Annotated in this window: 53 protein-coding genes and 1 riboswitch (2 of these 54 cut by a window edge); of the genes, 29 read left to right on the top strand and 24 right to left on the bottom strand. The window is 58.0% G+C overall.

The genetic code is table 11. The features are described from left to right. From PL640_RS16320 to PL640_RS16285, 8 genes are all read right to left on the bottom strand, one after another. Positions 1-1,153, bottom strand: the 5' portion of a protein-coding gene (locus PL640_RS16320) for a bifunctional folylpolyglutamate synthase/dihydrofolate synthase (protein ID WP_271362636.1). 227 nt of this gene lie to the left of the window's left edge; the window shows 1,153 of its 1,380 coding nt (coding positions 1-1,153); the start codon lies at positions 1,151-1,153; its stop codon lies beyond the left edge, outside the window. 86 nt (positions 1,154-1,239) lie between these two features. Further along, on the bottom strand, positions 1,240-2,136 hold the full coding sequence (accD, locus tag PL640_RS16315) for an acetyl-CoA carboxylase, carboxyltransferase subunit beta (RefSeq protein ID WP_142842117.1): 897 nt from the start codon (positions 2,134-2,136) through the stop codon (positions 1,240-1,242). 26 nt (positions 2,137-2,162) lie between these two features. After that, positions 2,163-3,002 carry a tryptophan synthase subunit alpha gene (trpA, locus tag PL640_RS16310; RefSeq protein WP_271362635.1) on the bottom strand — a complete coding sequence of 280 codons (840 nt, stop codon included), beginning with the start codon at positions 3,000-3,002 and terminating at the stop codon, positions 2,163-2,165. Between the two features lie 4 nt (positions 3,003-3,006). Continuing rightward, positions 3,007-4,227, bottom strand: a complete 1,221-nt coding sequence (gene trpB, locus PL640_RS16305; protein ID WP_271362634.1) for a tryptophan synthase subunit beta — start codon at positions 4,225-4,227, stop codon at positions 3,007-3,009. A gap of 1 nt (position 4,228) precedes the next feature. Continuing rightward, on the bottom strand, positions 4,229-4,891 hold the full coding sequence (locus PL640_RS16300; RefSeq protein WP_271362632.1) for a phosphoribosylanthranilate isomerase: 663 nt from the start codon (positions 4,889-4,891) through the stop codon (positions 4,229-4,231). A gap of 99 nt (positions 4,892-4,990) precedes the next feature. Further along, on the bottom strand, positions 4,991-5,758 hold the full coding sequence (locus PL640_RS16295; RefSeq protein ID WP_271362631.1) for a M48 family metallopeptidase: 768 nt from the start codon (positions 5,756-5,758) through the stop codon (positions 4,991-4,993). A 69-nt stretch (positions 5,759-5,827) separates the two neighbouring features. After that, positions 5,828-7,060, bottom strand: a complete 1,233-nt coding sequence (locus PL640_RS16290; RefSeq protein ID WP_271362630.1) for a polyhydroxyalkanoate depolymerase — start codon at positions 7,058-7,060, stop codon at positions 5,828-5,830. Positions 7,061-7,186: 126 nt separating this feature from the next. After that, the gene (locus tag PL640_RS16285) at positions 7,187-8,029 is read right to left on the bottom strand and encodes a fumarylacetoacetate hydrolase family protein (protein ID WP_142842123.1); all 843 of its coding nucleotides are present in this window, start codon (positions 8,027-8,029) and stop codon (positions 7,187-7,189) included. Positions 8,030-8,157: 128 nt separating this feature from the next. Between PL640_RS16285 and PL640_RS16280 the strand changes: the two genes are divergently transcribed. Beyond that, entirely contained in the window at positions 8,158-8,760 is a 603-nt protein-coding gene (locus PL640_RS16280) for a nitroreductase family protein (protein WP_271362629.1), read from the top strand. A 103-nt stretch (positions 8,761-8,863) separates the two neighbouring features. On the opposite strand, the gene gyrB is transcribed toward PL640_RS16280, so the two are convergent. The 5 genes from gyrB to PL640_RS16255 all read right to left on the bottom strand — a co-directional run bounded on the left by gyrB (position 8,864) and on the right by PL640_RS16255 (position 14,192). Further along, positions 8,864-11,299, bottom strand: a complete 2,436-nt coding sequence (gyrB, locus tag PL640_RS16275; protein ID WP_271362628.1) for a DNA topoisomerase (ATP-hydrolyzing) subunit B — start codon at positions 11,297-11,299, stop codon at positions 8,864-8,866. A 157-nt stretch (positions 11,300-11,456) separates the two neighbouring features. Beyond that, on the bottom strand, positions 11,457-11,822 hold the full coding sequence (locus tag PL640_RS16270; RefSeq protein ID WP_271362627.1) for a helix-turn-helix domain-containing protein: 366 nt from the start codon (positions 11,820-11,822) through the stop codon (positions 11,457-11,459). Continuing rightward, complete coding sequence (locus tag PL640_RS16265; protein WP_271362626.1) at positions 11,819-12,388, bottom strand: Smr/MutS family protein; 570 nt, start codon at positions 12,386-12,388, stop codon at positions 11,819-11,821. Before PL640_RS16265 ends, PL640_RS16270 begins: the two co-directional genes overlap by 4 nt. Then, complete coding sequence (gene mltA / locus PL640_RS16260; protein ID WP_271362625.1) at positions 12,385-13,497, bottom strand: murein transglycosylase A; 1,113 nt, start codon at positions 13,495-13,497, stop codon at positions 12,385-12,387. Before mltA ends, PL640_RS16265 begins: the two co-directional genes overlap by 4 nt. Then, a complete protein-coding gene (locus PL640_RS16255; RefSeq protein WP_271362624.1) occupies positions 13,494-14,192 on the bottom strand; it encodes a Tim44/TimA family putative adaptor protein in 699 nt (232 codons plus the stop codon). The genes mltA and PL640_RS16255 overlap by 4 nt, the downstream gene beginning before the upstream one ends. Before the next feature lie 151 nt (positions 14,193-14,343). On the opposite strand from PL640_RS16255, the gene PL640_RS16250 reads away from it, so the two are divergent. Continuing rightward, on the top strand, positions 14,344-14,904 hold the full coding sequence (locus tag PL640_RS16250) for an FxsA family protein (protein ID WP_271362623.1): 561 nt from the start codon (positions 14,344-14,346) through the stop codon (positions 14,902-14,904). A gap of 103 nt (positions 14,905-15,007) precedes the next feature. Then, the gene (gene secB, locus PL640_RS16245) at positions 15,008-15,490 is read left to right on the top strand and encodes a protein-export chaperone SecB (protein WP_046799707.1); all 483 of its coding nucleotides are present in this window, start codon (positions 15,008-15,010) and stop codon (positions 15,488-15,490) included. A gap of 108 nt (positions 15,491-15,598) precedes the next feature. On the opposite strand, the gene dnaQ is transcribed toward secB, so the two are convergent. From dnaQ to PL640_RS16220, 5 genes are read right to left on the bottom strand one after another with little or no spacing between them, the layout of a single operon-like run. After that, the gene (gene dnaQ / locus PL640_RS16240; RefSeq protein WP_142842130.1) at positions 15,599-16,297 is read right to left on the bottom strand and encodes a DNA polymerase III subunit epsilon; all 699 of its coding nucleotides are present in this window, start codon (positions 16,295-16,297) and stop codon (positions 15,599-15,601) included. Next, the gene (gene coaE / locus PL640_RS16235; RefSeq protein WP_271362621.1) at positions 16,290-16,895 is read right to left on the bottom strand and encodes a dephospho-CoA kinase; all 606 of its coding nucleotides are present in this window, start codon (positions 16,893-16,895) and stop codon (positions 16,290-16,292) included. The genes dnaQ and coaE overlap by 8 nt, the downstream gene beginning before the upstream one ends. Then, entirely contained in the window at positions 16,895-17,755 is an 861-nt protein-coding gene (locus PL640_RS16230; RefSeq protein WP_271362620.1) for a shikimate dehydrogenase, read from the bottom strand. Before PL640_RS16230 ends, coaE begins: the two co-directional genes overlap by 1 nt. Further along, entirely contained in the window at positions 17,748-18,347 is a 600-nt protein-coding gene (locus tag PL640_RS16225; RefSeq protein ID WP_271362619.1) for a Maf-like protein, read from the bottom strand. Before PL640_RS16225 ends, PL640_RS16230 begins: the two co-directional genes overlap by 8 nt. Before the next feature lie 31 nt (positions 18,348-18,378). Next, complete coding sequence (locus tag PL640_RS16220) at positions 18,379-19,200, bottom strand: pyruvate, water dikinase regulatory protein (protein ID WP_142842134.1); 822 nt, start codon at positions 19,198-19,200, stop codon at positions 18,379-18,381. Positions 19,201-19,608: 408 nt separating this feature from the next. Between PL640_RS16220 and hemE the strand changes: the two genes are divergently transcribed. From hemE to PL640_RS16180, 8 genes are all read left to right on the top strand, one after another. Further along, positions 19,609-20,643, top strand: coding sequence for a uroporphyrinogen decarboxylase (gene hemE, locus PL640_RS16215; RefSeq protein ID WP_271362618.1), 1,035 nt, complete (start codon positions 19,609-19,611; stop codon positions 20,641-20,643). Beyond that, positions 20,640-21,185, top strand: a complete 546-nt coding sequence (gene hemJ, locus PL640_RS16210; RefSeq protein WP_161991377.1) for a protoporphyrinogen oxidase HemJ — start codon at positions 20,640-20,642, stop codon at positions 21,183-21,185. The genes hemE and hemJ overlap by 4 nt, the downstream gene beginning before the upstream one ends. Positions 21,186-21,371: 186 nt before the next feature. Continuing rightward, positions 21,372-22,637, top strand: coding sequence for a transcription termination factor Rho (gene rho / locus PL640_RS16205; protein ID WP_004444236.1), 1,266 nt, complete (start codon positions 21,372-21,374; stop codon positions 22,635-22,637). An 88-nt stretch (positions 22,638-22,725) separates the two neighbouring features. Continuing rightward, the gene (gene mnmE / locus PL640_RS16200) at positions 22,726-24,054 is read left to right on the top strand and encodes a tRNA uridine-5-carboxymethylaminomethyl(34) synthesis GTPase MnmE (protein WP_271362617.1); all 1,329 of its coding nucleotides are present in this window, start codon (positions 22,726-22,728) and stop codon (positions 24,052-24,054) included. A 62-nt stretch (positions 24,055-24,116) separates the two neighbouring features. Continuing rightward, entirely contained in the window at positions 24,117-26,000 is a 1,884-nt protein-coding gene (gene mnmG / locus PL640_RS16195; protein WP_271362616.1) for a tRNA uridine-5-carboxymethylaminomethyl(34) synthesis enzyme MnmG, read from the top strand. An 11-nt stretch (positions 26,001-26,011) separates the two neighbouring features. Continuing rightward, positions 26,012-26,629 carry a 16S rRNA (guanine(527)-N(7))-methyltransferase RsmG gene (gene rsmG / locus PL640_RS16190; RefSeq protein WP_142842138.1) on the top strand — a complete coding sequence of 206 codons (618 nt, stop codon included), beginning with the start codon at positions 26,012-26,014 and terminating at the stop codon, positions 26,627-26,629. A 19-nt stretch (positions 26,630-26,648) separates the two neighbouring features. Beyond that, entirely contained in the window at positions 26,649-27,443 is a 795-nt protein-coding gene (locus PL640_RS16185) for a ParA family protein (RefSeq protein ID WP_271362615.1), read from the top strand. Between the two features lie 30 nt (positions 27,444-27,473). Next, on the top strand, positions 27,474-28,355 hold the full coding sequence (locus tag PL640_RS16180) for a ParB/RepB/Spo0J family partition protein (protein ID WP_271362614.1): 882 nt from the start codon (positions 27,474-27,476) through the stop codon (positions 28,353-28,355). A gap of 62 nt (positions 28,356-28,417) precedes the next feature. Here PL640_RS16180 and PL640_RS16175 read toward each other — a convergent pair whose 3' ends face one another. Beyond that, positions 28,418-28,618 carry a DUF1674 domain-containing protein gene (locus PL640_RS16175; RefSeq protein WP_142842141.1) on the bottom strand — a complete coding sequence of 67 codons (201 nt, stop codon included), beginning with the start codon at positions 28,616-28,618 and terminating at the stop codon, positions 28,418-28,420. Between the two features lie 119 nt (positions 28,619-28,737). On the opposite strand from PL640_RS16175, the gene htpX reads away from it, so the two are divergent. The 4 genes from htpX (at position 28,738) to purH (ending at position 34,670) form a co-directional block, all read left to right on the top strand. Then, positions 28,738-29,697, top strand: a complete 960-nt coding sequence (gene htpX, locus PL640_RS16170; protein ID WP_271362612.1) for a zinc metalloprotease HtpX — start codon at positions 28,738-28,740, stop codon at positions 29,695-29,697. Beyond that, a complete protein-coding gene (locus PL640_RS16165; protein WP_271362611.1) occupies positions 29,694-31,094 on the top strand; it encodes an RsmB/NOP family class I SAM-dependent RNA methyltransferase in 1,401 nt (466 codons plus the stop codon). Before htpX ends, PL640_RS16165 begins: the two co-directional genes overlap by 4 nt. A gap of 124 nt (positions 31,095-31,218) precedes the next feature. Then, positions 31,219-32,886: a heparinase II/III family protein gene (locus tag PL640_RS16160; RefSeq protein ID WP_271362661.1), complete on the top strand. Its 1,668-nt coding sequence runs from the start codon at positions 31,219-31,221 to the stop codon at positions 32,884-32,886. Between the two features lie 167 nt (positions 32,887-33,053). Continuing rightward, positions 33,054-34,670, top strand: a complete 1,617-nt coding sequence (gene purH, locus PL640_RS16155; protein ID WP_271362610.1) for a bifunctional phosphoribosylaminoimidazolecarboxamide formyltransferase/IMP cyclohydrolase — start codon at positions 33,054-33,056, stop codon at positions 34,668-34,670. 87 nt (positions 34,671-34,757) lie between these two features. On the opposite strand, the gene PL640_RS16150 is transcribed toward purH, so the two are convergent. Further along, positions 34,758-36,290 (bottom strand): UxaA family hydrolase, encoded by a 1,533-nt coding sequence (locus PL640_RS16150; RefSeq protein WP_271362609.1) that lies wholly within the window; start codon positions 36,288-36,290, stop codon positions 34,758-34,760. Positions 36,291-36,332: 42 nt separating this feature from the next. Then, on the bottom strand, positions 36,333-37,025 hold the full coding sequence (locus tag PL640_RS16145; protein WP_271362608.1) for a FadR/GntR family transcriptional regulator: 693 nt from the start codon (positions 37,023-37,025) through the stop codon (positions 36,333-36,335). Between the two features lie 258 nt (positions 37,026-37,283). On the opposite strand from PL640_RS16145, the gene PL640_RS16140 reads away from it, so the two are divergent. From PL640_RS16140 to PL640_RS16100, 9 genes are all read left to right on the top strand, one after another. Beyond that, positions 37,284-38,846: a sugar ABC transporter ATP-binding protein gene (locus tag PL640_RS16140; RefSeq protein WP_271362607.1), complete on the top strand. Its 1,563-nt coding sequence runs from the start codon at positions 37,284-37,286 to the stop codon at positions 38,844-38,846. A gap of 8 nt (positions 38,847-38,854) precedes the next feature. Beyond that, entirely contained in the window at positions 38,855-39,877 is a 1,023-nt protein-coding gene (locus PL640_RS16135; protein WP_142842148.1) for an ABC transporter permease, read from the top strand. Positions 39,878-39,953: 76 nt separating this feature from the next. After that, entirely contained in the window at positions 39,954-40,895 is a 942-nt protein-coding gene (locus PL640_RS16130; RefSeq protein ID WP_046799686.1) for an ABC transporter substrate-binding protein, read from the top strand. Between the two features lie 64 nt (positions 40,896-40,959). After that, positions 40,960-41,973 (top strand): aldo/keto reductase, encoded by a 1,014-nt coding sequence (locus PL640_RS16125; RefSeq protein WP_271362606.1) that lies wholly within the window; start codon positions 40,960-40,962, stop codon positions 41,971-41,973. A 5-nt stretch (positions 41,974-41,978) separates the two neighbouring features. Next, the gene (locus PL640_RS16120) at positions 41,979-42,800 is read left to right on the top strand and encodes an amidohydrolase family protein (protein WP_271362605.1); all 822 of its coding nucleotides are present in this window, start codon (positions 41,979-41,981) and stop codon (positions 42,798-42,800) included. A 3-nt stretch (positions 42,801-42,803) separates the two neighbouring features. After that, a complete protein-coding gene (locus tag PL640_RS16115; RefSeq protein ID WP_271362604.1) occupies positions 42,804-43,814 on the top strand; it encodes a zinc-binding alcohol dehydrogenase family protein in 1,011 nt (336 codons plus the stop codon). Beyond that, on the top strand, positions 43,811-44,944 hold the full coding sequence (locus PL640_RS16110) for a mannitol dehydrogenase family protein (RefSeq protein WP_271362603.1): 1,134 nt from the start codon (positions 43,811-43,813) through the stop codon (positions 44,942-44,944). The genes PL640_RS16115 and PL640_RS16110 overlap by 4 nt, the downstream gene beginning before the upstream one ends. A gap of 11 nt (positions 44,945-44,955) precedes the next feature. After that, the gene (locus PL640_RS16105) at positions 44,956-45,285 is read left to right on the top strand and encodes an L-rhamnose mutarotase (protein WP_142842153.1); all 330 of its coding nucleotides are present in this window, start codon (positions 44,956-44,958) and stop codon (positions 45,283-45,285) included. Positions 45,286-45,321: 36 nt separating this feature from the next. After that, complete coding sequence (locus PL640_RS16100; protein WP_271362602.1) at positions 45,322-46,599, top strand: L-fuconate dehydratase; 1,278 nt, start codon at positions 45,322-45,324, stop codon at positions 46,597-46,599. Here the strand turns inward: PL640_RS16100 and cobD are convergent. After that, positions 46,581-47,627 (bottom strand): threonine-phosphate decarboxylase CobD, encoded by a 1,047-nt coding sequence (gene cobD / locus PL640_RS16095; RefSeq protein WP_271362601.1) that lies wholly within the window; start codon positions 47,625-47,627, stop codon positions 46,581-46,583. The two genes, PL640_RS16100 and cobD, sit on opposite strands and share 19 nt — an antisense overlap. Between cobD and cbiB the strand changes: the two genes are divergently transcribed. After that, the gene (cbiB, locus tag PL640_RS16090; protein ID WP_271362600.1) at positions 47,626-48,591 is read left to right on the top strand and encodes an adenosylcobinamide-phosphate synthase CbiB; all 966 of its coding nucleotides are present in this window, start codon (positions 47,626-47,628) and stop codon (positions 48,589-48,591) included. The genes cobD and cbiB overlap by 2 nt on opposite strands. Here cbiB and PL640_RS16085 read toward each other — a convergent pair. Next, positions 48,578-50,035, bottom strand: coding sequence for a cobyric acid synthase (locus PL640_RS16085; RefSeq protein WP_271362599.1), 1,458 nt, complete (start codon positions 50,033-50,035; stop codon positions 48,578-48,580). The genes cbiB and PL640_RS16085 overlap by 14 nt on opposite strands. Position 50,036: 1 nt before the next feature. Then, on the bottom strand, positions 50,037-50,654 hold the full coding sequence (gene cobO, locus PL640_RS16080; RefSeq protein ID WP_271362598.1) for a cob(I)yrinic acid a,c-diamide adenosyltransferase: 618 nt from the start codon (positions 50,652-50,654) through the stop codon (positions 50,037-50,039). Between the two features lie 133 nt (positions 50,655-50,787). Continuing rightward, a riboswitch (cobalamin riboswitch) is annotated at positions 50,788-51,006 on the top strand. 119 nt (positions 51,007-51,125) lie between these two features. Between cobO and PL640_RS16075 the strand changes: the two genes are divergently transcribed. The 4 genes in view from PL640_RS16075 to cobG are tightly spaced (at most 31 nt apart) and all read left to right on the top strand, a layout consistent with a single transcriptional unit that may run on beyond the window. After that, a complete protein-coding gene (locus tag PL640_RS16075) occupies positions 51,126-51,551 on the top strand; it encodes a DUF1636 family protein (RefSeq protein WP_271362597.1) in 426 nt (141 codons plus the stop codon). Further along, the gene (cobW, locus tag PL640_RS16070; RefSeq protein ID WP_271362596.1) at positions 51,548-52,585 is read left to right on the top strand and encodes a cobalamin biosynthesis protein CobW; all 1,038 of its coding nucleotides are present in this window, start codon (positions 51,548-51,550) and stop codon (positions 52,583-52,585) included. The genes PL640_RS16075 and cobW overlap by 4 nt, the downstream gene beginning before the upstream one ends. A 31-nt stretch (positions 52,586-52,616) precedes the next feature. Continuing rightward, a complete protein-coding gene (cobN, locus tag PL640_RS16065) occupies positions 52,617-55,967 on the top strand; it encodes a cobaltochelatase subunit CobN (RefSeq protein WP_271362595.1) in 3,351 nt (1,116 codons plus the stop codon). Continuing rightward, positions 55,967-57,314, top strand: partial view of a precorrin-3B synthase gene (cobG, locus tag PL640_RS16060; protein WP_271362660.1) — the 5' portion only. The gene runs 11 nt beyond the window's last position; the window shows 1,348 of its 1,359 coding nt (coding positions 1-1,348); its start codon is at positions 55,967-55,969; its stop codon lies beyond the right edge, outside the window. The genes cobN and cobG overlap by 1 nt, the downstream gene beginning before the upstream one ends.

Genomic DNA, 57,314 nt, shown 5'->3' with positions numbered 1-57,314 from the left:
AGACATATTCGGCAATATCGGCGAAAGCCTTGAAATAGCCCACGGGATCCTTGGTATTGATCATGCCGGCGATGATGAACAGCGGCCGGGGCGTCTTTTCCTCAAACCCGGCCATCGCCTCGGCAATCACTTCGCCAGCGCCGGGGTTGTGACCACCATCGACCCAGATTTCCGCATCCTTCGGAGCCATCTCGGCAATCTTGCCGGTCTGGATGCGTTGCAGACGGCCGGGCCATTCCACGGAAGTCATGGCCTTTTCGATCATCCGTTCCGTTACTTCGAAACCGGCGGCCTTGACGGCGCGGATCGCGGCGGCGGCATTGGCAAGCTGGTGGCGGCCGGGAAGCCGCGGCAGCGGCGCATCGGTCAAGCCATATTCATCCTGATAGACCATGCGGCCGAATTCTTCATGGGCGGAAAAATCCTGACCATAGACCGATGCCGGGCAACCCAGGCGTTCGGCCGTGGCAACCAGAGTTTCCAGAGCCGCATCATATTCCTGATGGCCGATGATAACGGGGGAACCGGGCTTCATGATGCCCGCCTTTTCGGCAGCGATCAGCTCCACACGGTCGCCGAGATAGGCCTGGTGGTCCAGCGAGATCGGCATGATGACCGACACGGCAGGATTGTTGATTACATTGGTCGCATCGAAGCGACCGCCGAGACCAACCTCGACAATGGCGGCATCGGCAGGCTGTTCCGCAAAAAGCACGAACATCGCGGCGGTCAGGATTTCGAAAACCGTTATCATCTGGCCGCCATTGGCAGCTTCAATACGGCGCAGCGCATCCGCAAAGACCTCGTCCTCGACATACCGGCCCTTATCGCCGGGAACGCCGATGCGATAGCGTTCATGCCAGTTTACGAGATGCGGAGAGGTATGGACGTGGACGGAAAGGCCTGCAGCCTCCAGCAAAGCACGACAAAAGGCGGTGACCGAACCCTTGCCGTTGGTGCCTGCCACATGAATAACGGGCGGCATCCTCTTCTGGGGATTGCCGAGCTTTTCGAGAAGACGGGAAATTCTGTCGAGTGAAAGATCAAACCCCTTGGGGTGGAGCTGCATCAGCTCTTCAATGATCTTCTCGGCCTCACTGATCGCGGGCTTCGTCATGTCTTCTGTTCGCCTTTCAGGCGTTTTGCTTGCCATTTGTCCGCCGCACCAAAGATGAAATCATGCAACGTATAGCATCATCCCGAAGGCCGTTCAGGCCTTCGGGCGACATATTTTCTTGCTCAGGCCGAAGCGGCCAGCGGTACGACAGCGTTTGCGTTGTCAGCCGGCGCCTTGGTCATGATCTTAAGCAGATTGGCCAGCGTGTCCGGGATTTCGCGACGGTCGATCACCATGTCCACCATGCCGTGCTCCAGAAGATATTCCGATGTCTGGAAACCTTCCGGCAACTTTTCACGAATGGTCTGCTCGATCACACGCTTGCCGGCAAAGCAGATTTCAGCACCCGGCTCGGCGATATGAACATCACCCAGCATGGCGTAGGAAGCGGTCACGCCACCGGTCGTCGGGTTCGTCAGAACCACGATATAGGGCATGCCGGCTTCTTTCAGCATGTTCACTGCAACGGTCGTGCGCGGCAGCTGCATCAGCGAAAGAATGCCTTCCTGCATGCGGGCACCGCCGGAGGCCGGGAACATGACGAGCGGGCAACGCTCGGAAATGGCGCGCTCGAATGCCTTGACGATGGCTTCGCCGGCAGCAATGCCCAGAGAGCCGCCCATGAACTGGAATTCATGCACGACGGCAACGATCTTCAGGCCTCTCAGGAGGCCGACGCCGGCAAGGATCGTGTCTTCCTGCTCGGTCTTCGTGCGGCTGTCACGCAGGCGATCGGTGTATTTCTTGGAATCGCGGAACTTCAATGGGTCCTGCGCCACCTTTGGCTGCGGCAGAGCCTCATAGACACCGCCATCGAAAAGATCGACGAGACGCGCCTTTGCCGGCATCTTCATGTGATAGCCCGAGGCCGGGATAACCCACTTGTTATCCTCGAGATCCTTATGGAAGACCATCTCACCCGTTTCCGGGCATTTGATCCACAGGTTCTCCGGAACCTCCGGACGGCGGCCAAGCATGGAATTGATCCGGGGCCGAACGTAATTGGTGATCCAGTTCAATCAATTACTCCTTGACTGAGCCGCGCTTATTCCGCAGCGGCAAGGCGCGACGCACGCACGCCCGTTGAAAGTCCCTTTACCAGCGTCGTAACGGCCGGCACGGTATCTGCGGTCGCCTTCCCGTCCTTGGTCAGGCTGCCGGCAATCTGGTTGACGATGGCCGAACCGACCACCACACCATCCGCCACCGCACCGATTGCTTTCGCATGATCGGCCGTCTTGACACCAAAACCGACACAGACCGGCAGTTCCGTATGCGCCTTGATACGACCGACCGCGCCCGAGATCAACGAGGGATCGGGCAGCGCGGAACCGGTAATACCGTTCATCGAGACATAATAAACGAAACCTGAGGTATTTTTAAGAACGGCAGGCAGACGCTTGCCATCCGTCGTCGGGGTCGCGAGGCGGATGAAATTCACACCCCGCTCAAGAGCCGGAACGCAAAGTTCATCATCCATTTCCGGCGGCAGATCGACCACGATCAGACCGTCGACGCCAGCTGCCAGCGCATCTTCAAGGAACTGGTCGACACCGTAAATATAGATCGGGTTATAATATCCCATCATCACGATCGGCGTTGCATCGTCACCTTTGCGGAACTCACGTGCGAGATCGAGCGTGGTTTTCAGCGTCTGGCCACCCTTCAGCGCCCGCTGTCCGGCAAGCTGGATAGCCGGGCCGTCCGCCATCGGATCAGAAAACGGCATGCCGAGTTCGATGATATCGGCGCCCGCTTCCGGCAGCGCCTTCATGATGCCGAGCGAGGTTTCGAAATCCGGGTCGCCGCCCATGAAATAGGTGATCAGGGCCGGGCGATTTTCAACGCGCAGATCGGCGAAGCGCTTGTCCATACGTGCAGTCATGATCTTATACATCCATTCCAAGGAACTTGCTGACGGTGTGGACATCCTTGTCGCCGCGACCGGAAAGGTTCATCAGGATGATCTCATCCTTGCCCATCTTCGGCGCGCGCTTGATGACCTCAGCCAATGCGTGGCTCGGCTCCAGTGCCGGAATGATGCCTTCGAGGCGGGTCAGCATCTGGAAGGCGTCCAGCGCCTCATGGTCCATGATCGGCACATATTCGACGCGACCGATATCGTTCAACCAGGAATGTTCAGGGCCGATGCCGGGATAATCGAGACCAGCGGAAATGGAGTGGCCTTCCTTGATCTGGCCGTCCTCATCCTGCAGCAGATAGGTGCGGTTGCCATGCAGAACACCCGGCGAACCGGCGGTGATCGATGCACAGTGCTCATCGCCTGAAAGACCCTTGCCACCGGCTTCAACGCCGACGATGCGGACATTCTTGTCATCGAGGAACGGGTGGAAAATACCGATAGCGTTCGAGCCGCCGCCAACAGCCGCCACGACCAGATCCGGCAGGCGGCCTTCCGCCTCCAGCATCTGCGCCTTGGCTTCTTCGCCGATGACGGCCTGGAAATCACGGACCATTTCCGGATAGGGATGCGGGCCGGCAGCAGTGCCGATCAGATAATAGGTATCATCGACATTGGTGACCCAGTCGCGCAGCGCCTCGTTCATGGCGTCCTTCAGGGTGCCGTGGCCAGCCGTTACCGGCTTCACCTCAGCACCGAGAAGCTTCATGCGGAACACGTTCGGGGCCTGACGGGCAACATCGGTCGCGCCCATGTAGACGACGCAAGGCAGGCCAAAACGCGCGGCAACGGTGGCCGAGGCCACACCATGCTGGCCGGCACCGGTTTCGGCGATGATGCGGGTCTTTCCCATGCGCTTGGCAAGCAGGATCTGACCAAGGCAATTGTTGATCTTGTGCGAGCCGGTGTGGTTCAGCTCTTCGCGCTTGAAATAAATCTTCGCGCCGCCGAGTTCCGCCGTCAGGCGCTCCGCAAAATAAAGCGGGCTCGGACGACCGGTGTAATGAGCACCGAGATATTTCAGCTGCGCCTGAAATTCGGGATCGTTCTTGGCCTTGTCCCATTCTGCCTGCAAATCCAGAATAAGCGGCATCAGCGTTTCGGCAACGAAGCGGCCTCCGTAAATGCCAAAACGGCCGTCCTCATCGGGACCAGCGCGGAAAGAATTGGGTGTTGGCGCGTCGTTCACTTCAAGCTCCCTTTGGGCCTTTCGACCAATCATTCACCACATCGAAAAATGCGTCGATCATGGCCAGATCCTTGACGCCTGGTGCGCTTTCGACACCGGACGATAAATCTAATCCGCTTGCCCCGGTCTCCGCCAGGGCTTCCGCGACATTGTCCTTGTTCAGCCCTCCGGAAAGCATGTAATCAATACTTCCGTCAAGAGAGCCCAGGATGGTCCAGTCGAAGGAAACACCATTACCGCCCGGCAGGTCGGAACCGGCGGGCGCCTTGGCATCCAGCAGGAAACGGTCGGCTATACCGATATAAGGGTCGATTTTGGCAAGATCAGCGGCATCACGAATGGAAATGGCCTTCATGACAGGCAGGCCATATAACGCCTTGATGTTCAGCAGTCGCTCCGGGCTTTCGCTACCGTGCAATTGCAGGATATCCGGCTTTACGAGATCGACGATCTCATCGAGATAATCATTATCAGCATTGACGGTGACGGCGACGACCTTGGCGGCGCCACGGACGTCGTCCGCCAGCCTGCCTGCGATATCGGGCTCGATGTTGCGCGGGCTTTTTTCAAAGAAGATAAAACCGACATGGGACGCGCCGCGCCTGACGGCGCGCTCCAGCGCTTCCGGTGTCTTCAATCCGCAAATCTTGATATCCGGTTTCATACCCGCGACCTGACATGAAATGCGACGAGAGTCGAGCCAAATCGCATTCATCTATGGAATGTTTCACGTGAATCCAGATGGCGATCCGCACCTCAAGTTTCAATCGAAATCGATGGCGTGTAGTTTAGAGCCGTGGCGCTTCAGCCAGCCCTTGGCTTCTTCCGTGTGCGGGCAAAGCTTTTCACATAGAGCCCAGAATTTCGGGCCGTGGTTCATTTCCCTGAGATGAGCGACCTCGTGGGCGGCGAGATAATCGATGACCTTCTCCGGGGCCATGACGATGCGCCAGGAGAAACTCAGATTTCCATCATGGGAGCACGAGCCCCAGCGACTGCGGGTATCCTTCATGCTGATGGAGCGCACCGGCCGGCCGGCCGCATGCGCATGGATCGCAACCAGCCTTTCCAGATCTGCCTTCGCTTCTTTTTTCAGGAAAGTTGCGATCCGCCGTCTCAGATGTTCCGGCGCACCGCTGACTTTGAGGATAGCCGCACCGTCCGCGTCTTCAGCAACATGGGTCAGGCCGCGCAGGCTGCCGGTGTGGTCTATGCGGTGGGGTATGCCGCGAATATCGATGGTCGCGCCGGGACGCAGACCGTCATCGGGGCTGAATTTCAGAAGCTTGCCTTCCAGCCAGCCTTGATGCCGTTCGAGAAAATCATCAACTTGGCCGTGGTGGAGTCCCATCGGAATCGTCAGCTTCAGCGCCCGGCCACCGGGTTCAATACGCAGGGTAATGCGGGTGGCACGGGGGTTTTCCCTTACCGTGATCGGCACCTGTCTGCCCGCCACGGCGACAGTACGCTGGCTGGGTGCGGCCTTTTTGGCTGCCGGCGATTTCACGGATTTTCCGAAGAGCGAAAACATGCGCTGTTCATAGCCGATTCGCCGCCGGTTTGGCCATGCAAATGCGCGGCACCGCCCGAGGTCTCACCCCTATGCGGTCTGGTGTTTGCGGATGAAATCCAGCATGCGCGGCACAATTTCCTTGCGGAACCGCGAACCGTTGAACACGCCGTAGTGGCCGACATCGGGTTGCATATAGTGCGCGCGCTTTTCATCGGGGATGTTCCGGCAAAGATCATGGGCGGCCTTTGTCTGGCCGACGCCGGAGATATCGTCATTCTCACCTTCCACGGTGAACAATGCCACATTGCGAATGGCGGTGGGATCAACCGCCCTGCCCCGGTGCTGCATATTTCCCTTGGGAAGCGCATGGTCAATGAAGACGGTTTCCACCGTCTGCAGATAAAATTCCGCCGTCAAATCCATGACTGCCAGATATTCATCGTAAAATTCGCGATGTTTTTCGGCGGAATCGCCGTCATTCTTGACGAGGTTGAGGTAAAAATCCTTGTGCGCCGTCATGTGCTTGTCGAGGTTCATGGACATGAAACCGGACAGTTGCAGGAAGCCGGGATAGACATTTCTGCCAAAGGCAGGCTGCGGCCACGGCACCTGCATGACGACGTTGTCGCGGAACCATTCAATCGGCTTGGCCTTGGCCAGACCATTGACGGCGGTGGGATTGATGCGCGTATCGATTGGCCCGCCCATCAACGTCATGGATGCCGGCGCAAAACGATCTCCATCCGCTTCCATCAGGGAGACGGCGGCCAGAACCGGCACCGATGGCTGGCAGACTGCGACTACATGTGCGCCCGGGCCGATCTGTTGCAACATCTCAATGACATAGCTGATGTAATCGTCGAGATCGAAAGTCCCCTCACTCACCGGCACGGTGCGGGCATCGGTCCAATCGGTGATGTAGATATCCGCTGAAGGTAACAGGGCCTCTACCGTCCCGCGCAGCAGGGTGGCGTAGTGACCGGACATCGGCGCCACCAGCAGAACCTTCGGATCGGACTGACGAGCCACATCAAGTTCTCTACTGAAATGAACGAGATTGCAGAACGGACGCGACCATACAATCTCTTCGGCCACGGTGACGCTATGGCCATCAACGATCGTGCTGCCAAGACCAAATTCGGGCTTGACGTAACGTCGGGTCAGTCGCTCGAACACCTCGAAACCGGCATCGAGGCTACGGCCGAAGGCAGTGCTGGAAAGCGGGTTCAGCGGATTATTGCAAGCCTGGCGCATCATGTCGGCACCGGCGCGCAGCGGCATCATGGCCGCATGGTTCATTTCATAAAGATGGTAGAACACTGATGACGCCTCCCTCGCGGATCAAGCTCTTTTTTTGACCATAGCAGCTTTTCGCATGTGCACAAAATCGAAGGCGCCGGCAGTTTCCCGCCGACGCCTCAATTTCAGTTGAATGCCCGGCGGCAATCAGATGTCGGCGACAAACGTCTGCTTCTGGGAACCGAGGGCCTCGATGCCGAGTTCCACGACATCGCCAGCCTTCAGATAACGCGGCGGCTTTTGACCCATGCCGACGCCCGGAGGCGTGCCGGTGGAAATGACATCGCCGGGATGCAGCGACATGAACTGGCTGAGATAGGAAACCACATGGGCCACACCATAAACCATGGTCTTGCTGGAGCCGTCCTGCATGGTCTGGCCATTCACCTTCAGCCACATGCCGAGGTTCTGCGGATCCGTAACTTCGTCCTTCGTCACCAGCCATGGGCCGATCGGGCCGAAGGTGTCGCAGGACTTGCCCTTGGTCCACTGCCCGGCACGCTCCGTCTGGAAGGCGCGCTCGGAAACATCGTGGGAAACGCAATAACCAGCGACATAATCGAGGGCATCAGCTTCGGAGACATATTTCGCGGTCTTGCCGATGACGACACCAAGCTCGACTTCCCAGTCGGTCTTTTCGGAGCCGCGCGGAATGGTAACGTCATCGTTCGGGCCGACGATGGCCGAGGTCGCCTTCATGAAAATGACAGGCTCCGGCGGTACGGTCGCACCTGTTTCGGCGGCATGGTCGGAGAAATTAAGGCCGATGCAGATGAACTTTCCGGTTCCCGCAACGCAGGCGCCGATACGCTCTTCGTTCAGAACCGGCAGCGTGGCAAGATCAATGGCAGCAATCTTCTTGAGGCCTTCGGGAGAGATGGCGTCGCCGCCGATATCCTTCACGTGGGCGGACAGATCGCGGACTTTTCCTTCCGCGTCGAGAATGGCAGGCTTTTCCTGGCCGGGTTGGCCAACGCGCATCAATTTCATGGAACTCTCTCCCGGTTGTCAGACAAGATGATGCATATATGAACGATGCATTCATCCTTGTCACCCCTTGACTGCGGCAAGTTTCGAAAAATACCTTTTCCTTCCCGTCAACCAAAAGGACATGGCCCGTGACGAACAGCAATTCCCGGCAATCCGAATATCCCGTCGATCCCCTCTTCCTCGACCGCTGGTCTCCGCGCGCCTTTGATGGCAGCGCCATATCGCAGGAACATCTGCTGACCATTCTGGATGCGGCTCACTGGGCGCCCTCGGCATCCAACCTGCAGCCATGGCGATTTGTCTATGCCCACAAGGACAGCGAAGACTGGCCGCTCTTCGTGGAGCTGCTGATGGAAGGAAACCAGCGCTGGGCAAAAAATGCCTCAGTGCTGCTGTTCGTGGTTTCCCGGGGCTACAATATCTCCCGCGAAGGCGAGAAAAAACCTTCCGCAACCCATTCTTTCGACGCTGGCGCCGCCTGGTTTTCACTCGCGATGCAGGCGCATCTGCTCGGGTATCATGCCCATGGCATGGGCGGTATCCTGAAGGACAGGATCGTTGAGGCGCTGGGTATCCCTGAAGGCTACAAGGTGGAAGCCGGGATCGCCATCGGTAAGCTGACCGACAGTTCCGTCCTTCCGGACGATCTGGCGGAAAGGGAAGTGCCGAGCAAGCGCCTGCCGCTTGCGGACGTGGCTTTCGAGGGGCGCTTCACCGGCAAGGCCGATTGATATCGGGCAATTCTGAGAACAAAAGGCCCGGCGATTATTGATCGCCGGGCCTTTTGTTAAAGTTTCGTTTCACGTGAATCGCTACGCGAGATGCTGCACAGGATTAAATGTCGAGATTGGCGACGCTGAGCGCATTTTCCTGGATGAAGTCGCGGCGCGGTTCCACCTCGTCACCCATCAGGCGGGCAAACAGGCCGTCGGCGTCGGTCGCATCGTTGACCTTGACCTGCAGCAGCGAGCGGACATTGGCGTCGAGCGTCGTTTCCCACAGCTGCTCGGCGTTCATTTCGCCGAGACCCTTATAACGCTGCATGGAAAGACCCTTGCGACCGGCGGCAAAGATCGCATCCAGAAGGGCGCGCGGTCCCGCCAGTTCCAGTGCGCCATCCTTGCGTTGCAGGACCGGCGGCGTGGCGTAGATTTCCCGGGTGCGGGCCGTGAGTTGATCGATATGGCGGGCATCAGCCGAACCGAGCAGCCCCATATCGAGCGTCGAGACTTCCTTGACGCCGCGCACCATGCGCTCGAAGCGCAGACCGCCATCCTCCAGCACCGTGCCGGACCAACCGCGCTCGGTTTCTTCCGCAATCATGTCCAGACGTCGGGCCACTTCGGCAACGGTTTCCTGAGCACGGGCCGCATCGGCCGAAAGCTCCGGGTTAAGCGCACCGGCAATGGCAGCCTGTTCAACGATTGAACGGCTGTAGCGGGAATGCAGACCATCGATCAGCGAGCGCATGCGCAGCGCATCGAGAATGACTTCGCGAAGATCGGCGCCGACGCGAACCTCACCGGTGCCGAGGGTCAGCGATGCTTCCTCAAGACCCATGGAAATGAGATATTCTTCCAGCGCCTTCTCATCCTTGAGGTACTGCACCGATTTGCCGCGTGTCACCTTATAAAGCGGTGGCTGGGCAATATAGAGATGGCCGCGCTCGATCAGTTCCGGCATCTGGCGGAAGAAGAAGGTCAACAGCAGGGTACGGATATGGGCGCCATCGACGTCAGCATCCGTCATGATGATGACCTTGTGATAACGCAGCTTGTCGGCGTTAAATTCGTCCTTGCCGATCGACGTGCCGAGCGCGGTGATCAGCGTGCCGATTTCCTGGCTGGACAACATCTTGTCGAAACGGGCGCGCTCGACGTTGAGGATCTTACCGCGAAGCGGCAGGATGGCCTGCGTTTCACGCGAGCGGCCCTGCTTGGCGGAACCGCCGGCGGAGTCGCCCTCGACGAGGAAGAGTTCGGATTTGGCCGGATCGCGCTCGGAGCAGTCGGCAAGCTTGCCGGGCAGAGAAGCAATATCGAGCGCGCCCTTGCGACGCGTCAATTCGCGCGCCTTACGGGCGGCTTCACGGGCGACGGCCGCTTCCACCACCTTGCCGACGAGGATCTTCGCTTCCGATGGGTGCTCTTCCAGCCAGGTGGAGAGCGCTTCGTTGACGAGGCTTTCCACGACCGGGCGCACTTCCGACGAAACGAGCTTGTCCTTCGTCTGCGAGGAGAACTTGGGGTCAGGAACCTTGACCGAGAGAATGGCCGTCAGGCCTTCGCGGCAGTCCTCGCCCTGCAGGCTTACCTTTTCTCTTTTCATGATGCCTGACGTATCGGCATAGGAGGTGACCTGACGGGTGAGCGCCGCGCGGAAACCGGCCATATGGGTGCCGCCATCGCGCTGGGGAATGTTGTTGGTGAAGCAGAGCACATTCTCGTGGTAGCTGTCGTTCCACCACAGCGCGACCTCGACGGTAATACCGTCCTTCTCGCCATGAATGGCAACAGGCTTGTCCACCAGCGGCTTCTTGGCTCGGTCCAGATAACGGACGAAGGCCTCAAGCCCGCCGTCATACAGCAATTCCTGCTGCTTGACGTCCGAATGGCGCTTGTCGGTAAGCAGGATGCGGACACCAGAGTTCAGGAACGCCAGTTCGCGCAGGCGGTGTTCCAGCGTGCCGTAATCATAATCCGTCATGGTGAAGGTTTCAGGGCTTGCAAGGAAGGTAACTTCCGTGCCGGAGCGACCTTCATATTCGCCAATCACCGAAAGCGGTGCATCGGCAACACCATGGGTGAAGCCGATTTCGTGCAGCTTGCCGTTACGACGGATTCTGAGCTTCAGCCAAACGGACAGCGCATTGACCACCGAGACGCCCACGCCATGCAGACCGCCAGACACCTTGTAGGAATTCTGGTCGAACTTTCCGCCCGCATGCAGCTGGGTCATGATGACTTCGGCAGCGGAAACACCTTCGGAAGGGTGGATATCGGTTGGAATGCCGCGTCCGTTATCCGTCACCGTCACCGATCCATCGGCGTTCAGCGTCACCGTCACCAGATCGGCATGACCGGCAAGCGCCTCGTCGATGGCGTTGTCGACCACTTCGTAGACCATGTGGTGCAGGCCCGAACCGTCGTCTGTATCGCCGATATACATGCCGGGCCGCTTGCGCACGGCATCAAGACCCTTGAGGACCTTGATCGAATCGGCTCCGTATTCCGTGTTCACGCCGACTTCGCTTGACGATGTTTCGGTCATAAGTACTCTTTCCAAAGTTTCCTGGCCAGGTTTTCCAGTGAGAAGGCCTGAAGCCAGCGAATCACTCAAATCCGACATGCGACTATAGAAATTCTACACCCAATCCCAAAGGCCGCATGCTTCAGGATGCTGCATAAAGCAGGGGATAGAGGGGGTTTCAATCGAAAGAACGGCTTTTTTGCAGCACCGCTGACAGTTCCTCTATCACACTCGGCGACAGCTTGCGAATATCCCGCGCCAGGCGATTGGCGAAAGCCGTATATTGCGGCGCAAGCCCGACCGTATCGATCACCACCTTGGGGTCGGACGAACCAGCCAGAAAGAACAATTCCTCCGCCTCGTCCCAGATGATGTTGAAATATCCGGCGATACGCTGGAGCAGATCAAAGCTCGGCTTGCCGCGTTTGCCATGCTCCAGCGCCGAGAGATAGGCGGGCGACACACCGATTGCCGCCGCCATCTGCTTCTGCGTCACGCCCTTGCGTTCGCGAAGCTGCCGCACGGCCTCAGCAAACGGCGTCATGATTTTTCGCCCCGCCGGCGCGCCAGCCGCACATAGAGGGCGCCGTCGCCGCCATGATTGGCGGATGCGTCCTCGTAGGACGAAATCAGGTGGCGATATTCCGGTTTGGAAAACCACATGGGCACCGCTCTTTTCAGCGCGCCGTCGCTGCCGATCGAGCGCCCCTTGCCGGTGATCACGAGCACGTGCCTCAGACCCCGTTCATGCGCACGCAATAGAAAATCCAAGAGCACTGCATGGGCTTCGCTCTGAAACATGCCGTGCAAATCAATACGCCCTTCCAGCGGCAACCGGCCACGGGTTAGTTTGCGTTTGACCGGTTTTTCCATCGGCTGATGAATTTTCGGCTTTTTCTCCAAGGTTGCCGGAGGCACGTCGACCGGTTCTGCGAGCATGCGCGGAAAAGGGCTGCTGACGCTTTGCGGGATAATGGCCTCCGTCGGCGCCTCTTCTATGTCGTCGAAAGCCAGCAAATCCTCCAGCCTGCCGGAGATAGGCCGCGCGGTTCTTGCGACCTTGCCCCACAGAATGCGTTCTTCCTTGCCAAGCTTTCGACTGCCTTTCATCGCCGATACCTTTCCGCAGCAACGCGCGGCAGCAGTATATAAAAATCGGCCTCATTACGCACCGTGCCGGCAAGCTCTCCTGCCTCGAAACCGGAGCCGGTGAAAATATCGCCCCGCGCCGGGCCGACGATAGCCGAGCCCGTATCGAGCGCCAGCATCAGCCGGGCGAAGGGTTTTCCATTATCCAGATGGGTCAGGGTTGGCGCATGGATAAAAAAGGGAAAACCGAAAGTATGGATAAGCCTGTCCACGGCCAGCGCCCGCCCGGCAACCAACGGCACCTTGGCGGCGGCAATCGGTCCCATGTCCTGATCGACGACATCTGCCTCGCGGAAAAAAATGAAGGAGCGGTTATGCCACAGCACCTCATTTACCTCATCCGGGTGGTCGGCAAGCCACTTACGGATCGTCTGCATCGAGATCGTTTTCGGATCTAGTTCGCCGCGATCCAGAAGCAGCCGCCCGATCGGTGAAAACGGATGCCCGGCCTTGGCCGCATAAGTGATGCGTTTTACCGTACCATCCGGAAACACCAGACGGGCCGCACCCTGAACGTGGACGAAAAACAGGTCGACCTTCGATTTCACCCAGGCGATCTCAAGACCCCTGCCCTCCAGATATCCCTCATCGATCGCCCGGCGATCGGGAAAATAGGAAATGCCATCCTCTTCCGCTTTTGCAAAAGCATAGGATGGATCGAAACCGGCGGGACGATTATCGTCGTTTATATCCACCAGCTCAGGCGGTCTTCGATAGATTGGGTGGCACCATACATCATCACGAACGGATGATACTTCCAGCTCGGGTTCATAGAAGGCGGTTACAAAACCGCTTTTTCCTCCAGATGGAGAAATTTTAAAGGGTACACAATTCGTCTCGAAGAAGTGGCGGGCCTGTTCCGGACTAGCCCCGTCCTTCTCATCGGCCATTTCCAGAAGAGAAACCAGCTCAGCAGCGGTCAGCCCCAGCGCACCGCTCCTGTAAGGTTTCGCATTCCGGAGATGAGACAGAACCGTCCGCATCACCGGAAAAAGCTTGCCGGGATCGTCTTCCTGCCAGCCGGGCAGGTTCTGGAAAGCAACTTCCTCGATCGAAAAGGGCGCGGTCATTGCTCGGATTCGGTGGCGATCAGCTTCCAGTTCGGATCGCGCGAGCGCATGTCACGCGAGAAGGTCCAGATATCGTCAACTTCCGCAACCGCATCCGGGTCGCCATCCACCAGCTTGCCGTCCTTGTCATAGGTTGCCGAAATCAGCTGGCTGACGATCCTCAGCGTGATCTGCACCTCGGAATCGCGAATGCCGGCCTGGGTGATATCGGCCTTCTCGATACCCACAAAAGTGGATTTCACGACCTCACCGCGGCTTTCGCGTTCAGAGATCGCCGCGTCGAAGCCTTCGAAGACCTCTTTCGACAAGAGATTCTTGAGAGTATTCCGGTCGCCATCGGCAAAACCCATGACGATCATCTCATAGGCCATGCGAGCACCGTTCAGGAATTCCTTGGGCCGGAACGTCGGGTCCTTGGTCATCACCTCGCGCAGGGACGCATTCAGGGGAGAATCCACGGGCGCCAGAGCATCCGCCTCGGCAAAGGGATTTTCATCCTCGGCCTCACCGCGTTTCGGCAGGGTCACAACCTTGTTATCGTCCGTTACAGGGCCTTTGGCGACATCGCGCGGGCTATAGGGATCGAATGGCGGTTTCTCATTGCCCGTCCGGCGGCCGAGAACGCTGCGCAACTGAAGGAATATCAGCACCGCCGCAACGAGAAAAAACAATGTGATAAAGTCGCTAAAGCCCATCTTTTACCAAAACCGCCATTTAAATTCGAAAACCACACCATCATATAGTCTGCATCTTATCATCATTCAAATGTGCAGATTCAATCATTGGTGTCCTAGGGTGTCCTCAGGAACCGGCAATCTGCCAGAGATGCACACGCAAGGCTAGAAGATGCGTTTTTCCTTTCTCCCCATTGTCATCCTGATGATGCCCATTCTCGAAATTGCCGGCTTCATCATTGTCGGCAAAGCCATAGGCCTCTGGCTGACCCTGGCACTCGTTCTCTTCACGTCGTTTCTCGGATTGCTCATCCTGCGCCTCGGCGGCATCGGCATGGTGAGAAATCTCCAGGATGCGGGACGCACCGGCGCCCAGCCGGCGGACGAGCTGGTCAATGGCGCCATGCGGGTCGTTGCCGGGATCCTGCTTATCATCCCTGGTTTCATCACTGACATCCTCGGCCTTCTGCTTCTTTCGACCACGGTGCGGCGTTTTTTTTGGAAGGCTTTTGGACCGCGTGTCGTCGTGGCGGGTTCGTTCAGCCAATCGGGCCGGCAATCAGGTCATCAGGCCGGTCCACAGCCGGGAGACTATTCTGGGTTCCGCAATGGTCCGGGACCTGCAGACAATTCGAAGGTGGTTGATCTGGACGAGGAGGAGTTTCACCGTGAAGAGCAGAAGGGCTCTCCATGGTCGCACAAGCCGGATGATCGCGATCTGCCCAAGCCCTGATCTGCCCCTCAGAACCGATGTAAGGCCCCGATCACGAAGGGTTGTAAGGCTCCGGTCGAAATGATAGACCGCCATCCACGAATTCACGCCGCGAGGAAACGTAATGACCGCTGAAAATGGTGCACAGGGCGCAGTTAGTCCTTCCCTCAACATTCTTACCCAGTACATCAAGGATCTTTCCTTTGAAAATCCGGGCGCACCTCGTTCGCTTCAGGCTCGTGACAATGCGCCGGCGATCAACATCAACGTCAATGTCAACGCAAACCCGATCTCCGGTTCGGATTTCGATGTTGTTCTGTCGCTGAATGCGGAAGCCAAGGATGGTGACAAGGTCCTGTTCGCGGCCGAGCTGGTTTATGGCGGCGTGTTCCGCATTGCCGGTTTCCCGCAGGAGCACATGCTGCCGGTGCTGTTCATTGAATGCCCCCGCCTGCTGTTCCCCTTCGCCCGTCAGATCATTGCGGACGTTACCCGCAACGGTGGTTTCCCGCCGCTGATGATCGACCCGATCGATTTCGCTCAGATGTTCGCCCAGCGCGTTGCCGAAGAGCAGGCCAGAGCCAAGGTTCAGGCCGTACCGAACTGAAGCCTTCAACAGTCTTCAAAAAAACAAACCCGGGTTCTTCGCCCGGGTTTTTCTTTGCCTTCATTTTTCTTTTTCGGCATTCGCTGTTTTTTGGGTCTGAGCAGATCTTCAATTCTGGTAACGGTTCCAGATCGCCTTGTCGCCCATGCCGAGAACGAGCTTGCCATGGGCTGCAACCGTCTCCGTATCCAGCCGCGACGCCAATGCCCTCGGCCTCTGTAGCGGCTCGAGTGGCACATCGTCCTCAATGATGACTGCTTCCTGCTTGGCGGCGGAACCGAAACCGAGGGCCGTCTGACGCCCGCCGATCATTTCGATATAAACTTCTGCAAGCAATTCGGAGTCGAGAAGCGCGCCGTGCTTTGTGCGATGGGAATTGTCGATACCGTAACGCCGGCAAAGCGCATCCAGGGAATTCGGTCCCATCGGGTTCTTGCGACGGGCGAGCGAAAGCGTGTCCGTCACCAGATCGGCTGCAACTGGCTCAATGCCGAGACGGGCAAATTCCGCATTGATGAAACCCATATCGAATGTCGCATTATGCGCCACCCAGCGGGCACCCTCGAAAAAATCGCGGATCTGATCGACGACTTCGGCGAATTTCGGCTTGTCTTTCAAGAAGTCATCGGTGATGCCGTGAACCGCAAGCGCGTCCGGATGAACCTTGCGGTCTTCCGGGCTGATATAAAGATGCAGCGTCCGGCCGGTCGGAAAATGGTTGATCAGCTCAATGCCGCCGATTTCAATCACACGATCCAGTTTCGATTCAAGGCCCGTGGTTTCCGTATCGAAAATGATCTCACGCATTATTCTCTCCGTGACCCGTCTTGGCCAATCTCTGCAATATTCCTCTTACCTGATCCCGTGCCGCTTCGACACCATTTCCGCTATCGATGACGAAATCGGCGCGCTGGCGTTTTTCGGCGTCTGGCATCTGCCGGGCCAAGATCATTTCAAATTTCTCTTGCGTCATGCCGGGCCGGGATAAAACCCGCTGCCGTTGAATATCCGGCGCGCAGCTCACCACCACTATCTTATCGACACGCTTCTCCGCCCCGGTTTCAAACAGCAGTGGAATATCGAGAAGGGCGAACTGGCGACCATCTTCCCTCACCTCCGCCAGAAAGGCTTCCTGGCTTTCACGGACCAGCGGGTGGACAATCGCTTCGAGTCTGCTGAAATTAGCCGGATTCCCGCGCAGAACTTCAGCGAGTTTCTGCCGATCCACAGAGCCGGAAATGCTGGTACCGGGAAAGGCCGCTTCAATCAGCGGAACCGCTTGTCCACGATAAAGCGCGTGTACGACCTCGTCCGAATCCAGAACAGGAACGCCTTCTTCGGCAAACAGCTTCGCCGTCGTCGTTTTCCCCATTCCTATCGAGCCGGTGAGACCGATGACGATCATCAATGTTTCTCCATGTCCGCAATGATCAGGGAGCGGAGAGTTTCATCGACTTGCGGCATTTCACCGAACCACCGCTGGAAGCCGGGTTTTGCCTGGTGAAGCAGCATGCCGAGCCCATCCACCGTTGTTATGCCCTGCGCTTCCGCCATCTTCAGAATTGGTGTTTTCAACGGTACATAGACGATATCAGTCACGACGGCGTTGGTGGCGAGTGGCGAAAAATCGAATGCAGGCGCTTCGGTGCCGTCCATGCCGAGTGATGTCGTATTCACGAAAAGCCCGGCACCCCGCATGACTTCATGAAGTGCCGTTTGCGGGTGCGAAAAAACCCGGGGGCCGAAACGGTCGGCCAGTTCCCGGGCGCGCTCAACCGTACGATTCAGGACGTGGATTTCGGCAATGCCCCGATCGCGCAGGGACTGAATGACCGCCCGGCTCGCACCGCCGGCTCCCAAAACCACCGCACGGTCGGTCTTGTCCCAGCCGGGATGGCGCTCATCGAGATTGGCGACAAAACCATAACCATCCGTATTGGTGGCGTGGAGCTTACCTTCTTCCACCCAGATGGTGTTGGCGGCACCCAGTTCTTCTGCCAGAGCATCGGGGCTGTCGGCTAAGTTATAAGCCGCTTCCTTGTGCGGAATGGTGACGTTGCCTCCAACCGCCGTACCCGGTTTGGCTTCCTTAAGTGTGGCCACAAAATTCGGAAAATCGTCCGGAGAAACTTCCACAGCCCTGTAGGACCCGGCAATGCCGAATTTCTTTAGCCAGTAGGAATGGATGATCGGTGAGCGCGAATGCTTGATCGGGTAACCCGCGACGAAGGCGTTTATGGTTAATGTTTCACGTGAATCAGCCATCGATGACATCCATGTCGCGCAGTTTCGATAAAAGTGGCAGGAGCGGCAGGCCAAGAATCGTGAAATAATCCCCCTCGATGGAGGTGAATAGCTGGATTCCCTCCCCTTCGAGCTGGTAGGCGCCGACGCTGGTCAGGGCTCTGTGACCCACCCGCTGCAAATGACGGGAGACAAATTCGGCGGTCAAAATCCGCACGGCAAGTTCCGCGCTGGAGACCGTCTGCCATATCACCTCACCGCCATGAACGAGAACGGCGGCACTGTTCAGCCGATGAACCTTACCTGACAATGACAGCAGATGGGCTTCGGCCTCCGCCATGGTTTTCGGCTTATGATAGACACGGGTCCCGAGCGCCATGGTCTGGTCACATCCAAGAACCAGCGCCGCCGGATGCAGCCTGCCGACTGCAAGGGCCTTTGCCTTTGCCAGTTCCAGCGCGACCTCTTCCGGGCTCGCGCCGTCTCGTTCCAGCTGCTCATCGAGCGCACGCTCATCAATATCCGCGGGTATTGCAGAAAATGTCAGCCCCGCATTGCGCATCAACATCTGGCGGGATGCACTGGACGAGGCGAGGATCAACTCTTGTTTCATCGACTGTCTGCTCCGAATGGTGAGATTCGGATTATCGTGTCCTTTGGCGAAGGGCAAGGATGGCAGCGGCCGTTTCCTCAATGGAACGGCGTGTGACATCGATCAGCGGCCAATTGTTGCGGGCGCAGAGCGAACGGGCATATTTCAGCTCTTCCATGATGGTGGCGCGATCCGTGTAGCGGCCGCTGTCAAATCCGCCCGTCACACCGAGTTCGCGGTTCTCGCGCACCTGCGATATGCGGTCTGACGTCGCGACAAGACCAACGATCAGCGGGCGGGTGGCTGCATAGAGGCTATCGGGCAGGGGCACATTGGGAACAACAGGTATATTCGCGGTCTTTATTCCCCGGTTGGCGAGGTAGATGCTGGTTGGAGTTTTTGACGTGCGGCTGATGCCGATGATGACGATATCGGCCTCATCATAGGTTTCCGGCATTTGCCCGTCATCATGATCCATGGCGAAATTGAGCGCTTCGATCCGCGCAAAATAATCGGCATTCAACGCATGCTGCGCCCCCACCCGTCGTCGCGATGGCGCACCGAGATAGGTCTGGAAAATGCCGATGATCGGTTCAAGGACATTAACGCAGGGGACGCCGATCGCATGGCAGCGCAGATCCAGGAACTCGGCCAGCTGCTGGTCGACGATGGTATAAAGAACAATGCCCGGTTCCTTGTCGATGAGATCCACGACCTGGCCGAGCTGTTTCTGGTTCCTGATCATTGGATAAACATGTTCCACCGGCATTGAGGCATGGAACTGGGCCGAGACGGCGCGACCCGCCGACATGAGAGTCTCTCCCGTTGAGTCCGAAATCAGGTGCAGATGGAAGAAACTTTTTTTGTTCTCCACGCTGTTTTTCTCCCGCTGTTGATAAACCGGGACAAACTTCAAAATTGTCCTGAGGGCCGAGCTGCGACGTGAATAAGGTGGTGTTTTTCCACAATCCGCAAGTGGCTGCAATCCTGCCCGGCGTGCCTGTGAATTACTGGAAGAATGTAAAACTGTTCAAACTTTTCCCCAGATTATCCACAGATGGGATGATTTCAGTTGGAAATCTAAAGTACTGAAATTATTTTGAAAATATCTGTTTTCCCATTTAGCTTGTGATGCTGCGCCGAGCAATATCCGTTGGTGCTCATCAAACCCTGCGGCTGCGGCATTTCGACTGGAATGATTTTAATCCTTGCTACCCACAGACTCTAAGAAATAGAAAATCTTTTAAATCTCTTTGATTTTATTTTTTAGAAGTTGGGTGCCATGAGCGAACGCAAGGTAATGATGGTGTTGAACGGGCAGACGGTCACACCGCCACCCATATGGCTGATGCGTCAGGCGGGACGCTATCTTCCGGAGTACAGGGAAACGCGAAAGAGCGCGGGAAGTTTCCTTGATCTCTGTTATAATCCCGAGCTGGCAAGTGAAGTGACCCTTCAGCCCATTCGCCGGTTCGGGCTTGATGCCGCCATTCTCTTTTCCGATATACTGGTGATACCGGATGCGCTTCATCGCAATGTATCCTTCAGCGAAGGAAAGGGTCCGGCCATGGATCCGATCGATGTACGCGGCATCGAGAAGCTGGATTCGACGGATGTGATGGCGCATCTTGCGCCCGTTTTCGAAACCGTTTCGCGTCTGCGCAAGACGTTGCCGGATGAAACGACGCTTCTTGGCTTCTGCGGTGCGCCCTGGACAGTTGCGACCTATATGATCGCCGGCCATGGGACACCGGATCAGGCGCCAGCGCGGCTGTTCGGGTATCAGGAACCCGCAGCCATGGAAAAGCTGCTGGCTTTTCTTGCCGATGTTTCCGCCGATTATCTGGTGGCGCAGATCGATGCCGGTGCTGATGCGGTGCAGATTTTCGATTCCTGGGCCGGCGTGCTCGGTGAAAAGGAATTCGAGGAATATGCGGTAAAACCGGTTGCCCGTATTATCGCATCGGTGCGTGCTCGCCGGCCCTCAGCAAAGATCATCGCTTTCGCCAAGGGTGCCGGTTATCTTCTCAAGGATTATCGTCGTAAAACGGGCGCAGATGCCATCGGGCTCGACTGGTCTGTGCCGTTGACCTTCGCCCGGGACTTGCAGAAGGAAGGCCCTGTGCAGGGCAATCTGGACCCGATGCTGATGGTGGCGGGCGGCAGGGCGTTGCAGGATGGCATCGATGCGGTGCTGCAGGCGCTCGGACAGGGCCCACTGATTTTCAATCTCGGCCATGGCATCACGCCGCAGGCCGACCCGGAAAACGTTGCAAGACTGGTGCAGCGGGTGCGTGCTGGCGGAGCCGTGGTATGAGCGAGGAGAAACAGACCTCCGCCCGCTCCGGAAACAGGGCAGCCCTGCGGGCTGGTATCGCACTCGGTGTCTTTGCGGTTTTTGTTGCGCTGTTGTTTTACGCCGATCCAGCCGATCTCTATCTCTGGATCAAGGCGCTGCATATCATCGCGGTCATTTCCTGGATGGCGGCGATTTTTTATCTGCCGCGGCTCTTCATCTATCACACCGACGCGCCCGCCGGTTCGCAGCAATCCGAAACCTTCAAGGTGATGGAGCAGCGCTTGATCAAGGTGATCATGAACCCGGCGATGATGATAAGCTGGATATTGGGGCTTTATCTGGGATGGTCGGTTTATGGTTTTTCGGGCGGCTGGTTACACGCGAAAATCGGGCTGGTCGTGCTTCTAACAGCCACTCACGTTTATTTCACCCGCAGCGCCAGACGTTTCGCGAGGGATGAAAACACCCGACCTGCCCGTCACTGGCGGTTGATGAACGAGGTTCCAACCGTGCTGATGATCCTCATTGTCATACTTGTGGTTGTGAAACCGTTTGGTTAAGGGGTTTTCACGATAAATTTCGCGGAATTCGTGCTTTCCTCTTGCAGCGACCGTATTCAGTCGCTATTTTCAGGCCACTCATCTTCGTGGCATGTGAATTATTCAGTCATCTGCGGCATTTCCCACAGCATCTGATTCGCGAACACGCCCTCCCCCGACATTACATTATTAGACGGTCTTCCCTTCATGGCTGAAATGAAGCTTCAGGAACTTAAGAGCAAATCGCCTACCGACTTGCTGACTTTTGCCGAATCCCTGGAAGTTGAAAATGCGAGCACCATGCGCAAGCAGGAGCTTATGTTCGCAATCCTCAAGGTTCTCGCGAGCCAGGACATCGAAATCATCGGCGAAGGTGTCGTTGAAGTCCTTCAGGATGGTTTCGGGTTCCTGCGATCCGCAAACGCAAACTACTTGCCCGGTCCGGACGATATTTATATTTCCCCCTCGCAAATCCGCCGCTTCTCTTTGAAGACCGGTGACACTGTCGAGGGACCGATCCGTGGCCCCAAGGAAGGCGAGCGTTATTTCGCGCTTCTGAAGGTGAACACGATCAATTTCGATGATCCGGAAAAGATCCGTCACAAGGTTCACTTCGACAATCTTACGCCGCTCTACCCGAATGAGCGCTTCAAGATGGAACTGGATGTCCCGACATCGAAGGATCTGTCGTCGCGCGTGATCGACCTGGTAGCACCACTCGGCAAGGGCCAGCGTGGTTTGATCGTCGCGCCGCCGCGTACCGGTAAAACGGTTCTGCTGCAGAACATCGCGCACTCCATCACGGCGAACCATCCGGAATGTTATCTGATCGTTCTCCTGATCGACGAACGCCCGGAAGAAGTCACCGACATGCAGCGCTCGGTTAAGGGCGAGGTTGTTTCCTCCACCTTCGACGAACCGGCTGTCCGTCACGTCCAGGTCGCTGAAATGGTCATCGAAAAGGCGAAGCGTCTTGTCGAACATGGCCGTGACGTTGTGATCCTGCTCGACTCCATTACCCGTCTCGGCCGCGCCTATAACACTGTTGTTCCCTCTTCCGGCAAGGTTCTGACCGGTGGTGTGGATGCCAACGCCCTGCAGCGCCCGAAGCGCTTCTTCGGCGCTGCGCGTAACATCGAAGAAGGCGGTTCGCTGACGATCATCGCAACGGCACTTATCGACACGGGCAGCCGCATGGATGAAGTGATCTTCGAAGAGTTCAAGGGTACCGGCAACTCGGAAATCGTGCTTGATCGCAAGGTTGCCGACAAGCGTATCTTCCCGGCTCTGGATATTCTCAAGTCCGGTACCCGCAAGGAAGACCTGCTGGTGCCGCGTCAGGACCTGCAGAAGATTTTTGTTCTGCGTCGTATTCTTGCGCCGATGGGAACGATGGATGCCATCGAGTTCCTGATCGACAAGCTGAAGCAGACCAAGAACAATTCCGATTTCTTCGAATCGATGAATACCTGATCCGGAGTTTAGCCGGATTCATCTGAAAACCTTGAAGCCGCGTCCGTTTATTCGGATGCGGCTTGACTGTTTTAAACCGAGGTGAGTGATGCCAGCTTCCGCCGATACGATCTATGCGCTTTCAAGCGGCGCTCTGCCGGCGGGCGTTGCCGTGATCAGGATCAGTGGTCCCCAAGCATTCCTAGCTCTAACGACGCTGACAGGTCGAGAAATCCCGTCACCAAGGCGGGCTGTTTTGAGTTCGATTCGGGATCGAAACGATGAAATCATTGATCAGGCACTGATCCTCGCTTTTCCTGCGCCAAATTCCTTCACGGGTGAAAACTGCGTCGAGATACACAGCCATGGTAGCCGCGCGGTGCTCGCCTCAGTTTTTGCCGAGCTGGAGAATTTGGAGGGGTTTCGTCCTGCGGATGCCGGTGAATTTTCCCGCCGCGCTTTTGAAAACGGCAAGATGGACCTTCTCGAAGTCGAAGGGCTGGCCGACCTGCTACAGGCGGAAACCGAAATGCAGCGGCGCCTTGCGGTGGAACAGAGCACCGGAAAGCTTTCCGCGCTCTACGATGGCTGGGCAGGTCGCTTAACGCGTGCCCGTGCCTTGATTGAAGCGGAGCTGGACTTCGCCGATGAAGACGATGTACCGGATTCGGTCGCAACTCAGGTGTGGGAGGCGATGTCGCAGTTGCGGGGGGAGATTGACGATCATCTTCGCCAGGGTAATGGTGGCGAAATCATCCGTGATGGGTTTAAGGTCGCATTGGTGGGTGAGCCGAATGCCGGTAAATCCACTCTGCTTAATGCTTTGAGCGGCCGTGATGTTGCGATCGTTACCGATATAGCGGGCACAACGCGAGACGTCCTGAGTGTCGATATCAATCTGGATGGTTATCTTGTCCGGATATTCGACACCGCAGGTATTAGGGAGACCGAGGATGTCGTGGAACAGGAGGGCGTGCGGCGAGCGAAGTTAACAGCTGAGAATGCGGATCTCATTTTGCTGCTTCAGGATAACGATTCGCCCCCGAAACAATCCTTCATTTCGTTTGGTAATGCGCGTCACCTCTATCTGCGCACGAAGTCGGCTCTCTCTACAGATTCCGCAGAAAATGCCTTTGACCTTTCTATCTCTGCCAAAGAGGGACATGGGCTGGATGAATTGCGAGCGGTGATCACCCAGGAGATCAGGAACCGGGTTGGTACTGGCCAGACGCTGGTTCCAGCCCGCGCCCGTCACAAAAAACGGCTTGAAGAGACGCTGAACTATGTTAGTGATGCGCTGGATTCCGAAGCCATGGACCTTGCGATAAGGTCAGAATATTTACGGCTTGCGGCGACATCGCTTGGGCGCATAACCGGCCGTGTTGATGTGGAGGATCTGCTGGGCGTAATCTTCTCGGAATTCTGCATAGGAAAATGATTCACGTGAAACATTGGCTACCGCGGTGGCTATGTGGATGATTTAGGATAAGGCGCAGGGACATGCACCAATCATATGATGTCATAATTATTGGCGGTGGCCACGCCGGCAGTGAAGCCGCCGCCGCCGCCGCGCGTCATGGTGCAAAAACTGCCCTCATCACCCATAAGCGCGAGACGATAGGCGTGATGTCCTGTAACCCCGCAATTGGCGGTCTTGGCAAGGGGCATCTGGTTCGTGAGATTGATGCGCTTGACGGCTTGATGGGCAGGGTCGCTGATGCTGCCGGCATCCAGTTCCGTATGCTTAATCGTAAAAAGGGTCCGGCCGTTCGCGGGCCGCGGACGCAGGCTGACAGGCGACTTTACCGCGAGGCGATGCAGCGTGAAATCGACGCGATTGAAAATCTGACGATTATCGAGGGCGATGCCTTCGATATCGAGATGGCGGATGGGCGTGTCTCCGCGGTTATTATGGCGAATGGTAGCCGGATTCCGTGTGGTGCGGCTGTTTTGACCAGCGGCACTTTTCTGCGTGGCCTGATTCATATCGGTTCCGAAAAGATTCCTGCCGGTCGTGTCGGCGAAAAGCCATCCGTGGGTCTCTCCGAGACACTTTCTCGTCTTGGCTTGGTCATGGGGCGGTTGAAAACCGGCACGCCTGCCCGGCTCGATGGTCGCACCATTCACTGGGATGCCGTCGATCGACAGGGGGCGGATGAAGATCCGGTGCCTTTTTCCTTCATGACGGATCGGATTCTCAACCCGCAGATCGAGTGTGGCGTAACCCGCACGACGCCGGCCGGTCATAGGATTATCCAGGACAATATTCATCTTTCAGCGATGTATTCCGGGCAGATCGAGGGCGTTGGCCCACGCTATTGCCCGTCCATCGAAGATAAGATCACTCGTTTCGGGGAGCGGGATGGGCATCAGATATTTCTAGAACCAGAGGGTCTGGACGACCACACTATTTATCCGAACGGTATCTCAACCTCCCTTCCCGCTTCCGTGCAGGAACAATTTATTCGTACGATACCAGGGCTCGAACAGGTCACTATTCTTCAGCCCGGTTACGCCATCGAATATGACTATGTCGATCCGCGGGAGCTCAAGCCCTCGCTTGAATGCCGCAAAATTCCCGGCCTGTTCCTGGCGGGGCAGATCAACGGCACCACTGGTTATGAAGAAGCCGGCGCTCAGGGTCTTGTTGCGGGGCTGAACGCTTCTCTTTATGCTAGCAATACCGATCCGCTCTATTTCAGCCGAACGGAATCCTATATCGGCGTCATGGTCGATGATCTGACCTCGAAGGGCGTAAGCGAACCCTACCGGATGTTTACATCGAGGGCCGAATACCGGCTTTCCCTGCGTGTGGATAATGCCGATTTGCGGCTGACGCCAATTGGCCAAAAAGCCGGGATTATCGGTTCCAAGCGCGAAAAGCGCTTTGAGGCATTTATTGCTGATCTGGAAGCGGGTCGTGAGCTGATGAAGGCAGCGACCATCAGCCCTTCCCAGGCGGCGAAACAGGGATTGAAGCTCAATCAGGATGGTCAGCGCCGTTCCGTTTATGAATTGCTCGCTTACCCTGATATAACACTGGATGTTCTTACGCAGCATTGGCCGGAGCTGCAGTCGCTTCGCGGCAAGGTTGCGGAAACTCTGGAAATTGAAGCAAGTTATGCGGTTTATATGCAGCGGCAGAGCGCGGATATTGTTGATATCAAACGGGATGAAGACAGGAAAATCCCGGATGATTTCGATTTCCAAAGTCTCTCAGGTCTTTCCAATGAACTGAAACAAAAGTTGGAAAAGGTCCGCCCCGAGAACATTGCGCAGGCTGCACGTGTTGACGGTATGACGCCGGCTGCTATATCGCTGCTGCTTGCCCTACTGCGAAAAAGTTCCGCTGGGCAAGGCGAAAAATTACGCATGCACCAATAGCGAGTCGGATTATGAAGATAAACGGCCAGAGTGTTTCACGTGAAACACATGAGAGGCTCGAACACTTTGTCGAGCTTTTTAAGAAGTGGAATAAAACCACCAACCTGGTCGCGCCCTCCACTCTCACAGAGCTTTGGAGCAGGCATGTGGCCGACAGCGCCCAAATATTCCAGCTCTCTCCCAAGGTACAACGATGGGCTGACTTAGGCAGCGGCGGCGGTTTTCCGGGCGTTATAACCGCTATCTTTCTCGCGGAACTCGGGGATGGTTGGGTAGATCTGGTCGAAAGCAACAATAAAAAGGCTGCATTTTTGCGGATTGCCCTAAAGGAAACCGGGGCGAGAGGTAGCGTTCATCCGATAAGGATCGAAAAAGCGCCTGAAATTGTCAAAACCTGCGATGCCGTTTCCGCGCGAGCACTGGCCGAGCTTGATCTGCTTTTCGACTATATTCATCCCTGGGCGCAGAATAATCCAAACCTCAAGGCCTATTTTAATAAAGGCCGGGATTATGATTCCGAAGTGCAGAAAGCGCATGGTCGCTGGCAGTTTGATCTGGTAAAACATCAGAGTGCCATTGAGGCAGATTCTGTTGTTCTTGAAATCAGCAACCTCACTTTGAGACGCTGACAAGCTGGCCAGGTGCGGCATGACTTTTGAAAAAAACCGGATTATCGCAGTCGCAAACCAGAAAGGTGGGGTTGGAAAAACAACGACCGCCATTAATCTGGCAACGGCGCTGGCTGCTATTGGTGAGCGCGTACTGATCGTTGATCTGGACCCGCAGGGAAATGCCAGCACGGGGCTGGGGATTGACCGCAAGGAACGTAAACTTTCTTCTTACGATCTTCTGGTGGGCGATCACACCATCGGCGAAGTCGCCGTTCCGACGGCAGTTCCAAATCTCGATATTGTGCCGTCGACCATGGATTTGCTCGGTTTCGAGATGCAGGTTGCCAATGTTTCCAACCGGGTCTTTCTGTTGCGCGCGGCCATGGAAACGCAAGAGGCAAGAGATTATTCCTATATTCTTGTCGATTGCCCGCCCTCTTTCAATCTTCTGACCATGAACGCCATGACGGCCGCCCACTCTGTGCTGGTGCCGCTGCAGTGTGAGTTCTTTGCTCTGGAAGGTCTTAGCCAGTTGCTGGATACTGTCAGCCAGATCCGCGGCTCGGTTAATCCGCAGCTTGATATACAGGGTATTGTTCTGACGATGTTTGATGCGCGGAACAATCTTGCGCAGCAGGTTGTTACGGATGTGCGAACTCATTTGGGAGAAAAGGTTTACCACACGCTTATTCCGCGTAATGTTCGTGTGTCAGAAGCGCCGTCCTATGGTAAACCGGCAATTCTTTATGATCTGAAATGCGCTGGTAGCCAGGCTTATTTGCAGTTGGCATCGGAAGTGATCCAGAGAGAGCGGCTGCGCAAAGCCGCCTGACGTCTGCCGGAATGTATGGAGTAATATCTTATGAGTGATGATCTTTCCAAGCGTCGACTCGGGCGCGGTCTTGCTGCATTGATCGGCGAAATGGATCAGCCTATGCCAGTGGGCGAGCCGCAGCGCACCGTCAATGCTGACCGCACCATTCCGATTGAATTCATCGCTCGCAGCCAGAGAAATCCAAGACGTCATTTCGACGAGAATGAATTGCAGGATCTGGCCGCATCCATTCGCCAGCATGGAATTGTGCAGCCTGTGGTCGTGCGGACGGTTGCAGCCAACCGTTACGAGATTATTGCCGGTGAAAGACGCTGGCGTGCGGCGCAGCTGGCTGGTTTTACCGATGTGCCTGTCATCGTTCGCGATGTGGACGACCGCACGGCACTGGAGCTGGCCATTGTTGAGAACGTTCAACGTTCAGACCTGAACCCGCTTGAAGAGGCGATGGGTTATGAACAGCTGATCGCCGAACACGGCTATACCCAGAATGATCTCGGCGAGATTATTGGCAAGAGCCGTAGCCATGTTGCAAACAGCCTTCGGCTTTTGAAACTTCCTGATCCGGTACGGGATATGCTTGCAGACGGTTCCTTATCCGCAGGTCACGCGCGGGCGCTTGTTTCCACGTCTGATCCGGCAAATCTGGCGCGGACGATCGTCTCCAAGGGATTGTCGGTGCGTGATGCTGAGCGTCTGGCGCAGAACGATATCAAGTCACAGGGTGACGTTACGGAGAAGCGGCCGGCGGCTGAGAAGGATTCTGATACGGTTGCGTTGGAGCGCAGCCTGTCGGACGCCCTGGGGCTTGATGTGAAGATCAGCCACAAGGGTGGTTCGGGGCAAATCCGCATTGGATACCGGACGCTTGAACAGCTGGAAGCGGTCTGCCGGCTTCTGGAACAAAAATAGTCAACTATCTGTTTTTGTTGATAAATACCCGCTTAAGGCGGGTATTTTCGTTTTGGCGCGGCTCAAAAGTCGATTGCACGGCCTTTTATTTCATAGTCGCCGAAACGAACGGGTTCGGCACCGCCGCGGCCGCCTGTTTCCGGCGGCAATTGAAGGTCTGCCTGTTGCCGGCGTCTCTCTTCGGCTTCTTTCAGGGCGCGTTCAGCTGCCGGCGATAGCCGTCTCGGCGTTTCCGCGCCGTTGTCATTATCCGCATCTTGCATGAGAAATCCTCCCTATGACGGGATATTGAAATATGTTTGGCGCTTACCAGATTATATAATCAATTGGGGTTTAGAAACCCCACAATGATTTCTGATGAACGACAAGGAGATTTTAACGGATGAACATGATGCGCACGGCAATGCTTCTGGCCTTCATGACGGCATTGTTCATGGGTGTCGGTTTTCTGATCGGCGGCAAGGGCGGCATGATGATTGCCCTTCTCATTGCCGCGGGTATGAACCTCTTCTCCTATTGGAATTCGGATAAAATGGTCCTCTCCGCCTATCGCGCGCGGGAGATTGACGAGGCCAATGCACCCGAATTTTTCCACATGATCCGCGATCTCTCGCACAATGCCGACCTGCCGATGCCGAAGGTCTATATTTACGATAGCCCCCAGCCCAACGCCTTTGCGACAGGACGTAACCCGCAGAACGCCGCAGTGGCGGCCTCCACGGGTCTGCTGGAGCGTCTTACCCCGGAAGAAGTGGCCGGCGTTATGGCGCATGAGTTGGCGCATGTGCAGAACCGCGACACGTTGACTATGACGATCACGGCCACGCTGGCGGGTGCTATCTCCATGCTCGGTAATTTCGCTTTCTTCTTTGGCGGCAACCGCGAAAATAACAATAATCCGCTCGGCTTTATCGGTGTGCTGGTTGCGATGATCGTTGCGCCGCTCGCCGCGATGCTGGTGCAGATGGCAATCAGCCGTACGCGGGAATATTCCGCCGACCGCCGCGGTGCGGAAATCTGTGGGAACCCGCTGTGGCTTGCCTCGGCGTTGCAGAAAATCTCCGGTATGGCGCAGCAAATTCACAATGACGATGCCGAGCGCAACCCGGCAACAGCGCACATGTTCATCATCAACCCCCTCTCCGGTGAGCGCATGGACAATCTCTTCTCCACGCATCCGAATACGGAAAACCGCGTGGCAGCGCTGCATGCCATGGCACAGGAGTTTTCCCCGCGAGCATCGACGCCGTCGCCATCGGGTGGTAGACCTCTGCGCAAATCAGGCTCCGTTCCCAATACGGGACGAAGCAACGAAAACGAGCGCAAGGGACCGTGGTCTTGACATCCGATATTCAGAATAAGCCGGCCCGGTCCAAAAAAACGAGATCTGGACAAGCGAGACCGGGACAAGGCAGGGGCCGCGAAGACGGCCCTTCGTCGTTCGAGGATAAGCCAGGCCTTGCTGCGCGCATCGCCGCGACTCGAATTCTCGCTGCCGTTCTGGAAAAGAAGACCTCGCTTGATGGCATGCTGGATAGCGAAAATGGCAATCCGGTCTATCGGGCGCTTTCCATTGCGGACAGGGCGTTGGTGAGAGCCATCGTCAACAGTGCGCTTCGCCACCTCCCCCGCCTTGAGACGGCATTGTCGATGCTGCTTGACGGGCCGCTGCCACAGGGTGCGCGATCGCTGCAACATGTACTTGTCGTCGGCGCGGCGCAGATGCTTTATCTCGATGTCCCCGATCACTCCGCCGTCGATCTGGCGGTGGAACAGGCGCATCGTGACCCCCGCAACAAGCGTTTCGTGAAGCTGGTCAACGCGGTTCTCAGGCGGCTTGGCCGGGAGAAAACGGAAATCGAGCAAGCCATTGCCGACGTGCCGGTGTTGCCGGACTGGTTCTATGCGCGGCTTGTTTCCGCTTATGGCGATGACGTGGCACAACGGATTTCCGAAGCGCAGCTGACGCCGTCCTCCATTGATCTTACAGTCAAGACCGATCCGACCCTGTGGGCGGAAAAGCTGGGCGGCACCGTTTTGCCGAATGGCAGTGTGCGCCTTGGAGATTTCGAAGGCCAGATTCCCTCGCTTGAAGGTTTTGCCGAGGGCGCCTGGTGGGTGCAGGATCTCGCCGCCAGCATGCCGGTGCGGCTGCTGGGCGATATCTCCGGCAAGCGTGTTGCCGATCTTTGTGCCGCCCCAGGCGGTAAAACGGCCCAGCTGGCGCTGGCGGGCGCTAAAGTGACGGCGCTGGATCAGTCCGGCAATCGTTTGCGACGCCTCAGGGAAAATCTCGACCGGCTTGGCCTCCATGCCGAAACGGTGGAGGTGAACATGTTGAAGTACCAGCCGGAGCAACTGTTTGACGCTGTTCTTCTCGATGCGCCCTGTTCATCAACCGGGACGCTGCGCAAACATCCCGATGTCTGCTGGACCAAGGATGAAACGGACATTGCCAAACTTGCGGCTCTTCAGGGCCAGATGTTGCGGCATGCACTGACATTGGTGGGGTCTGGCGGTATCGTTGTGTTCTCCAACTGCTCGCTTGATCCTTCGGAAGGCGAAGAGATGATTGCGCAGGTTCTGGCGGAAAATCCAGATGTGGAGCGTATTGCCGTTCGCAAGGAAGACTGGCCGGGAATGGAATCGGCTGTCAGCTCCGAGGGTGATCTGCGAACGACGCCGGATATGTTCGGCGGTGTCGACGGGTTTTTTAGCAGTGTCTTGCTTAAGAAGTAGAAAAAAGCGAAGCTTTCGCGAATCATTGATATTTATCGATAATGTTCCGGTCATCGCGGTTCACTGATAAAAACAAAACATGTGAAGCGGGAAACACAGCTTGTTAGGGTCCTTTGCAGGCAGCATGAATGCGGCCGGTCTTCTTTCACGGATGGCGTATCGTCATCTGTGTGTCGGCCTCACACCTTTGCGTCTGCATGTGTCGCGGTTTGCCAATCGTGTTCCAGATGGTCTGGTGGCGGCACCGACGGATTTGAGGGCTATCGATCCTTATTTTGCCGAGGAATTGCTTCGTGGGCGGATTGCGCTTGCCGGTCGCGTCGTGGAAACGGGCGGCCTTTCGCCCTTTCAGGTGGATTATCCCTCGCTTGTTTTTGAGGAGCGGCTACACGCCTTCGGGTGGTTGCGGCATATCCGCTCCGACAGGTCGAGTGAGGCTTGCAAGCGGGCGCGTCGCATCGTTGCCGAATGGATTGCCCTGAACGGCAGGCGTGTTACCGGGACAGGCTGGTCTCCGGAGATCGCGGCCCAGCGGCTGATCGCCTGGCTGTCCCATTCGCCCGTCGTTTTATTCGAGGCCGATGCCGGCTTTTATCGCCGTTTCCTCAAAAGTCTCGCCTTTCATGTGCGTTATCTGGACAGGATCGTCAAACATGCGCCGGATGGCGAGACGCGGCTGCGGATCAGGATTGCGCTTGCCATGGCCTCCATCGCCATGCCCACACGCCTTTCTCGCATCACCCGGCATGGAATGAAGCTGGCTCAGGAAATGGAGCGCCAGATCTTGCCCGATGGTGGGCATGTGTCCCGTAATCCGCGGGTCATGCTGGATCTACTGCTCGATCTTCTGCCGCTTCGGCAAAGTTATATCAATCTTGGTCACGATCTGCCCTCCGGGCTGGTGCCGGCGATAGACCGGATGTTTCCGGCGATCCGGTTTTTCCGGCATCAGGGTGGTGATCTGGCGCTGTTCAACGGTGCAACGGCGACACTTGCCAATGAGCTTGTCTCCGTGCTGCGTTATGACGAAACCGCCGGTCGGCCTTCGAAAATGTTGCCGGATGTCAATTACCATCGGCTTGCGACAGATGAGACCGTCATCATCGTCGACACGGGGTATCCCGGTTCGGCAGAGCTTTCCCGTAGTGCCCATTCGGGTTGCCTGTCTTTTGAAATGTCCTGCGGCAAGAATCGGTTCATCGTCAATTCGGGCTTTCCGAAAAACGCAGCTCCGGAATATCAGCGAGCCAGCCGGTCAACGGCCGCCCATTCCACCGTCACGCTTGCAGACACGTCGTCTTGCAGGCTGTCGCGCTCGAGATTGCTTGGGCCGATCATGATTTCCGGCGTCAGCCAGGTGGATAGCGAGCGTGGAACTGATGGAAACGGCAACGACGTCCTGCGGGCGTCGCATGATGGCTATCTGCAGAACTTTGGCTGCTATCATGAGCGGGAAATCGAGTTAAATGCGGCCGGCACGAAAATCAAAGGCCGTGACCTGCTCAGAGCCGACGAGAATACGACGAAGACACAGTCACAGCTGATCTCAGCGGTTTCGCGTTTCCATATCCATCCTCATATTCAGTTGCACCAGCGGGATGAGGAGTCGGTTTATCTGGAAGCGGCGGATGGAACCACCTGGCTGTTTTCGGCGCCTGGGCTGGAGGTTTTCGTGACGGAAGATGTGTTCATGGCTGATGCGTCCGGCATGCGGCCTTCGCAACAGATCGAGTTGCCCTTCAATCTCGCCAATACGCGGGAAATCCGCTGGATCATCGAACGCAAGGCCTGAGCCGTATCTCGTCCCGCAATCGGGGCGATTTAGCACGAAAACTGCCGATAGATTTCACCCTCCGTCATCCCCGCTGTTTATTAATCCGGTAAGCTGTGTTAACGCGGCGGCAATTGCTGGATCAATTCCATTTCAGCCTGTCCTCCCCGTTAAACGGAGTATGCCCGATGGCCGTCGTGTCCAAAAAAATCCCCGCCCCCGATAAAGTCAAAATCCGCACGGCGCTTCTTTCCGTGTCCGACAAGACTGACATCATCGAGCTGGCGACGGTTCTCTCCAAGCTGGGCGTCCGGCTGCTTTCGACTGGTGGAACGGCGAAGGCCATTGCCGATGCGGGACTGGCGGTGACGGATGTTTCCGAGGTGACCGATTTTCCCGAGATCATGGACGGTCGCGTCAAGACTCTTCACCCGAATGTGCATGGCGGGCTTCTGGCGATCCGGGATGATGCCGAACATGTCGAGGCGATGAAGGCGCATGGCATTGAGGCGATCGATCTCTCGGTGATCAATCTTTATCCCTTCGAGGAAGTTCGCGCCAAGGGCGGCGATTATCCGACGACGGTGGAAAACATCGATATTGGCGGCCCGGCGATGATCCGCGCTTCCGCCAAGAACCATGCTTATGTCACCGTCGTTACCGATCCGTCCGACTATCCCGCGCTTGTCGAAGCCCTGCAGGCGGATGATGGCCAGACTTCCTATGCGCTGCGCCAGCGCTTTGCCGCCAAGGCCTATGCCCGCACGGCTGCGTATGACGCCGTGATTTCCAACTGGTTTGCTGAAGCGCTTTCGATTGAGACGCCGGATTACCGTGCCATCGGCGGAACGCTGAAGGAAAAGATGCGTTATGGCGAAAACCCGCATCAGAGCGCCGGTTTTTACCTGACCGGCGAAAAGCGTCCCGGCGTCGCAACGGCAACGCTGCTTCAGGGCAAGCAGCTTTCCTACAATAATATCAACGATACGGATGCGGCTTACGAGCTGGTGGCGGAATTCCTGCCTGAAAATGCGCCGGCAGTCGCCATCATCAAGCATGCCAACCCCTGTGGCGTTGCGACCGGTCCGACGCTTGCCGAAGCTTACAGGCGGGCATTGGCCTGCGATTCCGTCTCTGCCTTTGGAGGCGTCATTGCCTTGAACCAAACGCTGGATGCGGAAACAGCGGAAGAGATCGTCAAGCTTTTCACCGAAGTCATCATCGCACCTGATGTCACCGAAGAAGCAAAGTCCATCATCGCTCGCAAGCCGAACCTGCGCCTGCTGACTGCTGGCGGTCTGCCGGACCCACGCGCAGCCGGCATTACCGCAAAGACCGTTTCTGGCGGCCTGCTGGTGCAAAGCCGTGACAATGGCATGGTCGAAGATCTCGACCTTAAGGTTGTCACCAAGCGCGCGCCGACGGCGCAGGAGCTTGAAGACATGAAGTTTGCCTTCAAGATCGCCAAGCATGTGAAATCAAATGCTGTGATCTATGCCAAGGATGGGCAGACCGCAGGCATCGGCGCAGGCCAGATGAGCCGGGTGGATTCCGCCCGCATCGCCGCCCAGAAGGCGGAAGATGCGGCCAAGGCGCTTGGCCTTACTGAGCCGCTGACGCGCGGGTCTGCCGTTGCTTCGGAAGCCTTTTACCCCTTCGCCGATGGTTTGCTTGCTGCGATTGCCGCTGGCGCCACAGCTGTCATCCAGCCGGGCGGCTCCATGCGTGACCAGGAAGTGATCGACGCTGCAAACGAGCATAATGTGACGATGGTGTTCACCGGCATGCGTCACTTCCGCCATTAAGCCGCGGACCTATAGTCAGGAATTGTTAAGGCCCGGAAATCGCTTTCCGGGCCCTTTGTTTCACGTGGGACAGTTTCGATTTTTCGTTCAGGTCACCGCGCCGACCTGCCACGGCACGAATTCGTTGTCGCCGTAGTCGTAAATTTCGCTGACGGTTTTGTCGCCGGAAGCCACGGCCAGAATATGTTCGAAAATTCGTTTGCCGGATTCTTCGATGGTTTCCGCGCCGGTAACGATCTCACCGCAGTTGATATCCATGTCTTCCTTCATGTGTTCATACATTTCGGAATTGGTGGCAATCTTGATGCAGGGCGATGGCTTGAAACCCGAGACCGAGCCTCGGCCGGTGGTGAAACAGATGACGTTGCAGCCGCCGGCGACCTGGCCGGTGACGGCAACGGGATCGTAGCCGGGCGTATCCATGAAAACGAAACCCTGCTCCGTGACGGTTTCGGCGAATTCATAGACCGCCTTCAGCGGCATCGAGCCGCCTTTGGCCACTGCACCCAGTGATTTCTCCAGAATGGTGGTGAGGCCGCCGAGCTTGTTGCCATGGGAGGGGTTGTTGTTCAGCTCGTCGCCATTGCGGGCGGTATAATCCCGCCACCAGTCGATACGCTGTAATAGTTTTTCGGCGACCGCCGGGGTGATGGCACGTTTTGTCAGCAGGTGCTCGGCGCCGTAAATCTCAGGTGTTTCGGAAAGAACCGTCGTGCCGCCATTGCGGACGATAAGGTCAGATGCATACCCCAGGGCCGGGTTCGCGGAGATACCGGAGTAGCCATCCGAACCGCCGCATTCCAGCGCCACTTTCAGCTTCGAAAGCGGTTGCTCGGTGCGACGGGCGGCATTGACCATCGGCAGCATGGCCTTGATCTCGGCAATCGCCGCATCGATTGTCTTGCGCGTGCCGCCGTGTTGCTGGATGGTCATGGTGCGCAGTCGCTCACCCTCTTCCATCTTGTAATGTTCGAGGATGGGGGCGATCTGGTTTGTTTCGCAGCCGAGGCCGATCAGCAGAATGCCGCCGAAATTGGGATGACGGGCATAACCCTGAATGGTGCGGATCAGAAGGCGATAACCTTCCGATTTGGTATTCAGCGCGCAGCCGCCGCCGTGGGTCAGCGCGACGACACCATCGACGTTGTCGAAACCGTCAAGTCCGCCCTGCTTGTTGAAGTAGTCGGCGATATAACGCGACACCGTGGCGGAACAGTTCACCGATGCGATGACGCCGATATAATTGCGTGTGCCCACGCCGCCGAGACCACGATCATAACCCATGAAGGTGCGGCGCTCGGTTTCCGGCACCATGCCCTTTTCTTCGATATCGACACTGAACTGATGTGCGTGTTCGGAAGGCACCATCGCGAGATTGTGAAGATGCACGTGCCGGCCCGGCTCGATATCCTGCGTGGCGATACCGATCACCTGGCCGTATTTCAGCACCTCGTCCCCGGATTTAATGTATTTCAGGGCCACTTTGTGCCCGCGTCCGATCAGTTCGCGAGCCGTCAGATCGCCCCTGCCCGTCGCACCACCGGCCGGAATGGACCGGCGCGCCACCGCAACATTGTCGTTGGCGTTCAGCAAAATGGTTGCCTCGGAATTCTCACTCACGGGTTTTCCTCCTCCCGGTATATTGCCTGCTATGTTTTTAACTCAGCTTTCGACCCAGCGCCGTTTGGAGCCTTCCAGATGGGTATGAATGGCGGCCTGCGCCAATAGCGGATCTTTGAGCTCCAGAGCTGCCAGAATGGCTTCGTGCTCCTGAAGCGCATGGGTCCAGGTATCCCGATCCTCGAATTTGACCCGCAACTGGGCTGAAATGGGGCTGTGTCGTTCGTCGAAAAGGCTTGCAACCAGCCGTGTGAGGACGCTGTTGCCGGATTGTTCGGCAATGGTGACGTGAAACAGCCGATCCTGATCCAGAGGTTTGCGTCCCGCCTCGATTTCCTTCTGCATCGTATTCAGGATCTGGCGAAGGTTTGCGATCGTCTCGTCGGTCATGCGGCTGGCCGCCAGCACGATGGTCGCGCCTTCCAGCGCAGCGCGTGCCTGCATTAGTTCGGAAGGGCTGTCGCCCAGCGATTTGGTGTGATGGGTATTCTGGAGAGCCTCCGTCGAGACATAGACACCGGAACCCATGCGAATTTCGACAGTGTTGTCGATTTCAAGCGCGATCAGTGCCTCTCGCAGCGAGGGTCTCGATACACCGAGCTTCTGCGCCAGTTCCCGTTCGGCCGGAAGCCGTGTTCCGGGCAGAAACTCACCGAGATCGATGAGCTCACGTATCTGGTCCGCTATCTGCTGATAGAGCCGGCGCGGTTCCGCTATTTTGGCCTGACCATTCATGTGTTTTTCGATAAGCCCTATGTGCACTCTCTATTTGGCCTTACCGTAACGCCAAGCGTATCAATACGCAAGAAATTACTTAAATATATGAATTTAAAGTGTTATACCTGTTTTCTATAGGTTGACATTCCGCTGCTTTCAAAACCGTACTTCAAATTTTGGCCAAATTGGCTTGACCATTCAAAAAAACCGGCCTAACCATTTGGCCTGTTGAAGGCACCCCCGGTGGAGCGGGGAGCACGGGTGGGAGGTTTCCAGATGTCGCAGGGCGCATCGACAATTCGGGGCGATTTTTCGCCTGAGGAGACGGGCGCGGAGCGTTCGGCCCTCCTGCGTCTTGAAAACATCAGCAAGGAATTTCCGGGCGTCAAGGCGCTGTCGAATGTGCATTTCGATCTGCGCAGCGGTGAAGTGCACGCTGTCTGCGGCGAGAATGGCGCGGGAAAATCGACACTGATGAAAATCATCAGCGGCGTCTACCAGCCGAGCGACGGCACGATTCTGCACAAGGGCGTGAAGGTGCAATATGCATCGCCGCTGGAGTCCGAAGCGGCCGGCATCGCTATTATCCATCAGGAACTCAACCTCGTTCCGCATCTCTCCGTTGCCGAAAACATCTATCTTGCGCGCGAGCCGCGCCGTGGCTTTCTCGTTGACCGCAAAAAGCTGCGCGTTGATGCCAAACGCTGTCTTGATCGGCTGGGAGTCGATATCGACCCCGACCAGATCGTGCGCGGCCTCTCGGTCGCCCAATGTCAGATGGTGGAGATCGCCAAGGCGCTCTCTCTTGACGCTGAAGTGCTCATCATGGACGAGCCGACCTCCTCGCTGACCGAGCAGGAAACGCGGCTCTTGTTCAAGGTCATTCGCGATCTTAAGGCGTCCGGTGTCGGCATCGTCTATATTTCTCATCGTCTCGATGAAATGGCCGAGATCGTTGATCGCGTGACGGTCCTGCGCGACGGTCGTTATATCTCTACCGACGATTTTGCGTCGATCACCGTTGACGATATCGTCACGCGCATGGTCGGGCGCTCGCTGGAAGACAAGTTTCCGGAGCGCACATCGAAGCCGACGGAAGACATTATTTTCTCTGCCGAGGGACTGACGCGCGCGGGCGTGTTTCAGGATGTCTCTTTCTCGCTGCGGCGTGGCGAAATTCTCGGCTTTGCCGGACTGATGGGGGCCGGACGCACCGAGGTGGCGCGTGCAATCTTCGGAGCCGATGCCCTCGATAGTGGAAAAATCACCTTTGAGAGCCGCGAGCTGTCCATCCGCTCACCGCAGGACGCCATCAGGGAAGGCATTGCCTATCTGTCGGAAGACAGAAAGAGCGATGGTCTCGCCATCAAGATGTCCGTTGCCGCAAATACCACTCTTGCCAATATCGGCGAAGTTTCCAACCGTTTCGGGTTGATTGATTTCAAGAAACACGACGATGTCGCCAGACGTTACGTCGACCTTCTGAATATTCGCACACCCTCCATCCAGCAGACGGTGCGGCTGCTATCAGGTGGTAATCAGCAGAAAATCATCATCGGTAAATGGCTGTTCCGGCAGTCGCGCGTGCTGTTCTTCGATGAGCCGACGCGCGGCATTGATGTCGGCGCGAAATTCGCGATCTACAAGATCATGGACGAACTGGCTGCGAAGGGCATTGGCGTTGTTCTCATCAGTTCGGAGCTGCCGGAAATTCTCGGGCTGACGGATCGCATCGCCGTTTTCCACCAGGGCCGGATCACGGGCGTGCTTGAGACCGCCAAGACCAATCAGGAAGAAATCATGCGGTATGCGTCCGGTTACGGCCGGGCCGCGCAGTGAGGAACGACATGGCCAATATTGCAGAACCCAAGAAGAGCTTCGCTTTCAGCGACCGCCAGAAGGACATCATCCAGAAATTTGCGGCGCTTGGCAGCCTCGTTGCGCTTGTTGCAGTCTTTTCCGCAACCAGCAGCGCTTTCTTCACCGTCAATAATGGCATGACGATCGCATTGCAGGTCACGTCCATTGCGCTGCTCGGTATCGGCGCAACCTGCGTCATCATCACCGGCGGTATAGATCTTTCCGTCGGTTCGGTGCTTGCGCTTGCCGGCGTCGTTGCCGCCCTTGCGGTGAAAGAACTTGGCATGCCGGTGCCGGTCGGCATGTTTCTCGGTATTCTGACGGGGTCTCTCTGCGGCTTCATCAACGGCCTGCTCGTCACGCGCTTCAAGCTGCCGCCTTTCATCGCCACACTCGGCATGATGCTGATTGCCCGCGGTGTAGCTTTGCAGATCACCGGTGCTCGCGCCGTGTCCGGTCTCGGCGAATCCTTCGGCGAACTCGGCAATGGCGCGCTCTTCCGCATCGTCAACATCGGTGATGACGGCTTTCCGAATGTGGTGTTTCCGGGTATCCCCTATCCCGTCATCCTGATGGTGGTGATTGCGCTTGCGGTTTCCTTCATGCTCAACCGCTCGATCCTCGGCCGTCATATCTATGCCGTCGGTTCCAACGCGGATGCGGCGCGGCTGTCTGGCGTGAATGTCGCCCGCGTTACCAACTTCACCTATATCCTGTCCGGAACTCTGGCTGGACTGACGGGCTGCGTGCTGATGTCACGCCTCGTCACCGCCCAGCCGAATGAAGGCGTGATGTATGAGCTGGATGCGATTGCCAGCGCCGTCATTGGCGGCACGTCCCTGATCGGCGGTGTGGGCACCATTTCCGGCACGGCCATCGGCGCCTTCGTCATCGGCATCCTGCGCAACGGTCTCAATATGAACGGCGTCTCCGCCTTCACGCAACAGATCATCATCGGCCTCGTCATTCTGGTCACCGTCTGGATCGACCAGTTGCGCAACCGCCGCTGATCAAGGGCCTGCGGACCCTTTCCGCAAAAAAGATCGGCAAGGGGAGGCCCGGTATGCCGACATCACGGAGGAAGAAATGAACAAACTTGCGACCGCCCTTCTGACATCCGCAATCGCGCTGTGGAGCGTTTCCACCGTGCAGGCCGGCGAAATCGCCGTCATCGTCAAGACCGTCAATTCCACTTTCTGGCAGAACGTGCAGAAGGGCGCCGATGCGGCGATGAAGAACTCTGCCGGCAACACCATGACCTTCCAGGGTCCGGCTGCCGAATCTGCGATCGCCGACCAGGTCAACATGGTTGAAAACGCCATCAACCGTAAGGTCGCGGGCATTGTTCTTGCCCCTTCCGATCCGGATGCGCTGGTTCCGGCCGTCAAGAAGGCCTGGGAAGCCCGTATTCCCGTCGTTCTGATCGACTCGCAGCTGGCCAGCGGCTCGGAGCAGTATTACCAGTCGTTCCTCGCAACCGACAACAAGAAAGCCGGCGAACTGGCAGCGCAGGCGCTGATCGACAAGGTTGGCAAGGAAGGCAAGATCGCCGTCATGTCTTACGTCGCCGGTGCCGGTTCGGAAATCGGCCGCGTTGGCGGTTTCACCGATTACATCCAGATGAATTCCAACCTGAAGATCGTCGGTCCTTTCTATTCGCAGTCGCAGATGGCGACCGCGCTGAACCAGACCACCGACGTTCTGGCCGCCAATTCCGATTTGAAGGGTATCTTCGGCGCCAATGAGCCGACGGCAATCGGCGTTGGCCGCGCGCTCGCCCAGACCGGCAAGGCCGGCAAGGTGGTTGGCATCGGCTTCGACGGCAATCAGGACCTTCAGGGCTTCGTCAAGGATGGCACGCTGGCCGGCATCGTCGTTCAGGGTTCCTACCAGATGGGTGAGAAGGGCGTGGAAACCATCACCAAGCTCATCAACAAGGAAAAGGTTGAGAAGTTCGTCGACACCGGCGTCGTTGTTGTCACCAAGGACAATGTCGACAAGCCGGAAGCCAAGAACGTTCTTTATTAATGCATGACGGCGCGCCGCTTTGCGACGGCGCGCCTTTTCAAATAAAACCCGGAAAGTCCCTGCGATGAAAGTCTCCGATACACGCAAATTGCCGCGCCGCGCCGTTGACGTTACGGTCATGGGCCTCGGCTGCGCCCAGATGGGCAATCTCTACCGCGTCACGCCCTATGAGGAGTCCAAAGGTGCGTTCGACACGGCTTGGGAAAGCGGCATGCGTTATTTCGATACCGCGCCGTTTTACGGTTATACGCGGTCGGAGCGTCGTCTCGGCACCATGGTAACGGAGCATGAGCGGAACGATTATACGCTCAGCACCAAGGTCGGCCGGGTGATGGTTCCGGATGAAACCGTTGGCCCGGAAGAGGACGCCTATATTGCGCCCCTGCCGTTCCGCCCGACCTATGATTATTCCTATGACGGTATCCTGCGTTCCTTCGAAGCCAGCCAGCAGCGGCTCGGTGTTCTGAACCCGGATATTCTTTATGTGCATGATATCGGCTCCTTCACCCACGGCGAAAAGCACCAGCATTACTGGGAGCAGCTGACCACTGGCGGCGGCTTCCGGGCGCTTGGCAAACTGCGTGAGGAAGGCTCAACCGGAGCTGTCGGTCTTGGCGTCAACGAATGGCAGATCGTCAGCGATGCCATGGATGTCTTCGATATCGACGTTGCCATGCTTGCCGGCCGTTATACGCTCCTGGAACAGCAGAGCCTTGCCTTCATGAACCGCTGCGCTGAAGGCGGCGTCGGCATCGTTGTCGCCGGTGCTTTTAATTCGGGCATTCTGGCTGGTAACCGCAAGTTCAACTACGCCGATGCGCCTGCCGATATCCTGACGCGCGTCGATGCGCTGCAGGGCGTGTGCGAGGAGCTGGGCGTGTCGTTGCAGGCGGCGGCGCTGCAATTTCCGCTCGCCCATCCCGCTTCGGTCACGGTCGTTTCAGGCGCGCGCAACGCCCAACAACTTGCTTCCAATATTGAATGGTTCGAACAGCCTATCCCGGATGAGTTCTGGTCCGAGCTGCACAGGCGCGGCCTGATTGCCGAAGGTTCGCCCGTGCCCGGCGGAAAGGCCTGAAGGCCATGCTCATCGACGCCCACCAGCATTTCTGGTTGATGAAGGACCGTGCCGGGCAATGGCCGCCGCCGTCGCTTGCCGCCATCTACCGGGATTTTCTTCCGGCCGATCTCTCGCCTTTGCTGGCTGCGGCCGGGGTTTCGGGCACGGTGCTGGTGCAGACAATGGAGACTGCCGCCGATACCGATTTCATGCTGGAGCTGGCGGAAAAGACCGATTTCATCAAGGGCGTGGTCGGCTGGGTGGACATGAAGTCCCCCGATACGGCGACGGAAATTGCCCGCCGGGCAAAACATCCAGCCTTCAGGGGCGTGCGCCCCATGCTGCAGGGCATTGAGGATGTGGCCTGGATCGACGATCCGGCGCTGGATGCTGCGGTGGACGCGCTGGTGAAACACGGGCTGGTATTCGATGCGCTGGTTCTGCCGGCCAATCTGCCGCATCTCCTGTCATTTGCCCGTCGCCATCCGCAATTGCCTGTTGTCATCGATCATGGTGCGAAGCCGTTTATCGCCACCGGCCATTACAGCGACTGGCGGAGCGACATGGCGGCATTGGCGGCTCTTGCCAACGTCCATTGCAAGCTGTCCGGTCTGCTGACCGAGCGTGGCGAGCAGCGGCCGGAAGCGGTGCGGCCTTATGCCGAAACCATTCTGGAACTCTTCGGCGCAAACCGCGTGATCTTCGGCAGCGACTGGCCGGTGTTGCGACTGGCCGGTGATTACCAGGCCTGGCTGGATTTCTGCCGCGACATCGTGCCGGCAGAGGACCATGCGGCAGTTTTTGGCGGCAACGCCATCCGTTTTTATTCCCTTTCTGACAGGTGATGCATGCTGGCGATTTTCTGTGACACTCCCGGTCAACTTACCGCCAAGGATCTGCCGAAGCCTCGTCGTGGTGAAGGTGAAGTGCTGGTGCGCATTCGCCGCATCGGTGTCTGCGGTACTGACCTGCATATCTTCACCGGCAACCAGCCTTATCTTTCCTACCCGCGCATCATGGGCCACGAGCTTTCCGGCACGGTGGAAGAAACGCCTGATGGCAGTCCTCTTTCGGTTGGCGACGTCGTCACCGTCATTCCCTATATCTCCTGCGGAAAATGCAGTGCCTGCCTGAAAGGCAAGAGCAATTGCTGCAGGAACATTGGCGTGCTCGGCGTTCATCGCGATGGCGGCATGGTCGAATATCTGAGTGTGCCGCAGCAATTCGTGCTGAAGGCGGAGGGGCTGAGCCTCGATCAGGCAGCCATGACCGAATTTCTGGCGATCGGCGCGCATGCCGTGCACCGTGGCGCGGTCGAGAAAGGGCAGAAGGTCCTGATCGTCGGCGCTGGCCCGATCGGCATGGCGGTTGCGGTTTTTGCGGTTCTCGATGGTGGCGAGGTGACCATGATCGACGGACGCACCGACCGGCTGGATTTCTGCAAGCAGCATCTCGGCGTCGCCCATACGGTAACGCTCGGTGAGGGTGATAAGGACCGCCTCTCCGATATTACCGGCGGTGATTTCTTCGATGCGGTTTTTGATGCGACGGGCAATCCGAAAGCCATGGAGCGCGGGTTTTCCTTCGTCGGGCATGGCGGCTCCTATGTGCTGGTATCCATCGTCGCCAGCGATATCAGCTTCAATGATCCGGAGTTTCACAAGCGCGAGACGACGCTGCTCGGCAGCCGCAATGCAACGCTTGAGGATTTCGAGCGGGTGTTGCAGGCGCTGCGGGAAGGCAAGGTGCCGGAAGCACTGATTACCCACCGTATGACGCTTGCCGATGTGCCTTCCAAATTCGCCGGTCTGACCGATCCGAAAGCCGGAGTCATCAAGGGCATGGTGGAGGTGGCATGACAGCTGACACCCCCATTTTGCAATTTGGCACCAGCCGCTTTCTTCTGGCGCATGCGGATCTGTTCGTTTCGCAGGCGCTGGATAAAGGCGAGGCTCTTGGACATATTACTATTGTCCAGACGACCGGCAATGCGGAAAGCCTTAAGCGTGTTGCCGCACTGAATAGCGGTGCCCCCTACCCTGTGCGCATTCGCGGTATCCGCGATGGGCAGGAAGTGGACGAGGAAATTCCTGGCAAGGCTGTCGCACGCGCGCTGACCGCCGCAACCGACTGGGCCGAAGTGCGGCGTCTCGCGTGCGTGGCCGAGGTCATTTTGTCCAATACGGGTGATCGTGGTTATGAGCTGGATTCCGCTGACGGGCCTGGCCTTGCGGCCGATTTCACGGTGGTGCCGAAAAGCTTTCCTGCCAAGCTCTGCATGTTGCTGCTGGAGCGTTTTCAGCGCAATCCGGAAGCGCCTTTGTCGATCTTCCCCTGCGAGCTTGTGCCGCGCAATGGCGAAAGGCTGCAGCACGTCATTCGCCAGCTTGCAGACGAGTGGCAGTTGCCGGCGGGTTTTGCCTTTTATCTCAACGAGAAATGCCGTTTCGCCAATAGTCTGGTCGATCGCATCGTCTCCGAGCCGATCGATCCTGTTGGTGCGGTGGCGGAACCCTATGCGCTTTGGGCAATCGAGAGGCAGGAAGGGCTCGTTCTGCCATGCACGCACCCTGCGATCGTGCTGACGGATGATCTCGACCATTACGAAAAGCTGAAGCTTTTTCTGCTCAATCTCGGCCACTCCTATCTGGCTGAGCGCTGGATGCAGGATGCCCGCGCGAAGGATGAGACCGTTCGTCAGGCGATGGGCGACGACGCTCTCGTTACGGATCTGGAAACGCTGTGGCGGGATGAGGTTCTGCCGGTCTTTGCTGCCGAAGGCATGGGAGATGAGGCTGCGGTTTATATCGGCGTGCTGCGCGAACGTCTGCGCAATCCTTTTCTCGCGCATCGGCTGGCAGATATCGCCGGTAATCACGATGAAAAGAAGCGCCGCCGATTCATCCCGATCATCGCTGCTGCAGAACGGCTGGGATTGAACCTGCCGCAACGCGGGCTGCGTGCGGCACTCGCCACCATAAAGCAATAACGGAGTTTTTCATGCAGCGGATGGGCATGGTCATAGGCGTCAAACCTGAGATGATCGCGGAATATAAAAGGCTGCACGCTGCCGTCTGGCCGGAAGTTCTGGCGCTCATCAGCGACAGCAACATTCGCAACTATACGATCTTCCTGCGCGAACCGGAAAATCTGCTGTTCGGTTATTGGGAATATCACGGCACGGATTTCAGTGCCGATATGGCGAAGATAGCCGCAAGCCCCAAGAACCAGGAATGGTGGTCTTTTACCATTCCCTGCCAGCAACCGCTCGAAAGCCGCAAGCAAGACGAGTGGTGGGCGATGATGGAAGAAACCTTTCACCACGATTGAACGATTTCCTTTGACACTGACCGCGAGTAACCGGCCATGACCAAAATTACAGATCTGCGTGTTTTCGACCTGCGTTTTCCGACCTCCCAGAGCCTTGACGGTTCGGATGCGATGAACCCCGACCCGGATTATTCGGCGGCTTATGTCATTCTCGATACCGATGAGCCGGGCCTTAAGGGCCACGGGCTGACCTTCACCATCGGTCGCGGCAATGACATTTGCTGCATGGCCATCGAAGCGATGCGGCATCTGGTGGTCGGCACCGATCTCGCCACCGTCACCGAGAACCCCGGCAAATATTGGCGGCATCTGACGAGCGACAGCCAGCTGCGCTGGATCGGCCCGGACAAGGGGGCGATGCATCTCGCCACCGGTGCCGTCGTCAATGCGGTCTGGGACCTGCTGGCGAAGAAGGCGGGCAAGCCGGTGTGGCAGCTTGTTGCCGATATGAGCGCGGAAGAAATCGCCGATATCGTCGATTATCGTTATCTGACCGATGTGATGACCCGCGACGATGCGCTCGCGATCCTCAAAAAGGCCGAGAGCGGCAAGAAGGAGCGTATTGAGACGCTGAAGAACGAGGGTTATGCCTGCTACACGACGTCAGCCGGCTGGCTCGGTTATGACGACGCCAAGTTGCGCCGTCTTTGCCAGGAAGCCATCGATGCCGGATTCAACCATGTGAAGATGAAGGTTGGCCGTGATCTGGAAGATGACATTCGCCGTCTCACCATTGCCCGCGAGGTGATCGGCCCCGACCGTTACCTGATGATCGATGCCAATCAGGTGTGGGAAGTTGATCAGGCAATCGAGTGGGTGAATAAGCTCGCCTTTTCCAAGCCCTTCTTCATCGAAGAACCGACCAGCCCGGATGATGTCGCCGGCCATCGCAAGATTCGCGCAGCCATCGGTTCCGTGAAGGTGGCGACGGGCGAAATGTGCCAGAACCGCATCATGTTCAAGCAGTTCATCGCTGAAGGCGCGATCGATGTGGTGCAGATCGACAGCTGCCGTATGGGTGGCCTCAACGAAGTGCTGGCGGTGCTGTTGATTGCCGCCAAATACAATCTGCCGGTCTGGCCGCACGCCGGTGGCGTCGGGCTTTGCGAATATGTGCAGCACCTGTCGATGATCGACTATCTGGTGGTTTCAGGCACCAAGGAAGGCCGCGTCATCGAGTATGTGGATCACCTGCACGAGCATTTCATCGAGCCTTGCGATATCCGCAACGCCGCTTACATGCCGCCGAAACTGCCGGGCTTCTCCATCGAAATGAAGCCTGAGTCGATTGAGACCTACACTTTCGAGGCATGATTGAAAGAGAGCAGCGCCGCTTCCAGGCGCTGCCACTCCGCTTCGCTGCCGGGGAGGCCGAAACGAATATCGCTCAGCCTTTCATCGAAGACGCGGACCAGAATGCCGCGCTGGCCAAGATGCTCGTATAGTGCTGCGGCGTGCTTGTCCCGGACCAGCGTGAAGAGGGACGTGCCGCCGGCGATTTCCAGCCCCGCTTTTTTCAGTAGGTCATTCATGCGTCGGGCTTCTTTCGCGAGCTGGAGGCGCATGAATGATTGCCATTCCTCGTCTGCCAAAGCTTCGGTCGCAATATGCAGTGCCGGGCCGGAAACTGCCCAGGGTCCGAGCCTCGCATCCAGTGCGGCGGTGGTAGTGGGATGCGCAATCGCGAAACCGAGCCGTACGCCTGCCATGCCATAAAATTTTCCGAAGGATCGCAGCACAATCAGCGCATCGTGATCCGCAGCATTTGCGAGACTTTCCGCCCCTCCTGCTTCGACAAAGGCTTCATCCACGACGAGCAGGCCGCCTTTACCGCGCATCGAATCGGCCAAAGACAGCAAAGCGTCTCGATCCGTGATGCGGCCGTCGGGATTGTTGGGATTGACCACCACCGCGTAATCGTGAGCCGACAGGTCACCAAGATTTTCAACTTCGGTCACAGTCAGTCCGGCCATGCGCGCGGTGCGGGCATGTTCCGCATAAGCGGGAGAAAGCACGGCCCCGCTTTTTGCCCCACGGGAAAGCGCGATTTGAGCCAGCAACGGCATAAGCATCTGGGTGCCAGGTGAAAGCGTGATATGCGAGGCGGACGGCGCGCCAAAATGGGCTGCTGCCAGGTGCTTCAACTCCTCGGCGGCACCAGGTTCCGGCAGGCGGGCAAATGCGCTGGCGGGAACGGGCGAATGCGGATAGGAGTGCGGATTGATCCCGGTCGATAGGTCGATCCAAGGTTCAGGCGCTTCAGGGAACATCAGCCGCGCCTTGCCGAGATTGCCGCCGTGACGGATCGCTCCTTGAGCCTTTTCTGGTACTGTTTCGCCCATGTTCTTTGCTCTCGCTTTCCTGTCGCTCGTGATCGAACGCCTGACCGGTTATCCGGACTGGTTGTTCAACCGTATCGGCCACCCCGTCACCTGGATCGGTTCGCTTATCGCGCTGCTGGACAAAAAATGGAACCGGGAGAGCGCGTCATTTTCGCAGCGTAAGGCTGCAGGCGTGGCGGCACTGGCTGTTTTTGTCGGTCTCACCGTCATTCTTGCATGGTCTGTGCAATCATTTCTGCTTCTCCTGCCCTTCGGCCTGTTGGCTGTTGCAATCCTCGGTGCTTCGCTTCCGGCTCAGAAAAGTCTGGAGCAGCATGTGGAAGCTGTCGCCACCGCTCTGGAGCGCGAAGGAGTGGAAGGTGGCCGCAAGGCGGTATCGATGATCGTTGGTCGTGATCCGCAAAAGCTGGACGAGGCGGCGATCTGCCGGGCGGCGATTGAAAGTCTGGCCGAGAATTTTTCCGATGGCATCGTCGCCCCCGCCCTGTGGCTCGGCGTACTGGGTCTGCCGGGCGGTGCGGCTTACAAGGCGATCAATACGGCTGACAGCATGATCGGCCATCGTTCGCCACGTCATAAAGCCTTTGGTTGGGCCTCGGCCCGGCTGGACGATCTGGTCAATCTGCCCGCCTCAAGATTAAGCGGCGGTCTTTTCGTCATTGCCGCGTTTTTTGTGAAAGGCGCTTCTCCGCGCGGGGCAATCGCCGCAATCCGTCGCGATGCGCGACACCACCGTTCTCCCAATGCCGGCTGGCCGGAGGCGGCGCTGGCCGGTGCTCTTGGCTTTGCGCTCGCTGGCCCGCGCTCCTATGGCGGGCAGATGATCGAGGCGCGGTTTATGGGTGAAGGCGGGAGGGCGGCGCTGGTTGCCAGCGATATTCGCACGGCGCTTCGGCTGGCAAGGATCGCAGATTTCCTGTTGATCGGCCTGTTCGCGCTTCTGGCAATTCTCATCTCGCTATAGCAAGCAGCCTGTCGAGATCGAGATGCTGCTCCATATGCGCGGCAAGACGATCGAGGACGGCCTCCACCTGCGCATCATAATTCAGTTCCGAACGCTGGCCGCCAAGTCGCTTCAGCCACGCGCTGCGCTGGTGGTTATCTGCGAAAAGTCCGTGAATATAGGTGCCGAAGACGCGGCCGTCAGGCGAAATGGCGCCATCGGCATGTCCTTCGATCATCGAAAACGGTGGGCTATCCGTAGTACTCTTCGTTTCGCCAACATGCATTTCATAGCCGGATAAATCAATTCCATCGAAACTCCTGCCACGCACGGAAACCAGCCGCTTGTCGCCGGTCAAAACCGTATCGACATCCAGCAGGCCAAGCCCTGATGCCGTTCCCGGCGGCCCTTCTATGCCGTCAGGATCGGCAACGGTTCTGCCGAGCATCTGGTATCCGCCGCAGAGGCCGAGAACGTAACCGCCGCGCCGGGCATGGGCCTTGATATCGATATCGAGGCCCGCGCTTTTCAGCACGGCAAGATCGGCGATGGTGGATTTCGAACCACAAAGCAACACCAGCTGGCAATCGGTGGGGATGGTTTCGCCGGGCCGTATGCGGATCAGTTCCACATCCGGCTCCATGTCCAGCGGATCGAGATCGTCGAAATTGGAGATATGCGGCAGGATTGGCACCGCGATGCGGATTTTTGCGCCCGATTTCTGCTGGCCAGGGCCGGAAAGACCGAGCGCATCTTCCGCCGGTAGTTTCGTGGCATCGGAAAAATGCGGCAGGAGCCCGATGGCGACCCAGCCGGTCTTTTCCGCAATCATCCGCATGCCATCAGAAAACAATGTGGGATCGCCGCGAAAGCGGTTGACGATGAAGCCCGCGATCATTGCCGCGTCATCGTTTTCGAGCACGGCTTTGGTGCCGACGAGGCTGGCGATGACGCCGCCACGGTCGATATCACCGATCAGGATGACGGGAGCATCGGCTGCGCGGGCGAAACCCATATTGGCGATATCATTGGCGCGCAGGTTGATTTCAGACGCGCTGCCCGCCCCTTCCACCAGCACCAGATCGGCCTGTTGTTTCAGGTGCTCAAAGCTTTCCAGCACACGCGGCATCAGCCCGGCTTTCATGTGCTGATAATCGGCCGCTCTGGCATTGCCGACGATCTTGCCCTGCACCACCACCTGTGCGCCGGTCTCGCTCTGTGGTTTCAGGAGTACCGGGTTCATGTGGACGGAGAGCGGCACGCCCGCCGCCCGCGCCTGCAGCGCCTGGGCACGGCCGATCTCGCCGCCATCGGCGGTTACCGCCGCGTTGTTAGACATGTTCTGCGGTTTGAACGGCATCACCGACAGGCCGCGCCGGGTGAATGCCCGGGCAAGGCCGGCCACCATCAGCGATTTGCCGACATCCGAGCCGGTTCCCTGAAACATCAGCACCCGTGCGGTCATTTCAGAATTCTATCCCGGCCTGCGCCTTCACACCCGCCTTGAAGTGGTGTTTCACCAGCGTCATCTCCGTCACCATGTCGGCAGCGTCGATCAGCGGTTGCTTGGCATTACGGCCGGTGACGATGACATGCAGATCAGGCCTGCGACTGGACAGGGTTTCAACGACCTCTTCCAGCGGCAGGTAGTCGTAACGCAGCGCGATGTTCAGTTCGTCGAGGATCAGGAGGCCGATGGTTTCGTCGGCCATCAGGACCTTGGCTTCTTCCCAGGCCTTTGTGGCTGCGGCAACATCGCGTTTCAAATCCTGCGTGTCCCACGTGAAACCCTCGCCCATGGTGCGCCAGACAACCTTGTCACCGAAAAGCGTCAGGGCCTGTTGTTCGCCCGTTGACCATGCGCCCTTGATGAACTGCACGACGCCGACCCGCCGCCCGGTGCCGAGCATGCGCAAAGCAAGGCCGAAGGCCGCCGTGGATTTGCCTTTGCCCGGGCCGGTATTGATCATCAGCAGACCTTTTTCGATGGTCTTTGCCGCAACTTCGGCATCCTGAACCGTTTTGCGGTTGACCATTTTCTGCCGGTGGCGTTCGGCTTCGTTATCGCTGATGTCGCGCGTCATCGCGTTTTCCTTCTCATCCTGCGGTGCGGGGCCGGATGCCCCTGCCATTCGGAGCGGCGACTATACCCAATTTGCCGCACCCGGCAATGCGTGAGGGGCAGGCCACGGCATTGACCCTCCCCCTCGTTCAGCCTAATGGTAACGGACTGACGGTCTTTTCCCGGCAACGGGAAAAGCTAAGAGGGAACACGGTTCCACCCGGACAATGGGTCATTCCGTGGCTGCCCCCGCAACTGTAAGCGGTAAGCCTGCACCGTAAAGCCACTGGACCTTTGAAGATGGGTTCGGGAAGGCGGTGTCCGGGTGTTTTGAAGCCGCAAGCCAGGAGACCTGCCGTTTCAGAAAAACGTCTGTCGGGCGGGGTGCTCCGGTCAGTCGGTCAGATCGAATATTGGGTTTGCGCATCTGCGCATACCGTTTTCGATACCCGCACCCCGACGATTTTTTTAAAGGCGCGGGAAGCGAAACGGTTTGGATATTTCAGCGACATCTTCATGTGCAGGCGGAAACACGCAGGCTGACACGGCGTCTGGTGTGGTGGTCTTCGTTTGCCGAAGCTGTCGCGATGAAGCCGATCCCAATGCCGAACCACGCGCTGGTTCGCGTCTCGCCGAAGCCGTCATCGCGAAGGCGGAAGCATCCGGCACCATCGTCCGCTCAGTCAACTGCCTTGCCAATTGCAAGCGCGGCCTCAGCGCCGTGCTTCGTGGCGCCGACGGCTGGTCCTATGTGTTTGGCGGGCTGACGCCCAATGACGCCGAAGACCTGCTGACAGGTGCGCATATGCTGGCTGCCTCCGCAGACGGCCTGATGCCATGGCGCGGCCGCCCCGAACCATTGAAGCGCGGCATGGTGGCGCGCATTCCCCCATTCAATTTTACCGAGGAGAGATCATGAGCACCCTTCTGGACCGCGTTCCCTGCACCATCGTCACCGGCTTTCTGGGGGCCGGAAAAACCACGCTGCTGCGTGGCCTTCTCGAAAAGCTGGATGGCAAGCGGCTTGCCATCATCGTCAATGAATTCGGCGATATCGGCATCGATGGCGAAATTCTCAAGGGCTGCGGCATTGAAAGCTGCCCGGAAGAAAATATCGTTGAACTGGCCAATGGCTGCATCTGCTGCACGGTGGCGGATGATTTCCAGCCCGCTATCGAACAAATCCTCAGCCGCCAGCCGAAGGTGGAGCATATCCTTATCGAAACCTCGGGTCTCGCCCTGCCGAAGCCGCTGGTGCAGGCCTTCCAGTGGCCGGCGATCAAGAGCCGCGTGACGGTGGACGCCGTGGTGGCCGTGGTGGATGGCGCAGCCCTTGCCGAGGGACAGGTTGCCCACGACATGGAAGCACTTGCCGCCCAGCGGGCCAATGACGAGGCGCTCGATCACGATGATCCGGTCGAAGAGGTTTTCGAGGATCAGGTCGCCTGCGCCGATCTCATCGTGCTGACCAAGGCCGATCTTCTCGATGATGTCGGTCTCGAGAAGGCGAAGGCTCATGTGCTCGAACATCTGCCGAGGGCGGCGAAGATCGTCGTCGCGTCGAATGGCGCCATCGATCCTGCCGTGCTGATCGGCCTTGGCCTTGCGGTGGAAGAGGATATCGAAAACCGCCGTACCCATCACGATGGCGCGTTCGACCATGAACACGACGATTTTGACAGCTTCGTCATCGACCTGCCGGCCGTGAGCGACCCGGAGGCGCTGGCAGCCCGCATCGCCGAGACGGCGGCTGCGGAAAATGTCCTGCGCATCAAAGGTTTCATCGAAGTTTCCGCAAAGCCGATGCGCCTGCAGGTGCAGGCTGTCGGCAGCCGCGTCAATCACTATTATGATCGCCCATGGGCGGCGGGTGAAGAACGCCGCAGCCGGCTCGTTATCATTGGTGAAAAGGGCATCAACCGCGAAAAGATCGAGCAGATGCTGGCCGCCTGACCGCTACGGACTTTTACTGGGAATGCCTTAGATGCATATTCTCGCCACCACATCCTCGTCCCTGGACGATCTGATCGAGCCGGTTGATCTCAACCAGCCCCGTTCGGATGTGGTGATGCTGTCTTTTTCGGCAAGCGATCTTGCCGGGCTGGAAAGGGCTTGGCGGCAGGCTGGAAATGCTCTCCCGTCGCTCTCCGCCGCCAACCTCTCCGAGCTTCGGCACCCCATGTCGGTCGATCTGTGGATCGAAAAGACGGCGGAGCATGCCCGTGTTATCCTTATCCGGATTCTCGGTGGAGCTGATCGATGGCGCTACGGCGTCGATCAGCTTACCATGATGGCCCGACGGCGCGGCATCAAGCTTCTGCTATTGCCGGGCGAGTGCAGCGACAGGGACGAAAAGCTTGAAGCGGCCTCGACCGTGGACAGGCAGATACTGGCCTCTGCCCTTTCCTTTTTCCGTGAAGGGGGAAGGGCGAATATGGGTAGCCTTGCAACTGGTCTTGCGGCTCTGGCAGAGGATGGCGCGTGGCCGGATATTGAGGCCGAGCCTCTGCCGAAGACCGGATTTTACCGGCCGGGGCAGGGTGTCGTCAGTCAAGCGGAAGCCATTGCCGGTTTTCCAGCCGATGCAGCCATACTGCCCATTCTCTTTTACCGCTCGATGTTGCTGGCGGCTGATGCAGCACCCGTGGATGCGCTCTTCCATGCGCTTTCCGGGCGCGGTTTTGTGCCATTGCCGATTTTCGTCAGCGGTCTGAAGGACGGGGAGGCGATCCGTTTTCTCGAAAGCGTGTTGCCTGACCTGCAGCCTGCCGCCATCATTGCTGCGACCGCTTTTGCCAGCCAGACGGATGAGGACGGACGGACGCTGTTCGACCGCCTCGGTGTCCCTGTTTTTCAGGTGGTGATGGCGACCACCTGGCGTGACGGCTGGGCGGAAAATGCGCGTGGCCTCAACCCCTCCGATCTTGCCATGCACGTGGTTCTGCCGGAACTGGATGGCCGGATTCTCGCCGGTGCGATTTCGTTCAAGCAGGCGCGGGCGGATGGCGGTGCCAGCCTCCTGAATGTGCCGGAAGCGGATCGTATCGAACAGGTGGCGAACCGCATCGGGGCGTTTCTGCGATTGAAACAGGCGCCGCCGCAGGATCGTCGTATCGTCATTCTGATGCCGGATTATCCGGGTGCGGCACCGGGGCGCACGGGTTATGCCGTCGGTCTGGATGTGCCGCAAAGCGTGCTTGAAATGCTGCGCGATCTTTCCGATGCAGGATATGCGGTGTCGGATATTCCAGACACGGCGCGGGCGCTGCTCGACTGCGTTGAACAGCAGGAAGCGACGGTCGATCTTTCCGACTATCGCGATTTCCTGACCGCATTGCCGGCCGCTGCCGCAACTGCCCTGAATGCAACATGGGGAACTGCGGAAAGTGACGATGTGCTTGTTGATGGCGCATTCCGCTTTCGCGTTGCCCGCTTTGGCAATGTGTTCGTGGCGCTTGCGCCGGACCGGGGTCGCAATGAGGATCGGCGGGTGGATTACCACGATCCTGCCCTGCCGCCGCGTCACGCGCTTGTCGCTTTCGGCACATGGATGCAGCGGGTAGCGGCTGCACACGCCATCGTGCATGTCGGCGCGCATGGCACGCTGGAATGGCTGCCGGGCAAGACGGTGGCGCTTTCGCGCGATTGCTTTCCGGAAATCGTCACCGGTCCGCTGCCGGTGGTCTATCCCTTTATCGTCTCCAATCCCGGCGAGGCGGCGGTGGCAAAACGGCGGATTGCGGCTGTGACCATCGGGCATGTTCCGCCGGTGCTGGTCAATGCTGGGCTCTCGCCGGAACAATCGGCGCTGGAACAACTGGTTGACGAATATGCGCAGGCCGATGGGCTGGATCGCCGCCGCCGCGATCGGCTGGCGAAACTGATCGTTGAAAAGGCGCTGGAAACCGGGCTTGCGGCAGAGGCGGGCGTGGGTGCGAAGGACGATGCCGATGCGGCTTTGTCGCGCATCGACGCCTTTCTCTGCGACCTCAAGGATTTCGCCATCAAGGATGGCCAGCATATTTTCGGCCGGCACCCGGAAGGCGAGGCCGATCCGTTAAGGCTTGAAAGCGCGAAGGCGGAAAAAGCCGCGCTGCTTGCCGCGCTCGACGGTTGTCACATTCCCCCCGGCCCTTCCGGCGCACCCGCGCGCGGAAGGCTCGACGTGCTGCCCACCGGCCGTAATCTTTATGCCGCCGATCCGCGCACCATGCCGACGCCGACGGCCTTCGAGCTCGGCCGCATGGCGGGTGAGGAGGTGCTGCGCCATCATCTGCAAAGCCATGGCGACTGGCCGAAACATCTGGTTTTTGATCTCTGGGGCAGTGCGAGTCTCCGCAATGGCGGTGAGGATGTGGCGCAGGCGCTGCATCTGATGGGTACAAGGCCGATCCATGACACGGCGACCGGCCGCGTTACCGGCATCGAGGTTCTGCCGCCGGCGAGCTTCGGGCGACCGCGGGTCGATGTCACTTTTCGCATTTCCGGCCTGTTTCGCGACATGTTCCCGGCACTGATCGCGCTGCTTGATGCGGCTGCCAAGGCCGTGGCACGGCGGGATGAAGCGCCGGGCGACAATCCGCTGGCGGAAGAGGCGGCCGCGCTCGGGCATATTCCTGCGCGCATTTTCGGCTCCGCGCCCGGCACCTATGGTGCAGGTATCGAGGAAAAACTCGCTAGCGGAAAATGGGACGAACGCGAGGAACTGGGGCAGGCCTATCTCGATGCTGCAAGCCATGCTTTCGGCGGTGCTGACGGGCTGGAGATTTTTGATGATGCCGGTTTTGTAGAGCTGGTGCGTCGGGCCGATCTCCTTGTCCATACCGGCGACGACCCCGGCCGTGATCTTCTGGATGGTTCTTCCGATGTGGCCTTCATCGGCGGCTTTTCTGCTGCGAAGGCAGCGTTGGGTGGTGTAGCCGATATTGTGGCGCTGGATACGACCGATCCGGCCCGCCCGCGTGCAAGGTCGATGACGCAGGCGCTGACGCGGGTAGTGCGCGCACGCGCCGTCAACCCGCGCTTCATTGCCGGCCAGATGCGGCATGGCCCACGCGGAGCGGCGGAATTTGCCGAAACGGTGGATAGGCTCGTTGGCTTTGCCGAAACCACCAATGTGGTTTCCTCCTCGCTGATCGAGGCGCTTTATGACGCCTACTTCGGCAACGAAGAGGTGCGCGATTTCATCCTGCGGGAAAATCCGAAGGCAGCACAGGTGATGGCCGAACGTTTCCTGTCCGCTCGCCGTCGCGGCCTGTGGCACAGCCGGCGAAATGCGGTGGATGCGGAGCTTGAAATGCTGATCATGCCCCGTTCCGAAAGGGTGGGCGCATGATGGCTGCTGTTGCCGATCCCGTTCAGCCATTCGGTCGCCGCGGTCTTTGCCCGGCGCTCTCGGCACCCATGCGGACCGGCGACGGTTTTCTGTCGCGAGTAGCTTTCGAGGCGGATATATCGCCCCGTGCGATGGTGGTGCTTTGCGATCTCGCCGAGCGATATGGCAATGGGCTACTCGACATCACCGCACGCGGCAGCCTCCAGTTCCGTGGCCTGACGCCGGAAAGCGCATGCGCCTTGGAAAAGGATGTGCTGGCGCTTGGCCTGCCGCTGCGCGAAGGGCTGGCGGTCGAGACTTCGCCTCTTGCCGGCCGGGATGATGCGGAAATCGCCGATGGACGTTTTCTTGCCGACCAGATTCGGAAAGAGGCCGACCGGCTCGCTCTTCATGAAAAGCTCGCCGCCAAGATTTCCATCATCATCGATGCCGGCGGATATCTCTCCATGGGGGAATTACTCGCAGATATTCGCCTGAAAGCAATCCGGCTGGGCAGCCAGACTTTCTGGCAATTGCTTGTCGGCGGGCCGGAAAGCAAAGCGCTGAATGCGGGATTGGTCGAGACGGACTCGGCGGTGGATGTCGTTCTGCCGCTTCTCCTTTATCTCGCGGGCAAGGGGCCGCTCGCCCGTGGCCGCGATCTGGACGCTTCGATCATTAAATCGGTTTGTGGTGATCGGCTGCTGGATCGGGTGATAAAGAGCGAGGCCGTCCAGGCACCTTCTTCGCCGCTGGGATTGATGGCGGCGGGCACGGGTCTTTTTGCCGCCGGTGCCGCGCTTGCTTTCGGGCAGGCTCGAGGCTCGGATTTATCGCGTCTCTGCCAGGAGGCCGATATGCTCGGCATCAGGGCCTTGCGGCCATCACCAAACCACAGCATGCTATTTTTCGGATCGAAATCCGCTTGCGATGCATTGCTTGAGGCTGCAGGGGCATGTGGTTTCGTTACCGAGCCCGGCGATGCGCGATCTTCCATCGCCGTCTGTCCCGGCGCGCCGGGCTGTGCATCGGCTTTTCTTCCCACCCATGAATTGGCCGCCTTTGCCTCCCGGGAATGCGCCTCGTTGCTCGACGGTTCTTTCACGCTGCATATTTCCGGCTGTGGCAAAGGTTGTGCGCACCCTGCCCCGTCGCTTCTGGCCTTTTGCGGCACGGCTGATGGTCTTGCCTTTTCCGTTTCCGGCCGCGCCGGCGACCCGCCTGACGGGATTTTACCTTTCGCACAGCGGAGGACGGCGCTTTCGCGGCTTGCCCGTCTTTACGAAAAAGAACATAAGCCCGGAGAAAACGGCGCCACCCTGCTCGCCCGCCTTGGCAGGCAAGCAATTGGTGCGGCGCTTCGACAGG

The sequence above is a fragment of the Agrobacterium sp. ST15.16.024 genome (assembly GCF_027956545.1).
Classification (GTDB): Bacteria; Pseudomonadota; Alphaproteobacteria; order Rhizobiales; family Rhizobiaceae; genus Agrobacterium; species Agrobacterium cucumeris.
The sequence above is the reverse complement of the archived record's forward strand: the minus strand, read 5'-3'. Positions and strand labels throughout refer to the sequence as shown.

Coding starts and splice junctions, on each gene's coding strand:
- PL640_RS16145 (WP_271362608.1), bottom strand. CDS start 37,025: ATGAATGGTCAGGCCAAAATAGCGGAACCGCGCCGGCTCTATCAGCAG.
- PL640_RS16180 (WP_271362614.1), top strand. CDS start 27,474: ATGAGTGATGATCTTTCCAAGCGTCGACTCGGGCGCGGTCTTGCTGCA.
- secB (WP_046799707.1), top strand. CDS start 15,008: ATGACCGCTGAAAATGGTGCACAGGGCGCAGTTAGTCCTTCCCTCAAC.
- PL640_RS16265 (WP_271362626.1), bottom strand. CDS start 12,388: ATGAAAGGCAGTCGAAAGCTTGGCAAGGAAGAACGCATTCTGTGGGGC.
- dnaQ (WP_142842130.1), bottom strand. CDS start 16,297: ATGCGTGAGATCATTTTCGATACGGAAACCACGGGCCTTGAATCGAAA.
- PL640_RS16230 (WP_271362620.1), bottom strand. CDS start 17,755: ATGGCTGATTCACGTGAAACATTAACCATAAACGCCTTCGTCGCGGGT.
- PL640_RS16225 (WP_271362619.1), bottom strand. CDS start 18,347: ATGAAACAAGAGTTGATCCTCGCCTCGTCCAGTGCATCCCGCCAGATG.
- PL640_RS16120 (WP_271362605.1), top strand. CDS start 41,979: ATGCTCATCGACGCCCACCAGCATTTCTGGTTGATGAAGGACCGTGCC.
- hemE (WP_271362618.1), top strand. CDS start 19,609: ATGAGCGAACGCAAGGTAATGATGGTGTTGAACGGGCAGACGGTCACA.
- coaE (WP_271362621.1), bottom strand. CDS start 16,895: ATGATCGTCATCGGTCTCACCGGCTCGATAGGAATGGGGAAAACGACG.
- PL640_RS16130 (WP_046799686.1), top strand. CDS start 39,954: ATGAACAAACTTGCGACCGCCCTTCTGACATCCGCAATCGCGCTGTGG.
- purH (WP_271362610.1), top strand. CDS start 33,054: ATGGCCGTCGTGTCCAAAAAAATCCCCGCCCCCGATAAAGTCAAAATC.
- PL640_RS16255 (WP_271362624.1), bottom strand. CDS start 14,192: ATGGGCTTTAGCGACTTTATCACATTGTTTTTTCTCGTTGCGGCGGTG.
- PL640_RS16300 (WP_271362632.1), bottom strand. CDS start 4,891: ATGAAACCGGATATCAAGATTTGCGGATTGAAGACACCGGAAGCGCTG.
- mnmG (WP_271362616.1), top strand. CDS start 24,117: ATGCACCAATCATATGATGTCATAATTATTGGCGGTGGCCACGCCGGC.
- PL640_RS16135 (WP_142842148.1), top strand. CDS start 38,855: ATGGCCAATATTGCAGAACCCAAGAAGAGCTTCGCTTTCAGCGACCGC.
- PL640_RS16125 (WP_271362606.1), top strand. CDS start 40,960: ATGAAAGTCTCCGATACACGCAAATTGCCGCGCCGCGCCGTTGACGTT.
- rsmG (WP_142842138.1), top strand. CDS start 26,012: ATGAAGATAAACGGCCAGAGTGTTTCACGTGAAACACATGAGAGGCTC.
- rho (WP_004444236.1), top strand. CDS start 21,372: ATGGCTGAAATGAAGCTTCAGGAACTTAAGAGCAAATCGCCTACCGAC.
- PL640_RS16085 (WP_271362599.1), bottom strand. CDS start 50,035: ATGACCGCACGGGTGCTGATGTTTCAGGGAACCGGCTCGGATGTCGGC.
- PL640_RS16175 (WP_142842141.1), bottom strand. CDS start 28,618: ATGCAAGATGCGGATAATGACAACGGCGCGGAAACGCCGAGACGGCTA.
- PL640_RS16250 (WP_271362623.1), top strand. CDS start 14,344: ATGCGTTTTTCCTTTCTCCCCATTGTCATCCTGATGATGCCCATTCTC.
- cbiB (WP_271362600.1), top strand. CDS start 47,626: ATGTTCTTTGCTCTCGCTTTCCTGTCGCTCGTGATCGAACGCCTGACC.
- hemJ (WP_161991377.1), top strand. CDS start 20,640: ATGAGCGAGGAGAAACAGACCTCCGCCCGCTCCGGAAACAGGGCAGCC.
- PL640_RS16140 (WP_271362607.1), top strand. CDS start 37,284: ATGTCGCAGGGCGCATCGACAATTCGGGGCGATTTTTCGCCTGAGGAG.
- trpA (WP_271362635.1), bottom strand. CDS start 3,002: ATGACTGCACGTATGGACAAGCGCTTCGCCGATCTGCGCGTTGAAAAT.
- mltA (WP_271362625.1), bottom strand. CDS start 13,497: ATGACCGCGCCCTTTTCGATCGAGGAAGTTGCTTTCCAGAACCTGCCC.
- PL640_RS16110 (WP_271362603.1), top strand. CDS start 43,811: ATGACAGCTGACACCCCCATTTTGCAATTTGGCACCAGCCGCTTTCTT.
- PL640_RS16105 (WP_142842153.1), top strand. CDS start 44,956: ATGCAGCGGATGGGCATGGTCATAGGCGTCAAACCTGAGATGATCGCG.
- PL640_RS16285 (WP_142842123.1), bottom strand. CDS start 8,029: ATGAAATTGATGCGCGTTGGCCAACCCGGCCAGGAAAAGCCTGCCATT.
- cobW (WP_271362596.1), top strand. CDS start 51,548: ATGAGCACCCTTCTGGACCGCGTTCCCTGCACCATCGTCACCGGCTTT.
- htpX (WP_271362612.1), top strand. CDS start 28,738: ATGAACATGATGCGCACGGCAATGCTTCTGGCCTTCATGACGGCATTG.
- mnmE (WP_271362617.1), top strand. CDS start 22,726: ATGCCAGCTTCCGCCGATACGATCTATGCGCTTTCAAGCGGCGCTCTG.
- PL640_RS16115 (WP_271362604.1), top strand. CDS start 42,804: ATGCTGGCGATTTTCTGTGACACTCCCGGTCAACTTACCGCCAAGGAT.
- PL640_RS16295 (WP_271362631.1), bottom strand. CDS start 5,758: ATGTTTTCGCTCTTCGGAAAATCCGTGAAATCGCCGGCAGCCAAAAAG.
- gyrB (WP_271362628.1), bottom strand. CDS start 11,299: ATGACCGAAACATCGTCAAGCGAAGTCGGCGTGAACACGGAATACGGA.
- PL640_RS16185 (WP_271362615.1), top strand. CDS start 26,649: ATGACTTTTGAAAAAAACCGGATTATCGCAGTCGCAAACCAGAAAGGT.
- cobO (WP_271362598.1), bottom strand. CDS start 50,654: ATGACGCGCGACATCAGCGATAACGAAGCCGAACGCCACCGGCAGAAA.
- cobD (WP_271362601.1), bottom strand. CDS start 47,627: ATGGGCGAAACAGTACCAGAAAAGGCTCAAGGAGCGATCCGTCACGGC.
- cobN (WP_271362595.1), top strand. CDS start 52,617: ATGCATATTCTCGCCACCACATCCTCGTCCCTGGACGATCTGATCGAG.
- PL640_RS16160 (WP_271362661.1), top strand. CDS start 31,219: ATGAATGCGGCCGGTCTTCTTTCACGGATGGCGTATCGTCATCTGTGT.
- PL640_RS16270 (WP_271362627.1), bottom strand. CDS start 11,822: ATGACGCCGTTTGCTGAGGCCGTGCGGCAGCTTCGCGAACGCAAGGGC.
- PL640_RS16100 (WP_271362602.1), top strand. CDS start 45,322: ATGACCAAAATTACAGATCTGCGTGTTTTCGACCTGCGTTTTCCGACC.